Origin of the sequence: Paenibacillus rhizophilus (genome assembly GCF_003854965.1) — a bacterium.
In the GTDB taxonomy this organism is placed as follows: Bacteria; Bacillota; Bacilli; order Paenibacillales; family Paenibacillaceae; genus Paenibacillus_AQ; species Paenibacillus_AQ rhizophilus.
Genome location: NZ_RQPI01000008.1, coordinates 114,871 through 172,541, shown reverse-complemented (window position 1 = coordinate 172,541; position 57,671 = coordinate 114,871). Strand labels below are relative to the sequence as shown.

Annotated in this window: 43 protein-coding genes (2 of these 43 only partly in view); 15 read left to right on the top strand and 28 right to left on the bottom strand. The window is 50.6% G+C overall.

Annotated features, from left to right (window positions below):
- The 5 genes from EH198_RS15310 to EH198_RS15290 form a co-directional block, all read right to left on the bottom strand.
- On the bottom strand, positions 1-623 hold the 5' portion of the coding sequence (locus EH198_RS15310; RefSeq protein WP_124696379.1) for a glycosyltransferase family 4 protein. 553 nt of this gene lie to the left of the window's left edge; the window shows 623 of its 1,176 coding nt (coding positions 1-623); the start codon lies at positions 621-623; the stop codon falls past the left edge of the window.
- 24 nt (positions 624-647) lie between these two features.
- Positions 648-2,492 (bottom strand): nucleoside-diphosphate sugar epimerase/dehydratase, encoded by a 1,845-nt coding sequence (locus EH198_RS15305; RefSeq protein WP_124696378.1) that lies wholly within the window; start codon positions 2,490-2,492, stop codon positions 648-650.
- Between the two features lie 53 nt (positions 2,493-2,545).
- Positions 2,546-3,184, bottom strand: a complete 639-nt coding sequence (locus tag EH198_RS15300; protein ID WP_185702909.1) for a CpsD/CapB family tyrosine-protein kinase — start codon at positions 3,182-3,184, stop codon at positions 2,546-2,548.
- 10 nt (positions 3,185-3,194) lie between these two features.
- The gene (locus tag EH198_RS15295) at positions 3,195-3,941 is read right to left on the bottom strand and encodes a YveK family protein (protein ID WP_124696376.1); all 747 of its coding nucleotides are present in this window, start codon (positions 3,939-3,941) and stop codon (positions 3,195-3,197) included.
- A 202-nt stretch (positions 3,942-4,143) separates the two neighbouring features.
- Positions 4,144-6,282, bottom strand: coding sequence for a right-handed parallel beta-helix repeat-containing protein (locus EH198_RS15290; RefSeq protein ID WP_185702908.1), 2,139 nt, complete (start codon positions 6,280-6,282; stop codon positions 4,144-4,146).
- Between the two features lie 254 nt (positions 6,283-6,536).
- Here EH198_RS15290 and EH198_RS15285 point away from each other — a divergent pair, with 254 nt between their 5' ends.
- Positions 6,537-10,607 (top strand): S-layer homology domain-containing protein, encoded by a 4,071-nt coding sequence (locus tag EH198_RS15285; RefSeq protein WP_124696374.1) that lies wholly within the window; start codon positions 6,537-6,539, stop codon positions 10,605-10,607.
- Between the two features lie 40 nt (positions 10,608-10,647).
- Here the strand turns inward: EH198_RS15285 and EH198_RS15280 are convergent, their stop codons facing one another.
- Positions 10,648-10,962 carry a hypothetical protein gene (locus EH198_RS15280; RefSeq protein WP_124696373.1) on the bottom strand — a complete coding sequence of 105 codons (315 nt, stop codon included), beginning with the start codon at positions 10,960-10,962 and terminating at the stop codon, positions 10,648-10,650.
- Between the two features lie 297 nt (positions 10,963-11,259).
- Between EH198_RS15280 and EH198_RS15275 the strand changes: the two genes are divergently transcribed.
- A complete protein-coding gene (locus EH198_RS15275) occupies positions 11,260-12,966 on the top strand; it encodes an ABC transporter ATP-binding protein (RefSeq protein WP_124696372.1) in 1,707 nt (568 codons plus the stop codon).
- Between the two features lie 208 nt (positions 12,967-13,174).
- Here EH198_RS15275 and EH198_RS25365 read toward each other — a convergent pair whose 3' ends face one another.
- The 5 genes from EH198_RS25365 to EH198_RS15255 all read right to left on the bottom strand — a co-directional run bounded on the left by EH198_RS25365 (position 13,175) and on the right by EH198_RS15255 (position 19,350).
- Positions 13,175-13,309 carry a hypothetical protein gene (locus EH198_RS25365; RefSeq protein ID WP_281278014.1) on the bottom strand — a complete coding sequence of 45 codons (135 nt, stop codon included), beginning with the start codon at positions 13,307-13,309 and terminating at the stop codon, positions 13,175-13,177.
- Between the two features lie 197 nt (positions 13,310-13,506).
- On the bottom strand, positions 13,507-14,424 hold the full coding sequence (locus tag EH198_RS15270; protein ID WP_124696371.1) for a phosphoenolpyruvate carboxykinase (ATP): 918 nt from the start codon (positions 14,422-14,424) through the stop codon (positions 13,507-13,509).
- On the bottom strand, positions 14,421-16,388 hold the full coding sequence (locus tag EH198_RS15265; RefSeq protein ID WP_124696370.1) for an asparagine synthetase B family protein: 1,968 nt from the start codon (positions 16,386-16,388) through the stop codon (positions 14,421-14,423). Before EH198_RS15265 ends, EH198_RS15270 begins: the two co-directional genes overlap by 4 nt.
- Before the next feature lie 132 nt (positions 16,389-16,520).
- Entirely contained in the window at positions 16,521-17,597 is a 1,077-nt protein-coding gene (locus EH198_RS15260; RefSeq protein WP_124696369.1) for an acyltransferase family protein, read from the bottom strand.
- Positions 17,590-19,350 carry a class I adenylate-forming enzyme family protein gene (locus EH198_RS15255; RefSeq protein WP_124696368.1) on the bottom strand — a complete coding sequence of 587 codons (1,761 nt, stop codon included), beginning with the start codon at positions 19,348-19,350 and terminating at the stop codon, positions 17,590-17,592. The genes EH198_RS15260 and EH198_RS15255 overlap by 8 nt, the downstream gene beginning before the upstream one ends.
- Positions 19,351-19,632: 282 nt before the next feature.
- Here EH198_RS15255 and EH198_RS15250 point away from each other — a divergent pair, with 282 nt between their 5' ends.
- Positions 19,633-21,180, top strand: coding sequence for an acetate--CoA ligase (locus EH198_RS15250; protein WP_379309592.1), 1,548 nt, complete (start codon positions 19,633-19,635; stop codon positions 21,178-21,180).
- 645 nt (positions 21,181-21,825) lie between these two features.
- Here EH198_RS15250 and EH198_RS15240 read toward each other — a convergent pair.
- Positions 21,826-23,247, bottom strand: a complete 1,422-nt coding sequence (locus EH198_RS15240; RefSeq protein WP_124696366.1) for an NAD-dependent malic enzyme — start codon at positions 23,245-23,247, stop codon at positions 21,826-21,828.
- A 282-nt stretch (positions 23,248-23,529) separates the two neighbouring features.
- Between EH198_RS15240 and alsS the strand changes: the two genes are divergently transcribed.
- Entirely contained in the window at positions 23,530-25,224 is a 1,695-nt protein-coding gene (alsS, locus tag EH198_RS15235; protein ID WP_124696365.1) for an acetolactate synthase AlsS, read from the top strand.
- Positions 25,225-25,242: 18 nt separating this feature from the next.
- A complete protein-coding gene (gene budA / locus EH198_RS15230) occupies positions 25,243-25,959 on the top strand; it encodes an acetolactate decarboxylase (protein ID WP_124696364.1) in 717 nt (238 codons plus the stop codon).
- Positions 25,960-26,059: 100 nt separating this feature from the next.
- On the opposite strand, the gene EH198_RS15225 is transcribed toward budA, so the two are convergent.
- Positions 26,060-26,287, bottom strand: coding sequence for a hypothetical protein (locus EH198_RS15225; RefSeq protein ID WP_124696363.1), 228 nt, complete (start codon positions 26,285-26,287; stop codon positions 26,060-26,062).
- A 219-nt stretch (positions 26,288-26,506) separates the two neighbouring features.
- Here EH198_RS15225 and EH198_RS15220 point away from each other — a divergent pair, with 219 nt between their 5' ends.
- A complete protein-coding gene (locus EH198_RS15220; protein ID WP_124696362.1) occupies positions 26,507-28,030 on the top strand; it encodes a nitrogenase component 1 in 1,524 nt (507 codons plus the stop codon).
- Positions 28,031-28,060: 30 nt separating this feature from the next.
- Positions 28,061-29,425, top strand: a complete 1,365-nt coding sequence (locus EH198_RS15215; protein WP_124696361.1) for a nitrogenase component 1 — start codon at positions 28,061-28,063, stop codon at positions 29,423-29,425.
- 337 nt (positions 29,426-29,762) lie between these two features.
- Here the strand turns inward: EH198_RS15215 and EH198_RS15210 are convergent, their stop codons facing one another.
- The 3 genes from EH198_RS15210 to EH198_RS15195 form a co-directional block, all read right to left on the bottom strand.
- Positions 29,763-30,035 (bottom strand): zinc ribbon domain-containing protein, encoded by a 273-nt coding sequence (locus EH198_RS15210; RefSeq protein ID WP_124696360.1) that lies wholly within the window; start codon positions 30,033-30,035, stop codon positions 29,763-29,765.
- A 209-nt stretch (positions 30,036-30,244) separates the two neighbouring features.
- Positions 30,245-30,898 (bottom strand): M48 family metallopeptidase, encoded by a 654-nt coding sequence (locus EH198_RS15200; RefSeq protein WP_124696359.1) that lies wholly within the window; start codon positions 30,896-30,898, stop codon positions 30,245-30,247.
- Between the two features lie 225 nt (positions 30,899-31,123).
- Positions 31,124-31,510, bottom strand: a complete 387-nt coding sequence (locus EH198_RS15195; protein WP_124696358.1) for an iron chaperone — start codon at positions 31,508-31,510, stop codon at positions 31,124-31,126.
- 557 nt (positions 31,511-32,067) lie between these two features.
- On the opposite strand from EH198_RS15195, the gene EH198_RS15190 reads away from it, so the two are divergent.
- Positions 32,068-35,430: a hypothetical protein gene (locus EH198_RS15190; protein ID WP_124696357.1), complete on the top strand. Its 3,363-nt coding sequence runs from the start codon at positions 32,068-32,070 to the stop codon at positions 35,428-35,430.
- Positions 35,431-35,583: 153 nt separating this feature from the next.
- Here the strand turns inward: EH198_RS15190 and EH198_RS15185 are convergent, their stop codons facing one another.
- Positions 35,584-35,889, bottom strand: coding sequence for a hypothetical protein (locus EH198_RS15185; protein WP_124696356.1), 306 nt, complete (start codon positions 35,887-35,889; stop codon positions 35,584-35,586).
- A gap of 100 nt (positions 35,890-35,989) precedes the next feature.
- The gene (locus tag EH198_RS15180) at positions 35,990-36,568 is read right to left on the bottom strand and encodes a TetR/AcrR family transcriptional regulator (RefSeq protein WP_221621530.1); all 579 of its coding nucleotides are present in this window, start codon (positions 36,566-36,568) and stop codon (positions 35,990-35,992) included.
- 192 nt (positions 36,569-36,760) lie between these two features.
- On the opposite strand from EH198_RS15180, the gene EH198_RS15175 reads away from it, so the two are divergent.
- The gene (locus EH198_RS15175; RefSeq protein WP_124696355.1) at positions 36,761-37,504 is read left to right on the top strand and encodes an SDR family oxidoreductase; all 744 of its coding nucleotides are present in this window, start codon (positions 36,761-36,763) and stop codon (positions 37,502-37,504) included.
- Positions 37,505-37,592: 88 nt separating this feature from the next.
- Here EH198_RS15175 and EH198_RS15170 read toward each other — a convergent pair whose 3' ends face one another.
- Both EH198_RS15170 and EH198_RS15165 read right to left on the bottom strand, forming a co-directional pair.
- The gene (locus tag EH198_RS15170; RefSeq protein WP_246014345.1) at positions 37,593-38,036 is read right to left on the bottom strand and encodes an NAD(P)H-dependent oxidoreductase; all 444 of its coding nucleotides are present in this window, start codon (positions 38,034-38,036) and stop codon (positions 37,593-37,595) included.
- A gap of 22 nt (positions 38,037-38,058) precedes the next feature.
- Positions 38,059-38,967, bottom strand: a complete 909-nt coding sequence (locus EH198_RS15165; RefSeq protein WP_124696354.1) for a DMT family transporter — start codon at positions 38,965-38,967, stop codon at positions 38,059-38,061.
- A gap of 124 nt (positions 38,968-39,091) precedes the next feature.
- On the opposite strand from EH198_RS15165, the gene EH198_RS15160 reads away from it, so the two are divergent.
- The 3 genes from EH198_RS15160 (at position 39,092) to EH198_RS15155 (ending at position 42,336) form a co-directional block, all read left to right on the top strand.
- Complete coding sequence (locus EH198_RS15160) at positions 39,092-39,964, top strand: LysR family transcriptional regulator (protein WP_124696353.1); 873 nt, start codon at positions 39,092-39,094, stop codon at positions 39,962-39,964.
- 211 nt (positions 39,965-40,175) lie between these two features.
- Positions 40,176-40,265, top strand: a complete 90-nt coding sequence (locus tag EH198_RS24910) for a putative holin-like toxin (RefSeq protein ID WP_246014343.1) — start codon at positions 40,176-40,178, stop codon at positions 40,263-40,265.
- A gap of 622 nt (positions 40,266-40,887) precedes the next feature.
- Entirely contained in the window at positions 40,888-42,336 is a 1,449-nt protein-coding gene (locus EH198_RS15155; protein ID WP_124696352.1) for a PQQ-dependent sugar dehydrogenase, read from the top strand.
- 98 nt (positions 42,337-42,434) lie between these two features.
- Here the strand turns inward: EH198_RS15155 and EH198_RS15150 are convergent, their stop codons facing one another.
- The 8 genes from EH198_RS15150 to EH198_RS15115 all read right to left on the bottom strand — a co-directional run bounded on the left by EH198_RS15150 (position 42,435) and on the right by EH198_RS15115 (position 53,631).
- Complete coding sequence (locus EH198_RS15150; RefSeq protein ID WP_124696351.1) at positions 42,435-43,142, bottom strand: DNA alkylation repair protein; 708 nt, start codon at positions 43,140-43,142, stop codon at positions 42,435-42,437.
- A gap of 159 nt (positions 43,143-43,301) precedes the next feature.
- Positions 43,302-43,865, bottom strand: coding sequence for a DUF4256 domain-containing protein (locus EH198_RS15145; protein ID WP_379309594.1), 564 nt, complete (start codon positions 43,863-43,865; stop codon positions 43,302-43,304).
- Positions 43,866-43,903: 38 nt separating this feature from the next.
- A complete protein-coding gene (gene rlmD, locus EH198_RS15140; protein ID WP_124696350.1) occupies positions 43,904-45,490 on the bottom strand; it encodes a 23S rRNA (uracil(1939)-C(5))-methyltransferase RlmD in 1,587 nt (528 codons plus the stop codon).
- Between the two features lie 153 nt (positions 45,491-45,643).
- Positions 45,644-46,180 carry a YkvA family protein gene (locus EH198_RS15135; RefSeq protein WP_124696349.1) on the bottom strand — a complete coding sequence of 179 codons (537 nt, stop codon included), beginning with the start codon at positions 46,178-46,180 and terminating at the stop codon, positions 45,644-45,646.
- Positions 46,181-46,291: 111 nt separating this feature from the next.
- Positions 46,292-47,308, bottom strand: a complete 1,017-nt coding sequence (locus EH198_RS15130; protein ID WP_124696348.1) for an HD-GYP domain-containing protein — start codon at positions 47,306-47,308, stop codon at positions 46,292-46,294.
- A gap of 208 nt (positions 47,309-47,516) precedes the next feature.
- A complete protein-coding gene (locus EH198_RS15125) occupies positions 47,517-48,092 on the bottom strand; it encodes a class I SAM-dependent methyltransferase (RefSeq protein WP_124696347.1) in 576 nt (191 codons plus the stop codon).
- A 103-nt stretch (positions 48,093-48,195) separates the two neighbouring features.
- Positions 48,196-48,462, bottom strand: a complete 267-nt coding sequence (locus EH198_RS15120) for a nuclease-related domain-containing protein (protein ID WP_246014341.1) — start codon at positions 48,460-48,462, stop codon at positions 48,196-48,198.
- Positions 48,463-48,498: 36 nt separating this feature from the next.
- Complete coding sequence (locus EH198_RS15115; protein ID WP_124696346.1) at positions 48,499-53,631, bottom strand: S-layer homology domain-containing protein; 5,133 nt, start codon at positions 53,629-53,631, stop codon at positions 48,499-48,501.
- A 331-nt stretch (positions 53,632-53,962) separates the two neighbouring features.
- On the opposite strand from EH198_RS15115, the gene EH198_RS15110 reads away from it, so the two are divergent.
- The 3 genes in view from EH198_RS15110 to EH198_RS15100 are tightly spaced (at most 19 nt apart) and all read left to right on the top strand, a layout consistent with a single transcriptional unit that may run on beyond the window.
- Positions 53,963-55,000: an ABC transporter substrate-binding protein gene (locus tag EH198_RS15110; protein WP_425464155.1), complete on the top strand. Its 1,038-nt coding sequence runs from the start codon at positions 53,963-53,965 to the stop codon at positions 54,998-55,000.
- A gap of 19 nt (positions 55,001-55,019) precedes the next feature.
- Positions 55,020-56,783 (top strand): ABC transporter permease, encoded by a 1,764-nt coding sequence (locus EH198_RS15105; RefSeq protein WP_124696344.1) that lies wholly within the window; start codon positions 55,020-55,022, stop codon positions 56,781-56,783.
- Positions 56,773-57,671 carry the 5' portion of an ABC transporter ATP-binding protein gene (locus EH198_RS15100; RefSeq protein WP_124696343.1) on the top strand. It continues 142 nt past the right edge of the window, so the window shows 899 of its 1,041 coding nt (coding positions 1-899); it begins with the start codon at positions 56,773-56,775; its stop codon lies beyond the right edge, outside the window. Before EH198_RS15105 ends, EH198_RS15100 begins: the two co-directional genes overlap by 11 nt.

Genomic DNA, 57,671 nt, shown 5'->3' with positions numbered 1-57,671 from the left:
CCGTTGAACTCCCCGGCATAGAACATCAGCACCTCCTCCGTTCCGTATATAGACTGCTGCCGTAGCCGTGCTTTTTCAGCGGGCCCAGCAGGCTTGAATTTGTCCGTATCCACGCCCACGCCGTGCACATGTTCAATCTGCCCGGCTTTAAACCCCCGATTGACGGCCAGACGGTAATCTTCATCGTTGATGGTAATCAAACAATCCGTCAGCCGTGAAAGACCTTTCTCGATGGGATAATAGAGCAGCCAGCTCGCAAGCGAAGAGCCTTGGCAGAAATGAAAACCGTGGGCAGTGTACAGCATCCGGGTTCCCTTCTTGCGTGAGCCGGCCGCGGCCAGCCGGGCAAGAACACCGCCCATCGGCGTATGCGCATGAATAATGTCATAGTCGTTGCGCTTCATAATATCCTTCAGCTGTCGGTAAGCCGCCCAATTCCCGCTGCGCAGCGGCGACCGTTCAATGGAGATATTGAATTTCCTGTCGACAGAAGGCAGATCGAGTTCTCCGCGTGCCGCGATATGAACTTCCCAGCCTCGCTCTTTAAACCATTCCAGTACAGGCAGATGAAAGGCTCTGAAATGAAAGTCGACGGTTGCGCAAAACAACACTTTTCGGGACATGGGCGGCCTTCCTTTCCTTGGCGTCTAGACGACCGTTGCTTTCATAAGAGGCACCTTTTCAATCCGGTTGTTGGCAATATCTAGCAGCAGGCTTCTCAGTTCTTCGATGGACAGCGAATCATAGACCTTGAGCAGGTGATTGATGGATTCAAAGTTCACCTCGTATGACTTGCCGACGTAAATCTTGGGATAGACCTGCCCATCATGAACTTCCGTATCCCTCAGCAGCTCTTCATACAGCTTCTCTCCCGGTCTCATGCCGGTGAACTCAATGCCGATCTCCTCGATGGAGTATCCCGACATACGGATCAGATTTTTGGCCAAATCGACAATTTTGACCGGATCGCCCATATCCAGCACGAAAATTTCTCCCCCGCGCGCCAGAGCACCCGCCTGAATGACTAGCCGCGACGCTTCGGGAATCGTCATGAAATACCGGACCATATCGGGATGAGTAACGGTCACCGGTCCGCCCTGTTCAATTTGGTTCCGGAACAGCGGGATCACGCTGCCGCGGCTGCCCAGCACATTGCCGAAGCGGACGGCGACAAATTGGGTTGCGCTGAACCGGTCCATATGCTGAATGATCATTTCGGCGATCCGTTTGGTCGAACCCATGACGCTGGTCGGATTTACCGCTTTGTCCGTCGAGATCATGACAAACGTTCCCACTCCCGACAGGCTTGCGGCCTGCGCGACATTCATCGTGCCGATAATGTTATTCTTGACCGCTTCCTCGGGATTGCGCTGCATCAGCGGCACATGCTTGTGGGCAGCGGCGTGATAGACAACATCCGGATGATGAAATTTCATCAAGCTGATAATTTTGCTCTCATCCTGCAAATCCGCGATCTCGGTATAGAATTGAATGCCCGAGTCCCGGAACATCGCTTTAAGCTCGATTTCAATCGTATAGATGCTGTTCTCTCCATGACCGAGCAGCACCAGCTTTTTGGGCCGGAATCTGGAGATTTGCCTGCATACCTCCGAGCCGATGGAGCCGCCCGCTCCCGTGACGAGAACGACCTTGCCCGTTACATATCCCGAAATGCTGTCAAGATCAAGCCGCACCGGTTCTCTGCCAAGCAGATCCTCAACCTGAACGTCCCGGAATTGGCTGACCGCCACTTTGCCGCTCGCTATGTCCTCAAGCATTGGAATCGTCTGGGTCTTGGCTGAGGTCTTGGCGCATTCTTCGCAGATTGCCTTTAGCCGGTCTTTGGGCAGTGAAGGAATGGCGATGACAATATGGTCAACCTTATACCGCCCGGCCAGATATTCAATATCTTTGATTCTGCCGGCAACGGGAATCCCCATAATATCAAGACCAAGCTTGCTCAAATGATCGTCGACAAAAGCGACCGGCTTCAGTTCCTTGTCTGATCCGGACAGCAGCTGCCTTGCAACCATTGTTCCGGCCGAGCCCGCGCCGATGATCAGCGTCCGTTTGGCGCCGTCCGTCGCGCTGCTCGTCTCCTGCTTCGCATGAGCGGTCCTGAGTACCCTCCAGCAAAAACGCGACCCGCCGATCAGCATCATATGAAGCAGCCAGGTTACCAGCAGCAGCCGGTATTGAACGTCAAACGAGAAGACGAATTGCACGGTGGCCGCCGCCAGCATGGAGAAAGACACCACTTTCGCAATGAGGAGGCTTTCTTCAACGCCCGCATACTTCCAGGCTTTGCGATAGAGATGGTACACAAAAGCGAAGATGTGATGACTGAGGAGTAATGTGACCGAACTGATAATCACCGGATATGTAAATACATTAAGAGAAGCGTTAACCAGAAAGCTGCTTGCAAATATAGCCGTCAGCACAATAAACGAATCCAAAACAATTAAAACGGATAGACGATGCTTATAAAACAACGTTCACTCACCCCTTCCCTAAAACAAATGAAGTGCGGCTATCGTCCCTCTTCCTAACTCCGGTTAAGCAGGCTTCCTAAAATTTTCACTTTCCCGAAATCCAGCAGACGCTTCGCTTCAAAGGCATTCTTCTGCTGCGTCTTTCCGCTGCGGAGAATGAGTACGACCCCATCGCACCGGCCCGCCAGCGCAATCGCGTCCGGGGTATCCAGCACCGCCGGGCTGTCGATCAGGATGACGGTATATTCGGCTTTGGCCCGCTCCAGTAATTCCTTCATCGCCTGGGAGTCCAGCAGATCAGCCGCTCCCGGCATAGGCGACCCGCCAGGAATGACGGCCAGCCCATCAATGTTCGTCGGATATACGATTTCGTTAAATTCAATTCCGATGGCCAATCCGTCGGAGAGTCCGGGCCATTGCTTGATGCCGAACACCTGATTCAGAATCGGGTTCCTGACATTGGCGTCCACAAGCAGCACTTTATCTCCCCGCTGGGCGAAGCTGATCGCCAAATTCACGGCAGAAGTCGATTTCCCTTCCCCAGACGAAGGAGAAGTAATGACCAGTGAAAGCCGCTCTTTTTTCCCCGAAGCAATCCGAATGTTGTTCCGTATCCTTCTGTACTGCTCGGAGGCAGCCGCCGCGGGATTATTATGAATGAGAAGACAGCCGTGAACCGACCGTGAATCCAATTTTTTCTCCCTATGAGCCAATGGCTTCACCTCGTATATACTCATTTTTTCTTCTGGAATTGCCCGAGAGGTTTTTCCGCTGGAATTTGGAAACCTGCCCCAGTGTATCGATGCCTAATATCCGTTCAATATCTTTCTCGGAGCGCAGGGTGTCATCCAGCGAATCCAGCAAGAAGGCCAGACCCAAACCGATGACAAGACCGGCAAACAACCCTACCTTCAGCGCACGGTCGCTCGGCGGATTAATCGGCGCGGGATTCGGCGATTCTGCCGCTTCAGTAAGAAAACTGATCCCGGTAAAGCCCATACGCTTGCTTACTTCATCAGCAAAGACGCGAACGACGGCATTGGCGAGCTGCGGCGCGACCGCAGGGTCCGTGTCGACAACCGAAATGAGCGTAATGATGGAATTGTCCACACTGTCCACGCTGATCTGACCGCGCAAACCTCCAGGCGATCTGGGGATTCCCGTCTCCTGGATCACTCGTTCCAGAACGACCGGTTCCCGAATGAACACTTTGATTGTGCTGAGCTGCTCGGGTGTAGTCGCGGGAATCATGATTCTGGCCGAAGAGGAGTACAGGGGCACTTCCGGCTGTGAACTGTACAGTCCCCCCAGCACGGCAAAAAGGAGGGTCGGCAGGAGAATAATCCATATTCTCCTTTTGATGACTAAAGCCCATTCTTTCAGATTGATTTCCTTGACCGGGGCTCTCGCTGGAGATTGTTTTTCGTATGCCGCGTTCTCATCTTCCATATTTTCACCCACTTTAAAGAGTAACTTAATAAAGAACGTTGTGCGTTAATTTTAGTTCTTTATATAGAACATGTCAACTATTATCCCCTTAATTATGTTGATTTCGTTTGTTATTAAGATCACCAATCGTTCGTTCATGCGCACAAAAAAAAGCGGCCACCAGTCATCCCTGCATGACATCTGGAGCCGCTTCTTTGCCCGGTCAATATTTAAGCTGCTGCAATATATTATTATTGACTCTATCATTGGCTTTCAATGAGAGCTGCGCATTAACAAGAGTATTCCCTTCTATTGTATAAGGAGGCGCCTGTATTCCGGCATACTCTGTCGAGATCCCTACGGCCTGCAGATTACTAGTAATCTTGTTCTTCCGGATCACGGCGCTCCCCACATCGTACGGGTCGTTCCGCTTCCAATAATCGTTGATTTTAACAATCTCCGTACTTTTGGAAGTCAGGTGCTCCGCGTCCACAACATTGTTCTCCACAAGGACGCTTTGAGCCGCTTGAATACTGATAGCCTGCATATTGCCGGGCAGCTCGAAAGCGGAGTTCTTCACGGTCAGCTTTAATTGCTTGTTCTCGGCGTACAGCATGCCCGCACCGTTAGTATTTCCTCTAAAAGTACAGCCATCAAACACATACTCTCCGGTCAGAACGGCTGAAAGTGTGCCGAATTTCCCGCCTTCCGCCGCCTCGAACCGGCTGTCCTTATAGGTTCCCGGAGGCAGGGACAGCCCATAAGCCGAGTTGTAGCCTATAACCTTCAAATGATCGAACACACTTCCGGAAACCGCATTTCCTGAAAGACTCCGCAGGGAGGGTTCCCCGGTTATCGTGACATTGGAGAGGCGCACCGGTTGATTGTTGACGCTGAGACCCGCATCCACTTTTTGCGTAATTGCAATATCAACATTGGATACCTTGATTCCGTAGGCCTCTTTCGCGCTTAGGGCGAGTGTGCCGTTCGTGATCTTCATTCCATCAATAACAATATTCGGCCCTTCGAAAAAGGTTACGGAATCGTTCATGGCATTATTTTGCAAATAGACATCATGATAGGCATAGATGCGTGTACCGTCAAAATGATTATCTGAGACCCACGCGTTGCTGAATGGCGGGGATACCGCAAGTCCAATGGCTCCCTTGGAAGCAAAATGATTTCCGTCCACCCAGGCGCTGCGTCCGTCGTAAAGAATAGCGTCATATGCGGCGTTGTTGTAGAACTCATTGTTTTTAATCGTGATGTTGGTGTTCAGATTGCCGTTCTCCCCGTATCCGCCCTCCACATCAATACCGGACTGAGGAGCCGTTCCCTTGATATCATGAAGCCGATTTCCGGTAATCAGAACATTGTCGGCTCCGCCGACCGTAATGCCCTGGCGGCGGTTGAATGCGGACTCCGAGTTTCGGACCGTAATGTTCCGGCTGACGACACGGTTCCATACTTCCAGATAGCCGCCCTTGGAGGACGCCTGATTCAGCACAAGATGACAATAGGCGGCTCCGGGCGGAATAGCCATTTGATCGCGGGCCTTGGCCGATATCTTCTTGATGAACTTTCCGCCGCTTTGGTAGAAATAGACTTCAAACGTATACGGCAGCTTTTTGACGTTTGAAATTTCAAAAATCTTTTCTGTTTGAAGAACGGGAGCGGTGAGCGGGATTGGCGATTGGGTGCGGATTTTGTTCTTATTTTTCACGGCATATCCTTTAGCATCGAGCGCTCCGGTAACAAACCCTCCCTCATACAGGTCTTTGATTAAGGTGCCAACGCCGCCGATTGCCATTCCGTCTCCGGTAAAATTAACGGTCTTGACGCCGTCGACCATAACATTTGACGCTCCCTCCATCAATATGCCGTATCCGTTCTCATGCGTACCCGGGCTGTGCGGACTGTCCTTTTTGGAGAAATCATGCTGGTCTTTATCACCGCTATAAGTTCCGCCCTTTAAGGTGACATTATCGACCCCGTAGCCAAGGAACATCGTTTCGTACCGCTCTTTTCCGTTTGCTTCCTTTTGCAGCACGGCGTCATCCGGCAAAATAAACGTCATATCGCTGACCATGTTAATACGGCTGTCCTTATCAATCAGGTACGTGCCGGACGGCAGTGTCACAGCTTTAACTCCGTTGTTATGCAGCGTGGCTAAAGCCGCGTTGATGCCTTTGGTCGTTTCCGACGGATGGGTTCCGTCATTGTAAATCTTCCACTTGGACAACTCAATCGTCACCGGCTGCTGCGGCTCGGGTGAATCCTGACCATAGATCTGGGGCGGCAACCCCGAAAGAAGCAACAAAACGATCAAAGGCAGAATCAACCTCCATAATGGTTTGCTCACTCGATCTCGTCCTCCCGTTCCAGATTCCATCCGCATATCATTCGTTCTTTAAAACGAACTACCCTATTTTAGACTATCACGTTTTTTTTCGAATGGAAAGGCTTAAGTCCCACTCCAAAAAAACAGTTCTTTAGACCCGCCTTTTTTCCTTGAATCTCCTGTTTCACGTCTTCAATCCGTTATTGCGAATTCCGATAAACTATGTCAGGCATCGATTTCCATTGATAAAATTTCCATGAAGAAGGGATAATCATATGAAAAAAACAGCATTTACCCTCATTGTTCTTATTATCGTCGCCTTGCTGACGCCGACATTCCCCCAGGCGGAGGCAGCCAGTCCGGTTCTGTTCTCGGACATTTCGCCCAAGCACTGGGCACATCAAGAAATCTCTCGCTTAAAAGAGCAGCAGCTTATCGGCGGGTATGACGACGGAACCTTCCGTCCGGACAATCCGATTACCCGGGCGGAAGCCGTAAAAATCCTCGTGCAGGCAAGCGGCATCGGCGTTGACTCCAATGGGGATGATCCGCAGGCTATTTCCGATGTGTCGACGGAATATTGGGCTTATCCCTATATTAAAGCCGCGAAGAAGTCCAATCTTATTACCGGTTATGCGGACGGCACGTTCCGCCCCAGCGAGACGCTTACCCGGGCCGACAGCGCCGTGCTCATCGCGCGCGCCTTTAATCTGGACAGCCAGGGCGCGAATGCCGCAGCCCATGTTTCCGACACCGACGACCACTGGGCCGCTTCGTCCATTTCCAAGCTGGTAACGAACGGCATCGCGGCCGGAGACGAGAACGGCAAGTTTCAGCCGTCCAAAAAGGTGACCCGCTCCGAATTCGCCGCCCTGCTCGGCAGAACGCTCTACCAGGATCTGCGGATCGGCGCCGCCGGCTCGCCCGACGAATCGGCGCCGCCGCAAGTCAGCCCATCCGCTTCGCCGGAAGGCGTTCCCGCGAGCGAACCGGCCGCTGCGGGTTTGATGGCTGCCATCGGCGGCGGTGGCGGATCCGGCGGCGATGCTCCGGTTGCTCCGGCAGCACCGGCTCCTTCGCCATCGCCGCTTCCTTCCGCCTCTGCCGATCCGGCTGCGGCGGCTCCGGCGCCCGAGCCTACTCCCACTCCGGCTCCAGAGCCGACTCCCGCTCCGGCGCCCGGCATGACACCCGCTCCCGAGCCGACTCCCGCTCCGGCGCCCGGCATGACGCCCGCTCCAGAGCCGACTCCCGCTCCTAGCGAAGCGCCTGTGCTGCAGGAAGTTTCCGGCTTGAAGTCGCTCAGCGGTAAAACAGGCTTGTCTTTTACCTGGTTCAACCCGGCGTATCCCGATTTTAAAGCCGTTAACATTTATAAAGAAGGAAGCCTGAAGGCAGCGACAGCTGATACGTTCTATCAGGAAACCGGTCTGCTTCCCGGCACAACCCACCATTATGTATTGAAGACCGTAAACATGACCGGCATGGAGTCTGCAGGCACTGAGTTAAGCGTGACGACAGCGCCTGCCAGTCTTCCGTCTCCTCCGGCCGGACTGTCCGCTTCCGCTTCGGACGAAGCCGTGCGGCTAAATTGGACGGAGAACGGCGAGAGCGGCATTATCGGCTACAATGTCTATCGGGACGGCACTAAGAGCAATACCGCTACGGTAACCGGAGACACCTATATGCTGAACGGGCTGACAAATGGCCAAAGCTACAGTCTGTATGTGACCGCTGTAAATGACGCCCAGATTGAATCGGGGCCTTCAATCCCGATATCCGCCACACCGCAAGACGCGGATTACTCGGCTCCCGAGGAAATCAGCGGGTTGACTGCTGTGGACGACGGCACATCCGTAACGCTGACCTGGAACAATCCCTCCTCCCCCAATTTTAACCGGGTGGATATTTACCTGGGCGGTGTGCTGATCGGTTCTTCGTCAGACGGCAGATACAAAGCGGAAGGACTCTCCGGGGAAACAGAATATTCTTTCACGCTCAAAACGGTTTATACGGTTGTGAAGACTTCAACCGGCATCGGCCTTTCCATCCGGACGAAGGACATTGTACCGCCGGCTACCCCCGCGCAGGTATCGGCCGCGGGCGGTCCAAGCAAAGTTTCCGTCTCCTGGGCGGCCGGTACGGAAAGCGATTTGGCCGGTTACAATATTTATGTGGGCGGACAAAAAATGAATGCCGAGCCTCTCTTGCAGAACTTTTACGAGGCTAAAGGGCTGGATTTCGGCGTGGCGTACAGCGTTCAGTTGGAAGCCGTAGACACCAGCGGAAACCGCTCGCCCCTGAGCGCTCCCGTGTCGGCATCGCCGACGCACTATCTGATTGATCTTGCGCGGTGGGGCATTTATAACGATGGAACTCACCCGGTGGAGACCGTCAAGGGCATTAACAATGCCTTGATCTGGGCCCGTCAGAAAGGCATCACGGCAACAACCCTTCCGTCCGGAACCTATCTCATCGACAAGAACAGCCGGATCGCCATGGTCGGCGATATGCTGTTCGATCTGCCGATGGATGCCGTCCTTCAGAAAGAAACCAACGGCAAGGAACGATACGATGTCATGTATGTCGGGTACGGCGCCAACAATGTAACGCTTCGCGGCGGAACGTACCTTGGCGACAAGCAGACCCATGACTATTCCCAGCGGGACCCTTATAATACGGGCACCCACGAAGGCGGATACGGCATTTTTGTTGAAGGCGCGAAGAATACAACGATAGATGGCGTCAAAGCGATGTATTTCACCGGCGACGGGCTGGTGCTTGGCGGCTTTGGCACCATGTTTAAGGATCTGTACGCAGCCAGCTTCGTCTCCGGCGGAATCGGCGCAACCGGCCAGCCGATCAGCGACAGCACCAAGGTCCGGACCAAAGACGGCATTTATTTTAACAACGCCATCTTCAAGACGGAGCGGACCTTCGAAATTTCCAACATAGCCAATCTGCCCGGCAACTTTACCGTGTATTTCTATCGTACGGACGGGTCCTTCATCAAGAGTCAGCCGGCTGTGGCGAGAGAAATCATGACGATACCGGACGGTGCGGCATACTTCCATCTGGTATTTATTAAAGCCTCGTCAACCGGCGCCTATCTGGAGGCTTGGAACCGGACCGTCACCCAGAATCCGGTTGTTAAAAATTCCGAGTTCGCTTATAACCGCCGCCAGGGCATTACAGTGGGCGGCGCCGACAATGCGCTGATCATGAACAACATCCTGCACGACATCAAAGGGATCGCGCCGCAATCGGGCATTGATGTGGAAGGCGGATACGGCGAGAACGGAAACCTGAACACCAATATTTTTATTAAAAACAATGAATTCTACAATAATGCGGTTTATGACGTCATCCTGTATGACGGGCATGACGCAACCGTTGAGGGCAACCATCTGGCCTCGAAGGGCATCATCGGACTTGCGGTATCCGAGACGTTCAAAAATGCAAAGGTCGTCAACAATCACTTTGACGCTACCCGGATTATCGCCTATCATGATGCATCCTTCCTGGGTAACCGGATGAATGATTCCGGCACCTTCTTCCAAGGGCCCAATATTATCATCGACGGTATGGAGATCACCAACGGCAAATTGTCCGTCAGCGCCAAGAATCCGAAAGGCGTCAAAGTCTCCAATGTGAATATTCAGATTACAAAGAAAGTGGATGCGGGCTTTGCCATAAGCGGGGAAGCCATCGAGGTCTCCAATGTTACAGTAGCTGGAGAAGCGGCCTTCGCCAGCTTCAACGGCAATCCCAAACCGGGATCGGCATTTAATAATATCAAGGTTCTAGGATTCAACTCTGCCCAAGGCATGACTTTACCGCAGGGCACGTACACGAACTCTATATTTGAAGCTGCGGACGGCAGCCGGTTCGGGTCACCGATTGTAGCCAATGGCGTATACAGCTTCGATAATTGCACTTTTGCCTCCAACGCTACCGGCAGCACCGCCCTTATCGCAAGCCATGCCAATCTGGATCTGAAGATCACGAACTCCAAGTTCAACGTTAAGGGCGATGCTTCGGCCATTACGGTTGAAACGGCTAATCGAGTCGTTCTCGAAAATAATACGGTGACAGCCATGAAGCTTGCGCGGACTTCGGTTGAGCTGATCAAAATCAACGACTACTGGAAACGAAATGATCCCGCCGATGTCTTCAACGTATCGATTATCGGCAATACCGTCACTTCCAATATCGCCGCTGTAGGCATTTCCACGATCTATGCGGGTACAAATGCGCCGCCCTATACAGTCAAGAACAACATCCTTAATAAGGCCGTACTGGCTCTTAAGAGCAATGACGTGCAGAGCGGAAATATCCAGCAATAAGTAAAAAAATGGCCCGGGGAAAATCCCGGGCCATTCTAATTCAGTAACCGTAATACTTTTTCCACAGCTTGTAGGAATCATGCTGATTGTCCTCCCACCAATCCCTTTCATCATCGCAGTCCCTGCCTTTTAGCCAGCTTAACCAATTACCGGATGTGTTGTTGCTGCTTTGGGACGTTGTTGCTTCCTTGTCAAACCAGGAGGCAAACACGTTGGTCAGTGAGGATAAAAAGGAGGTCGCATAAGAAGAGGAATACTTCGCTTCTGCCGAGCCGGAGGATGCATAGGCAGAGGCCGGCAGCATGATCGCACTGAGAAGCAGCACAATCAGCGTGAGCCGTGTGTATTTCTTCATACACGTTACCATACTTCCGAGTCCTCTCTTTCGTATAGTCTAAATTAACTACAAGGTAGTTCTTTATAAAGAATATAATGGAATGGGGGATTTGTAAATACATAACAATGGAGAAACGTAAATCCGGAAAATCTCGCACTTGATTTTTGATTTATCTTTGATAGACTTCACCTTAAGACCAGAGGCATATCCAAGTATTTACTTCCGTTCGTTTCTTTCAGCGAACACACCCGCACTTTAGTCCCTGCTTTAACCGTTACTATTTTCCAGCAATCCGGCAGATTGGGGAGATTACGCATGAACAAACTTAGGCATCTCTTTAACACCGATATTTACCGCTGGCTGACACAGTGCATGAAGAGAAAATGGGGTGCGCTGTCCGCGATCATTCTGCTCAATGTCATCATTTCTCTTAGCGGAGCGGCCCTCGCCATCGTCTCCAAGCAGGTAATCGATCATGCCGTGCAGAGCAGCATGCGCCTTAGCGGAGTATACGCCATCGCCTTTGCCTTGATTCTGATTCTCCAGTTGGGCCTTTCCTCCCTGCTGACCTTGAGAACCGTTAAGCTGAGAGAAGCGGTCAACAATGATCTGCAGCGGAGCTTCATGGACCGGCTGTATAGAACGGAGTGGAGCGCCGCCGGGAAATACCACAGCGGCGATCTGTTGACCCACCTGACAAGCGATTCGGCCAACGTCACCGACGGATTAATCAATACCTTGCCGAACATCGTCGCATTGATTGTCCAATTCGCGGCCGCCTTTTTTACGCTGCTGTACTTTGACAAAACGCTGGCCCTGTTCGCGTTCGTGCTTGGACCCGTGTCCGTACTCATCAGCTGGTATATCGGCAGCAAGCTGAAGAAGATGCAGCATCAAATCCAGGCCGCCGAAAGCCGCTATCGCTCCCTGCTGCATGAATGCGTCCAGAATCTGCTGATTGTAAAAACTTTCGAGAATGAAAAAAACAGCTTGGAGAAAGTGCAATCTTCCCAGCAGGACCGATTGTTCTGGATACTTAAACGCACCCGTTTTAACGCGGCGGCGGACCTTACAATGGGAATCGGTTACCGGCTCGGATTTTTCCTGGCCTTTATCTGGGGCGCTTTCCGAATATCCACCGGGGCCGCGAGTTTCGGGATGTTTACCGCTTTTTTGCAGCTTGTCGGACAAATCCAGGGACCACTTGAAGGTCTGGCCCGCACTTTCCCGATCCTCATCGCCATGGTCACATCGGCGGAGCGATTGATCGTATTTCAAAAATTGCAGCCGGAAGCTAAAAAAGAGACCTCCCCGGCCGTCAAGGAAAGCTTATCCGAACTGCGCATGGAACATGTCGCATACAGCTATGAATCAAACAAGCCGATTCTTACCGATGTTTCTCTCCGCATTCAGCCCGGCGAGCTTGTTGCCCTTATCGGGACTTCGGGGGAAGGCAAAACAACGCTGCTCCGGCTTCTGCTGGCACTGCTCGAACCTCAAAGCGGGAACATCAGCATCATCGGCAAGGACCGCGAACCCGTCAGCCTGTCGGCTGATACCCGGTCTTATTTTTCCTACGTTCCTCAAGGCAACACGTTATTCTCCGGTACGATCGCTGACAATCTGCGGATCGGCAATCCTGCGGCTACAGAAGAGGAAATACATGCCGCCATTGAAACAGCCTGTGCCCTGAGCTTTATAGAGAAGCTTCCGTACGGCATTCATACGGTTATCGGCGAACATGGCTCCGGCTTATCCGAAGGCCAGGCCCAGCGGATCGCCATCGCCCGGGCCCTGCTGAGGCCGGCGCCCATCCTGCTGCTCGATGAGGCGACTTCCGCCCTGGATATGGATACGGAGTGGGCGGTCCTGCAAAATATCCGGAACTCCCAGCCGCCAAGAACATGCATTGCCATCACCCACCGCTTGTCTGTATTCGATGTCTGCGACCATATCTACCGCCTGTCTGGTGGTGTGTTATACCAAGAAGAAACGGCATCGCCGTATTTTCAGAAGCTTTAGCTTCCGAAGTGGCGATACGAGTATCGCCTTTAGGCACCGTTTCTCGTAGAAATATAAGTCAAAATGTTAAGCGCTCCGCTTATACAGTCTTATATTTGAACAACAAGAGCCTGTTACTCAAAGCAAGTAACAAGCTCTTCATATCAAGCCGCATTAAAAGAGACCTCAAACTTTGAACCCGTTTGAGGTCTCTTCCGTTTTAAATGAATTAGCTGAAAGAGTAGAAGATATGCGTGCCGTCAGTGTAGGTGGCATCAACCTTAGGTGTAATCTTCGTACCATACTCTGTGCCGCTTACTTTCAGTTCTTTCACTTCCGGCTTTTCCCATACTTTTTTAATCATATACTCCACCTCCTGATATTTAAATATCGCCGTTGCCCCGCATATTCCCCGTTTAACCAAGATGCCGCTGGCAATATTTGATATAACAATACAATAGATATTTCAAAAAATCAAGATCATTCGGTCGTTATTGAGAACAATTTCGGTATAACGTTTGTCATAATATCAATAAAATGCCATAAAAATCCTCCATTACCCTATAAAATTCCGTTTAATTTATGAATTATGCCCTTGATTTGTTCATCCACTGTAAAACCATTCTCTGGCCGTTCGATATGAAAAACACGAATCGCAGCGGCAAGCGCGGAACATCGCATAAAATGCTCCCCCTGTTTCCCCATAAGCTCGATAAACTCGGAGCGATAGATATTCCGTAATATAACCATCAGCTTTTCCGGACCTTTCACCTCAGAGACGATCACCTCGGAACCCGGATGCGTGGACAATTCAAAGAGGGCGTCCAGCCTTTGGGGAACCTCAATAAATCCGCCGTCCATCGAAACATGATACTTATCCCGTATACCCGGAATCCGGTCCAATGAATCAACACTGCCATAAATCTGCTCGGCCGTATCCCGCCACAGCTTTTGTCTTGGGAAGGAGGGCACAATCCACGGCTCTCCGCTTTCGTTCTCTTGGAGTGCCGCGATATCATCGGCCAAAAAAGCGCAGCCGCGCTTGGTCAATGCCGCTGTCAGCGTAGATTTGCCCGCACCCGAATGCCCGGTCACGATAATATGCTTCCCTTCCAGCGCTAATGCGCCGCCGTGGACCGGAAGCAGGCCGCGCTGGAACAAGAGCACTCCCATACAGGTTCCCAGGATGAACAGAACATGGGCTCCCGGTTCGCAGCCTTCACTTCGTTCTGCGATGATCTGTATGCCGTCCGTAACGAGAAATGTGCCGATGTCCTTGACGCGGAAAGCAAATCCGTCGGTGCCGACGAGGGTATACCCATAAGAATCCGGAGGACCGGGCAAGTCGACGGGCACCTTTCCCTCCTTGATATAGACTTCAGGTTCGCCGTCCGCCGGCAGCAGGCCTTCGAGCAGGAAATTGGAAGCGATATTCAATCCAAATGCTTTATAACGAAACCGGAAATCAGGAAAGCTCATTTTACCACCTCGGGTGTCGGATTAAACGCGGCTATAAATCTGGAGAAAATAACGGCAATCACTATAGACCGGATTAGATTTTCCTCATTCTTGTTTATGTCCCGGCTGGCCTTGGCAAGCTTCTCCTTCAGCTTATCCTTGTCCACGTATGGCTCTAGATCGCCTTGCTCCAGCGCCCTCTTGGCTTCGTCGAGAACCTCGGGCCACTGCGGAGCCAGCCTATAGATCCAATCCGCGCTTTGAAGCCCTTTGGTCCGGATATTCAGCCGGATCGGGTCCGGAAGTATCCCTTTCATGGCCCGCCGCAGCAAATATCTGTCCTGGCCATTCCGCACAAATTGTTCGGATGGAATGGCCATGCAGAATTCGAAGACGCGTTTATCCCGGGAGGGATCACGGATCGTAATTCCATTGGCCAGCGATAATTTGGTCTCCACCGCTCCGATGTGCGCAAACGGCAGAGGACTCGTTCTCGACTTTCGATCCTCCTCATAATCCGGAAAACGGCTGATCGGCGTATTGGCTCCAATCCGGTCGAGCCCGCTGATTACATCCCATTTTTGGATCAGCGACCTCTTCACCACCATATTCTCAAAACGGTCGAACTCGCGGATCTGCCTCCGGTTCTTCCAAACTTTCAAACGGTACGGCATGACTACGGGAATCGCGCTTTTCAGCACTTTCCTCACCGGCGCATTCGCCAATCTGCTGAATTCATAGATTTCCCTGGCCGCCGCAGCGATTCTCCCTTTTCTGTACAGAGTCGCCAATTGAACCCCAAAATTACCATACGAGATGGTACTGTTCCCTGTCTGGCCGTTCAGCATAACCATACAATTTCTTTCGGCGGCCATCTTTAGGAACGAATGATACCATGTCATGTTTTGAAAAATTTTATAAGGCTGCTCAAAGATTCGAAGCAATTCATCGGCATCGGTCAGACAATTTTTTTCGGCAAAGCTCCCATAAGTGATATCAATGTTAGGGTAAGCTTGTGCGATAAGCTCGACTTCACGAGATTCATTATAGATTGCCGTTCCGGACGGCCGCTCGCTGAACCCGGGCACCGGAACGGATGTGAATCCATACAGCTTTTTCCCTTTATCGGCTAATTGGGGAGCAGCAACAGAGGCAATCGAACCGGAATCCATCCCGCCGCTCAGAAAAATCCCCATCTCGCCCAGGCTTCTCAGCCGGCACGTTACCGCTTCCGAGAAACACCGGTTAAAGGCTTCGACATACTCTTCATCACTGCCAAAAACGATCGGCTTAATGTCCCTTAACGGCTCCCAATACCGCTTTTTGACCAAACCCTTCGCATTGACTATTCCATAATGGGCAGGCGGCAGCTGGCTGATCCCCCGGTAAACGGTTCCTTCGCATTCCAGTTCATGTTGAATTCCGTCTATCGATAAAAAATCGGTAATCCATTTCTCATCCAACTCGGCCCGCTCGCCGAACAAACCCAATAATGGCTTTTCTACTGTGCAAAAGGAAAAATAACCGTTCTCACAGGTATAGTACAAGGTCCTTGATCCCATGGCGTCACGCGCGATAAACAGCTCCTGCTTGCCGATATCCCAAATCGCAAAAGCGTAATCGCCGATAAGATGCCCGGGACAGGCATGTCCCCAAGTTTCGTAGGCCCGGATAATAAGATCGCTGTCGGTTACAACTGCCGGGTCACCGGGTTGCAGGTTGAATTGTTCCAGCAGCTCAGCCCGGTTGTCAATAATCGCATCCGCCGTAATGACCAAGGCGCCATTGTCGCTACAGCGCGGCAGCTCTTCCATTTTCGATTCAGGCGTGTTGTATAGAATTCCGCAGCCCAGATGTACCGATTGATCTACCCATTCTCCTGTCCGGTTAAAGGAATAGGCTTTCAATTTCCCGAATATGGACGAGCCGGCCGGGGCGGCATCCGTATCGCTTCCAAACATGTAAATCCCGCTGATCGCTCCCATCCTGTCCCTCCAAATCTCATCTTAATGCTCCTACAAGTAAATGATGTCGGCAGTACAACAGCAAGCAGCCAAGAATTGTATTTAATTTATCATCTTTCTTGTACTTAATAAAGAACAAACTCTTCAAAAATATTAAGAGTATGGGGTTCTTTGCCGTCTCCAGGCCGCTTGTCTCTTGCTTAATGCCAGTATCAGCGTTCCGGCCAGACATTCCAGCAGCGTAATCAGCAGCACAACCAATCCACGGAAAATCCCCAATCCGACGGTGTCCCATTTCAACAGCAAAAGGTTGAGCTGAATAAAAGGAATATGGCCGAAAAAGGTTACCATACTGAATAGATTGATAGTCGAGTGATATGCTTGGATGGAGCGGCTCTTGATGCGAAGCACTCCATAAAAGAACAGGATGGTATTCGGAATCATGCAAAACGCCAAAGAATAATCAGGGGTCCACCTGGCCCCAAGCATGAGAAGCAGCGTTTCAATAAGAGTAATAACCGCAGCCGGAACTAGAATGAAACCTGCGCCCAGCCGCAAAAACCGTTCTTCATATTTTGCAATGAAAGCTCCCGCCGTTACGAACGTAAGACCGTAGCCCAGATAACGCTCGGCGAAGAGCTCCAAATACCCGCCGTAATCCGTATCCAAAAAGGGGATGCCGCCCGTTATAGCGTCCAAAACCGCCCGGAGCGTGCCGAATAACGTTTGAGCGAGCAGAAATCCAAGCAAAGGCAGGACGGCCGCTGTCCGGAGAGACGTTCTTCGGAATAGAATGTAAGCCAACAGCATCCCGAACATAAGCGGCGGAATAAACCAAAGCTGGATAAAGGGTCCGTTCAGGAAGAACATCATCACCATAATTTTAGCCTGTAACAAAAGGTTGGCCGCCGATAATCCTCCCCTGACCAAAGCCGGAACGACAAACTCCCCGGCAAAGATGAGACAAAAGAAACCGTAGACCGCTAAAATCCGGATCAGGTACTTGCGGACATAGGCGGCTGGATTCTCGGCCCCGGACCACCCCCGATAAGCCAAAAACCCGGAAATCATATAAAAGCAGGGCACAATGACTTTCATGGCGTTAAACATATAATTCATCTGCCGGTTCGGCATCTCACCGATATACCGGAACAGCATTACATGCGCGATCAGCACCATCAGCGAGCCGGCGAGCTTGAATATCGTGATTCCGGGATAGTATCTACGCATTTTTCCTAAGCTCTCCTATCCGTTCCAGAGCAAGTCCCTGAATGGCGGGAACCGCGAGCTTCCCTGTCGGCGATAGCGGCAGGTCGTCAAGGAACACAAAATACCGGGGAATCTTAAAGGCCGACAAATGCGGCGTAATCTCCATCCGCAGCCGTTCCTCGGTCAGATTCGCCCCTTTTTTCCCGATCACGCAGGCGCAGACCAGCTCCCCGTATAGCTCATCGGGAATGCCAACCACCATGGCCGCGCTTACGTCCTTATGATTCATGAGAACGTTTTCGATTTCAACCGGACATATTTTTTCCCCGCCCCGCGAGATGATGCGTTTCATTCTGGCTGTGATTTTCAGATGGCCTCTGTTATCCAAAAAGCCCAAATCCCCGGATCTGTACCAGCCGTCCTCTGTGAAAGAACAGCAGGCTTGGTTCTCCTTGAAATAGCGCATGACCCGGTGGCTCCGGATTTGAATTTCGCCTCGTTCGAGGCAGGAAAGAACGGCCCCCGTCTCCGGATTCACGATCCGGACTTGAACCCCGCGGTCGACCTTTCCCCCGAGGCTGCAGTCTCCGTCTTCAAATTCGCCGGGGTCGATGCGGCCGCTGAGCAGATTGGAGTAGTTTAGCAGCCTAAACAGCATTGACCACGCCGCATTCTTTCGACGGTTCACAAAGCAGACGCCGTTGGATACCGATCCCGCTTCGGACGAACCGTAGCTGACCATGAAGAAGACCAGCTTCAATTGCGGATCATGAATAATATTTTTCAGCAAAGAGCCGTTCACCGCCGACGACGTAAACACGACGCCCAGTAGTGACGACAAATTGTATCCCTCCCGCCCCGGAAGGGCAAGCATGTGCTGAATCATAAATGGAGTTCCCGACAGGATCGAGCACCTCTCCCGCTCCACCGCCGATAAAGCGCTCACAGGATTAAAGTGGCTGAGCAGGACAATCCGGATATTGCAGGCCTTAAGTCCGGTAAATATCGAGGCAAAGCCGCCCAGATGGTACAGCGGAAGCAGGTTCATGAGTGAAAATCTCCGGATGATGCGGTCGCTTAGACGGGTAAGCCATTCGGCCGGTTTGCCTTGCTGTGCGTAGCCGCCGTCCGATACCAGGAAGGAGGAGGTCGAACGAAGAACCCCCTTGGGCCGTCCGGTCGTTCCCGAGGTATACAGAAGAATAAGCGGATCTTTGCATCGCACGGCTGCGCACACTTCCACAAACTCTTCTTCCCGTATCTGGCCGGCCAGCGCATACAGATCCGAAAAAGGAAGGAAAGGGAGCTCGGCCTCCTCTTCGCGGCCCACCACAAACACATGGGCGGGAATCCACGGGCGTTCCTTATCCGATTCCGCGATCATTTCCCGGACAAGCGTGGGATAGTGGTGGCCATGCCCTTCTGTTCCAATAATCAGCAGTTCAGGCTTTGAATCGTCCAGATAGCCCTGAAGCTCATCTTTTTTGGAATAAGCGTTAAGCGGAACGACAATGGCGCCGATACAAGCCGCTCCGAACATGGCAAGGATCATTTCCATCCTTCCCTGCATGAGCAGCGCGATCCGGTCGCCCTTTTTCACTCCCAGGCGGAGAAAGCCTTTTGCCAGAACGGCGGCGTTCTCCCACATGTCGGACCAGGTATAATGCTGATCCCATTCCGGGAAACTGTAGGCAATATCGCGGGGGGCATAGGCCGCCCGCTTCTTAAGCAATTCGGAAACTGTATCCCTGTCGAACTCATGCGTAATCTCCATGATCCGTGCCCCCAATGTACAATGGATTATTCGGACTTGTATCTAATTTATCACCTTTGTTGTACTTTATAAAGAACAACATTCGTTTTTTATAAAATCCGAATCTGGGATAGCTGCACCAAGAATTTTATTATATTGACATCAAATTTAGCATCTGGTACTAAGAGTTCATGCTACAATAGGAGAGAACAAATATACTTTGATGAGTGAAGACGCCTTGTGCCTATAAAGGAGATGTTGGTATTGGATAATGAGCAATGGATAGCTCCGGAGCGTTACAATATGACGTCGGAGATGGAACGCCATCCTTCCGGCAAGCTTGCGCTGAAATGGTTAAGCGACAAAGGCGAATATGAGGAAATTACGTATGGCGAACTGCTGAAGCGGGCCAATCGGCTGGCCGGAGGTCTGGCAGAGCTTGGACTGCGCCAGGGCGACCGGGTTCTCGTTATGATTCCGCGCCGAATCATCGCCTATGTGATCTATCTGGCGTGCCTGAAGCTCGGGCTCGTCATCATTCCTTCTTCCGAAATGCTGCGCGCGAAGGATCTGTCCTACCGCCTCCGCCACTCTGAAGCCACATCGGTGATCTGCTGGTCGGAGGTTACGGGAGAAGTGAATAAAATCGCGGAGGATCTTCCGGTTCTCGATTTCCGCCTCTCGGTATCCGATGGCGCCGGCGAAGCCGAAGACGGCTGGCTGAACCTGGAGGAACTGATGGAAGGACGGCCGGATACCTATGCCGCCGCTCCCACCGGCCGGGACGATATGGCGATCCTCGCCTACACTTCCGGCACCACCGGCAACCCGAAGGCGGTCGTTCATACCCACGGATGGGGCTACGCGCATTTGCGCATCACCTCGCTGTGGCTCGACATCCGGGAATCGGATACGGTATGGGCCACGGCCGCTCCCGGCTGGCAAAAGTGGATCTGGAGCCCGTTCCTGTCCGTACTCGGCAACGGTGCCACCGGATTTATCTACAACGGGGCTTTTCATCCGAACCGGTATTTGCAGCTGATTCAGGACCGGGATATCCACGTCATGTGCTGTACGCCGACGGAGTACCGGCTGATGGCCAAAATTGACGGACTCGGCCGGTATGACCTTTCCCGTCTCCGCTGCGCGGTGTCTGCCGGGGAGCCTCTAAATCAGGAGGTCATCAACGAGTTCAAGCGCCACTTCGACATCACGATCCGGGACGGCTACGGTCAGACGGAAAGCACGCTGCTGATCGGTACGCTGAAGGACATGCCGATCCGGATCGGCTCGATGGGCCGGGCGACCGCGCAGGGCATGATCGAAGTGGTGGACGAGCAAGGCATCCCGCTTCCTCCGGGAGAGGTCGGCGACATTGCCGTACATGTGGACATGCCTGCTCTGTTCCAGACCTACTACAAAGACCCGGAACGCAAAGCGAGCTGCATTCACGGCGATTACTTTATTACCGGCGACCGGGCATCCAAGGACGAGGACGGCTACTTCTGGTTCGAGGGCCGCGGCGACGATATTATTATCAGCTCCGGCTACACGATCGGCCCCTTTGAGGTGGAGGAAGCGCTCATGAAGCATCCCCTGGTCAAAGAATGCGCGGTCGTAGCCAGTCCCGACGAAGTCCGGGGCCATGTGGTCAAAGCCTTTGTCGTTCTGAGAGATGAGAGCGCCGCTTCACCGGAGCTGGTGAAAGAGCTGCAGGCCCATACCAAGGAATGGACGGCTCCTTACAAATATCCGCGCAAAATCGAGTTCATCTCCGACCTCCCGAAGACAAGCTCGGGCAAAATCCGCCGGGTCGAGCTGCGGGCGCGGGAACGCGCGGCGAGCGAGTAAGTCCAGCTGATTGGTTTTTAATTCTTAAACAGACAATCCCGTCAGGCATTTGCCCTGACGGGGTTGTCTGTTTTATTCTTTTCCCCAAAGACTTTCTATTGCTCTAGGCATCAATCCTTCCGATTAACGGATTCATAACTGTCGCGTATCTCCCGGTTCTTAGCGTATATGTACAAATCCAAGGCTTCAATTCCTCTACGGGCAAGTTTAACGAATAGAACAAACGCATAAATTCCCAAGCCCGCTGATATCAGCCAAAACAAAAAGAATATTGGAGCCATTACCATTCCCCCGCCATAAAACACACCAGGTTGCGCCACCAAATCTCTCATCTCCTTATCCTATTTATATTAAGCGGTACCAGTAACGTAACGTTAACAACATAATTCCTATAGCCGCAAAAACCGCAACCCCGATTCAGTCAGAATAATTCAATTGGGACATAATGTAAATGAATAGTGTTTCGGTGAGGAAGTATTTTGTTAATAAAAAAAATCCGCCAGCACAAAGCTAACGGTTATAGTATAAAATTCAATTCACTTTTCCCAAGTAGAAGGGATCGCCCCGTTTTAGGGTTTCGGAAGACCGCCGCTTAGGTACCAATCGACAGCTTCACCCCCGGTACAAACCGATCTGTCCCGCTTTTTATTTCTCGTGCCACCCCGCAAAATCCGGCGGTATCCGGCGAGCCGATCCGGTTCGGATCGCCGCCTCGATGACCGCGCCGCGCACGTGCTCAACCACTTTTTCATTAAAAATACTGGGTATAATGTAAAGCTCGTTCAGTTCATCGGGCTGAACCACCGCCGCGATTGCCTGGGCGGCCGCCAGCTTCATCTCCAGATTGACGGTCCGGGCCCGGCAGTCGAGAGCGCCACGGAAGATGCCGGGGAAGCAGAGTACGTTGTTAATCTGATTCGGATAATCGCTTCTTCCCGTCGCCAGAACGCGCACATGCGGCTCCGCCAGCTCCGGCTGTATTTCCGGAATCGGATTGGCCATCGCGAAGATGATGCTCTCCGGGGCCATGCTTTGGACATGCTCGACGGTCAGGATGCCGGCGCCGGCTACCCCGATAAACACATCCGCACCCTTTACCGCTTCTCCCAGCAGACCTGTAATTCCTTCCGGATTTGTCGACTCGGCAAGCTGCCGCCATTCTTCGTTGGTGTAGGGTATGTTTTTACAGAGGATACCCTCCTTGTCCACCGCGCAGACATGCCCCGCCCCGGCGGACAGCAGCAGATTGCAGATGGATACGCCCGCGGCGCCGATTCCGGCAACGACGATTCGCGCCGTCTCAAACGGCTTGCCGACCACTTTGAGCGCGTTCAGCAGTCCCGCCAGAACGACGACTGCCGTACCGTGCTGATCATCATGGAAGACGGGGATATCAAGCTCCTCCGCCAGCCGCCGCTCTATGTCGAAGCAGCGGGGCGAGGAGATATCCTCCAGGTTGATGCCGCCGAAGCCGGGGGCGACCGCCTTGACGATTTTGACGATTTCATCCGGATCTTTCGTATCGAGACAGAGCGGAAAAGCATCGATTCCGGCAAGTTGCTTGAACAGCATCGCTTTGCCTTCCATTACCGGCATGGCCGCTTCCGGCCCGATGTCTCCCAGACCGAGCACCGCCGTCCCATCCGTCACAACCGCAACCGTGTTGCGTTTCATCGTCAATGTATACGCTTTCGATTTATCCTCTGCGATAGCCATGCTGACCCTCGCCACCCCGGGCGTATAGACCTGGGACAGGTCCTCGCGGTTCTTGATCGGCAGCTTCGGGGTGACCTCGATTTTGCCGCCAAGATGGGCCAGGAACGTCCGGTCGGATATATTGACCACTTTAATCCCGGGCATACCCGACAGCACGCGGATGATCTCCTCATTGCCGGCGTCCTGCACATTTACCGTAATGTCCCGGGTCGTTACCTCCCTGCCCGCGCGGATGACATCTATGGCGACAATATCCCCGCCCGCCCCGGCAATTCCGGAAGCAACATCCCCGAAAGAAGCGACCGACTTCTCGATATCCAGCCGGATAATCATCGTTGTTGAAATCGTCATTGTAAGCCCCCTTTGTCCTGTGACTCCTGCTTCCACTATACCACAGACACCGGCGGCATTGGATACACTCCCCCTTTCAAAACCCCAATCGTCTCTCATGATAAAGTTCAATAGTAAATGTTAATAAATTACTATTTTACCACTCGATATTTAAAAATTTTCGCTTGATTTTACTTTTTTTGGTAATATAATAGGTGATGGCATTGCGTTTTCTGTATATACATGGAAATAAGGAAAATGAAATGCATTTTCATATATTTCAAAGACAAGGAGTTGGATAGGATGAGTACGGAAACAAATTCAAAAATCTCTACAGCGATAGCCGCAACAAATGGTGCCAATCTGGTTGTTGACAGTTTGATTTCACAGGGGGTTCCGTACATTTTCGGAATTCCCGGAGCCAAAATCGATTCCGTATTTGATGTTTTGCAAGAGCGCGGCCCCGAGCTTATCGTGTGTCGGCATGAGCAGAATGCCGCTTTTATGGCGGCAGCCGTCGGCCGGTTAACCGGCAAACCGGGGGTGTGCCTTGTGACCTCCGGTCCCGGCGCTTCCAACCTGGTTACGGGACTGGCAACGGCCAATTCCGAAAGCGACCCGGTCGTAGCTCTCGCGGGAGCCGTATCCCGCATGGACCAATTGAAACATACCCATCAATCCATGGACAATGCCGGACTATTTAAGCCGGTTACGAAATACAGCGTGGAAGTGGAGCACCCCGACAATGTCGCCGAAGCGATTACTAATGCGTTCCGCGAAGCTTCCTCGGCCCAGCCGGGAGCGGCATTCGTCAGCTTGCCGATGGATGTGCTCCTCGGCGAAGCGGAAACCTTCACATTTGGGCCGGTGACCGCTCCTCAGCTTGGCGCCGCTCCTTCTCCCATTGTCAATGCCGTCGCGGCAAATATCCGCAAAGCTAAACTGCCGGTCCTCCTGCTGGGCATGAAGGCAAGCTCACCGGAAGTGACCTCCGCCATCCGGAATTTGATCCGCGGTACCGATATTCCGGTCGTCGAAACCTTTCAGGCCGCCGGCGTCATCTCACGCGATTTGGAACACCATTTTCTGGGAAGAGTCGGACTCTTCTGCAATCAGCCGGGCGATCTTCTGCTTAAAGAAGCCGATGTGGTCCTTACCATCGGCTATGATCCGATCGAATATGATCCCCATCTTTGGAACCGGGAGGGAGCCCGGCATTTGTATCACCTGGATAACCGTCAAGCGGACTTTGACCATAATTATCAGCCGCAAATCGAGTTGATCGGCGACATCGCTTTAACTCTCGAAGCATTAACCCCGCATTTGAAAGGACTTTTACTCCCCTCCGAATCGCTCTCCTTGCTGAAAGAACTGCAACAGAAGCTGGATCAGGACGGAACTGACGTCCGCTCTCCCCACTCGGAGCTTGTGCACCCGCTGGATTTTATTACCACCTTGCGAAGACTGATTGACGATCAGGTAACGGTCACCTGCGATGTCGGTTCGCACTATATCTGGATGGCGCGTTATTTCCGCTGCTATGAACCCCGCCGTCTGCTCTTCAGCAATGGCATGCAAACTCTCGGTGTAGCGATGCCCTGGGCCATTGCCGCCTCACTCGTGCGTCCGGGCGAGAAAGTCATTTCCATATCCGGAGACGGCGGATTTCTGTTCTCCTCGATGGAACTGGAGACGGCGGTCCGCCTGAAGCTTCCGCTCGTTCATTTTGTGTGGAGCGACGGCGCCTATAATATGGTTGCATTTCAGCAAATGGTTAAATATGGCAGAACCTCAGGTGTAGACTTTGGCAGCATTGATGTTGTCCAATACGCCGAAAGCTTCGGCGCGGTAGGGCTTCGGGTCAATCGGCCGGAGCAACTGGAAGAAGTGCTGCGCTGCGCTCTCGATCAAATCGGCCCCGTGGTCGTCGATATCCCGATTGATTACAGAGACAGCGTGAAACTTGGAGAAAAGCTGCTGCCGGATAAAATAAACTGACAAAGGAGAAGGAGCTAAATGGAAAATCACGTCATATATCAAGCCTCGACTATGATTGCGCTGCTAAGCGGTTTGTATGATGGAACCGTAACCTTTGGAGAATTGAAAGAACATGGCGATTTCGGCATAGGAACATTTCATCAATTGGACGGAGAAATGATCGCTTTTGACGGACAATTTTATCATTTATATCCTGACGGAAGCGCCAAAAAAGTCGGCCTTGACGAAAGCACGCCTTTCTCCACCGTGACCTATTTCGAACCGGAGCAGACCTATCCGCTAAACCGGACAGTAACCCGTCAAGAACTGGAACACGTGCTGGATAATCTTCTGTCCAGCCCTAATCTATTTCATTCGATTCGAATCGACGGCCGGTTCCGTGAGGTGCACACCCGCACCGTCCCGCATCAAGACAAGCCGTACCCTCCGTTTGTGGAAGTCACCAAGTCGCAGCCTTCTTTCCATTTTTCTGATGTGGGCGGCGTCATTGCCGGTTTTTGGACCCCCGCTTTTGCACAAGGGATCGGAGCGGCAGGCTATCATTTGCACTTTATCAACGATGCCCGCAATGGAGGGGGGCATGTTCTGGACTTTGTGCTGGAAAAAGGTACGATTTCCATTTGCAGCGGCACTGACTTTCAATTGGCGCTGCCGCATGATAGTTTTTATCTGAAGGCGGATTTATCTGTCGCCGATCTGGAGCGTGATATCATGATCGCCGAAGGCTCTTACTGAGAACTGCCGACGCAATACCCATCTTTCAATTCCGACAATGCTGACCTTAAAGCCATAGCACGCTTTTTCAACCCTGAAAAAGCGTGGCTATGGCCCTTTTTTATTCGACCTTCCGGCCCTTCCCATGCAAAATCTTCAGATTGCCGTTCTCATAACCCACCGAATAGCTCATCCGGTAAGTCTGGTACACGGTTCCCGTCTGACGGCGTTCTTCCGCCGTAATATCGACGGTAACGAGGGCTCCGCTTTCCTGTTTCTCAGCCGATAGGGTCCCAACGGAAATGTAGCCGGTCTTCTTCTCCAGTCCCAGCGGACTGCCCAAGGCCAATATTTCATCGCCGACCTCCGCCTTATGGCTGCGGGCAATCGGAAGCGGCTGGGTTTCCTTTTACAAAATAATCCATAGGAAATATTGACAGAATATGAACATAAATATATACTTTGGTCATTACATATAAATCCTAGCTATTTAGTATGAAATATTACTGTGACTACTGCCATTACAGATCACCGGGCGTCAAATGAGATAAGAGAGGATGGATAGCGAATGGGCAAGATCAATTTGAAGATGACTGAAGTTCAGAATCGCGAGCGGCGGCTCGGCACAATCATCGCATGGAATGGAACAGCATCGGATCTGCACACGCAATCAGGCTATCAGCAAAGAGGAAGCGGATGTAAAACCAATAAGGATGGATGCCGGCTGTGTGAAGCCAAAGGACCTTTCACTCAAGGCTCGGTATGCAGTGAGCAAATGGTTGAATGTCAGGCAGGCAATGTCAGAGATGCGGTGCTGATCCAGCATTCACCTATCGGCTGCGGCGCCGGACAAGTTCCCTATAATTCAATCTACCGCAATGGATTGGCCATGAGAGGCCATAAAGTCGAGAATATTAGAATTATCAATACAAGCCTGCAGGAGACGGATATGGTGTTTGGCGCGCTTGGCAAACTCAAGCAATCCATTGACGATGCTTGGGAAAGGTATTCACCCAAAGCCATTTTCATAGGAACCTCTTGCCCTACCGGGATCATTGGCGAAGATATTGAAAGTGTTGCAAGGAAGAAACAAGAGGAGCTGGGGATTCCCGTCATTCCTCTTTTCTGTGAAGGATTCAGATCAAAGCATTGGAGTACCGGTTTTGACGCGACCCAGCATGGCATTTTGCGACAGATTGTGAAAAAAAGCACGAAAAAGCAAGAGGATCTCGTCAATGTCATCAGTCTTTGGGGTTCGGATATTTTTACCCCTATGTTCAAAGAGCTTAATCTAAGAGTCAATTATGTTGTGGATATGGCTTCCGTCTCCGATCTCGAGCAATTGTCTGAAGCGGCGGCAACCGTGGGCTTCTGCTATACGCTCTCTTCGTATATGGCGGCGGCGCTGGAGCAGGAATTTGGCGTACCCGAAGTCAAAGCTCCGATGCCCTACGGATTCGCCGGAACCGATGCATGGCTTCGCGAGCTCGGCAAAGTCACCCATCGGGAAGAGCTTGTAGAGCAGTACATCGCGAAGGAACACGCCAGAGTGAAGCCAAAGATCGCCGAGCTCAAAAAGAAGCTTCAGGGCTTAAAAGGATACGTAGCTACAGGCTCCGCTTACGCCCACGGACTGATTCAAGTACTGAGAGAGCTGGATATTCAGGTGGACGGCTCGCTCGTGTTCCACCATGATCCCGTTTATGACAGCGGCGATGCCAGGGAGGATTCATTGGGGCACCTGATTGAACATTACGGCGAGGTCCCGTCGTTTAATGTGAGCAACAGGCAGCAGTATCAATTTTACGGTTTGCTGCAGGAGGTCAAGCCGGATTTTATCCTGATCAGACATAACGGTCTCGCGCCGCTGGCTTCCAAGCTCGGCATCCCCGCAGCCCCGCTGGGCGATGAACATATCGCGATCGGCTATGAAGGCATCGTTAATCTGGGTGAAGCTATTCTGGACATTCTCGCCCATAAAAAATTTCACGATGATCTGAAAAAGCACGCAAAGCTCCCCTACAAGCAGTGGTGGCTTGAACAAAAAGACCCCTACATTCTCGCCAAGCACCCGGAATTGATCGATGCGTAAACAACGATTTTCATAGAAAAGGAGACTACCATGGCTGTTACCAAAAATGAGCACGGGCAGACCAATTCAATCAATCAAGTGCGCTACGGCTGTGCCGTCGGAGCCCTGTACAGCGTCGTATCGATTCCCGGTGCCGTTCCCATCGGCCACTGCGGACCGGGCTGCATGGACAAGCAATACACAAGCCTGGCCTTTTACAACGGCTTTCAGGGCAGTGGGTATTCGGGAGGCTCGGTCTCTCCAAGCGTCAATGCCGGTGAGAAAGAAGTGGTGTTCGGCGGCGAGAAGCGCTTGGACGAATTAATTAAATCCACTCTAAAGATCATAGAGGGCGACTTGTTTGTTGTGCTGAACGGGTGCATCGGAGAATTGGTCGGGGATGATGTCGGAGCGGTCGTCAGTAAATATCAGAAGCAGGGAGTCCCCATTGTGTATGCCGAAACCGGCGGCTTTAAGGGCAATAACTTCGTCGGCCATGAGATCATAACGACAGCCATCATTGATCAATACGTTGATAAATTTACGCTTAACAAGGACCACAGGGAAAAAGGGCTGATTAATGTCTGGTCGGAACTGCCGTATCAGAATACATTCTGGCGCGGGGACTTGTCCGAACTGAAGCGAATTCTTGAGGGCGCCGGTTTCAGGGTCAATATTTTGTTCGGCGGCAAATCGGCCGGTGTCGAGGAATGGAAGACGATCCCCCATGCCCAGTTTAATCTGGTCGTCTCGCCATGGCTCGGGCTGAAAACGGCCAAGCATCTGGAACAAAAGTACAATCAGCCGTATTTACACATCCCTGTGTTACCGATCGGTGCGGGGCAAACAGCTGCATTTATTAGACAGGTCGTTGAGTACGCGGGCATTGACCCTGCAACAGCCGAGTCGTTTATCGAGCAGGAAGAAAAAGAATACTATTATTACCTGGAGCATTTCAATGATTTCTACGCCGAATATTGGTGGGGACTGCCGGCAACCTATGCCGTAGTCGGGGACAGCACGTACAATCTGGCCTTAAACAAGTTTCTGGTGAATCAGCTCGGCTTAATTCCCAAAAGACAAATCATCACCGATAATGCGCCGGAAAAATATAGAGAAGCCATCGCTCAAGAATATCAAAAGCTCGCTCATGATGTCGCCACCACTGTCGATTTTGTTGAAGATGGCTATATCGTCGGCAAATTATTGAGAGAGACTGATTTCGGGCATAAGCCCCCGATTATTTTTGGAACAACATGGGAAAGGGACACGGCCAAGGCGCTGAAGGGCAACATCGTCGAAGTCGGATTTCCGGCGTCCTATGAAGTGGTTCTGAACAAAAGCTACATCGGATACAGAGGCGCATTGCAGCTTATTGAGAAAATATTCACTGTCGCTATAAGCGCCAGCGCATAGCTCTCCGTCATGGCGCTGCTGATGGAACCAGCCGGGCAATGCTTGCGGAGTGTTCGGTTCTCCCGAAGCCTGCAGGCTCTTCGCTATATTGCGCTTGCACCACTACACGTAAGCCGTCGTCGCTTCCTTCGGAGCCTTCCGGAGGAAGCCCTGTTCTGCACCATCATTACCAAGAACCGCCCTCTCTCCAACAGTTCCTCCTGACAATAAAAACCCCCGGAGAAGGAATGCCCTTCACTCCGGAGTTCATTTCTAACAATACATTCCACAAGCGAAACAATTACTCAGCGCAAGCCCTGGAAAAAAAAGGGGCGGTCTGGATTACCCTTGCGATTAATCAAGACCGCCGCCATCGTTCGAGCTTATGAATGTTTCCGGTAAAGAGGCCTGTCAGAAATTTCGGAAACCCCATCTCCACCAGCTTTTGCTTCACTCTAGCCTTCATTTGCTCCGCCGTCAGGTCAGGCAGCGTAAACTCGCCATTCTGGTAACAGTGGCTGCAATATTTATTGCTTTTGTCTCCGTTTCGCTCCGTACCACCCCGTTGCTCGTCGCGGGATAGCGGCATGCCGCAGCTTTGACAATTTTTATAGGCTTTATCCAACTTCATCGTCCCTTCAATCTTTCATCAAGATTATGTATTCCTTAGCACAGTTATGAATCCGTCCAGTATTTGGTGGCTGATGTTGAATCCTTTGCCCATATAAAATTTCAGCGCAGGATCATTTCCGTTTGAGACGAAGATAAACCGGTCGCCGATGGACTCAAATGAATTCAGCCAATCCATGGACCTTTCGAACAAAACGCTGCCAATGCCCATTAAAGCGTCATAGCATGCCCGTACCGTGTTAGAAATTCCTGCTTTTCTTTATAATCCGGCATAATACTTCCAACACGTCTCCAAAATGATCTATCATGATTCATATGAATGAGATGACATAGTTCATGGATGATTACATAATCTATAACTTCCATTGGAGCCATTGCCAGACGATAATTAAAGGTTATTTTTTTATCTGAACTGCAACTGCCCCACTTGGTTCTGGACTCTACCACCTCAACGGTCTTGGGTTTTACTCTCAGTTGTATTTGATAACTGTTTATCCGTTCTCCTACGATCTTCTTACAGCTTGAGAAATAGAACTTCTTGAGGTTTTTTTTAAGCTCTTCTTCATTTAAACCCCTGGTCTCTATTAACTCATGCAGAAAATACTCTTTCCCAAGATAAAGGAACTTCCCTTCATCTTGATACTCTTTGGGCTTAGGGGTTTCCCGAGCCTTCGCAAGGGTATGCAATTTCTCCAATATTAATTTACCATGACGTTCCACAGCACTTTTAATCATCTCTTCACTTGTATCTTTGGGGACTTTAACAGTTATGAGACCTAACAAATCTATATGAAGCGAGAGCTTCTTTCTGTTTCCATATTGAACATTAAACTCTATTATATTATTTTCAAATTCAATTTTCATAACCACCATCGTTTCTAATCCGGTTATTTCTGGCTCTTACATTATTCCGATTTTAGCAGATATTAATTTTTCCATAAAGGTTAGCATTATATTGAACGTAAAATATTTCAGTTTCTTTCATTAATTTTCATTTTGTTTCAAATTGGCGTGGAGCCAATTAAAACGGGGTATTTTAGAAGCATTCCAGGGGGAAAGACGGCGGAGGGTACTGTTAACTCTGATCCGTTATTTCTTCTTTTTCGATTTAGCTTCTGCCTTAGCAATGTTGCCTTCAACTCGGTATTTCACGATTCGGCTTATGAGGTCATAGGGCAGCGGCTGACCGATGGGAAATTGCAAGGTTCCTTTCGATTTGTGATAATCCTTTAATTCTTCCTTGAACGCTTCAATTCCGCTCGGGGCCGGATAGAAACCGATGTGCTTTTTGAACGCCGCAAAATGCACAAGATTGCCATGGAGCTCGAATGTAGGCATCTGATAGCTGATCTTTTCCTTCGCGTCCGGCGCTGACTCTTGGATCACTTTCCTTAACGTTTGCAGAATGTCCTGAACCTCAGGAGCACAGGTTGAAATATACTCATCGATTGAACCATAAGTGATTTTTTCTTTCATGGGAATCATTCTCCTTTCTTGGGTTTGTCCTCACTTAGAGGAATGTACACTCCGGCTTCGTCCGGCCAAACCGGATTATCAAAACGGTACATTTCTAAAGCAAGGGCACGCCGATCATTTTGCAGCCCGTTCCTGTTCAAATGGTCATGTATGCATTGATAGGGGTCATGGAATAATCGTCCTTTCAGCAGCAATCCACATGCTAAGGTGATGGTTACATAGAAAGGGTTAATACGTCTGCAACAGTCATTATGGGAACAAGCCTTCTTGCCTTAATGTAAATCATGCCGACAATGAGCGCAAGCGGAATCATCCCCAGGAAATCGCCACACCATCATCCGCCCCTTTATTGATTCGCAGTTCGGAGTCCTTACATAAATCCCCACCCAAAACAATCACCTTTGTTATCAGTAAAAAAACCAACTTCAGGGTGAAGAACCAATTATCATGTATGATGATTCACGCACAAACTACTTGTTTGCGTAAGGAATAGTATATTGAGAAGTAAAAATCATTGCTAGCATTGCTTCATAAATACCTCTATAAGGAGAAGAAAAATGCAGACAAAAAAATCTTTGGACCAGGCAGCTCTTGTACCATATCCGAACACAGGATATCTTATTCCGGACTACTTCGGTACCGCCAACTGGGCTTACAGTCCGCCGCTTAGAAAATTTATTGATGCAATGCCGGGACTTGGACAGGGCAGCAAAAATGCTTTAGGCCAGTACATCCCGATTGCTGTCCCCGATACGAAGACTTATCCGGGTTCTGACTACTACGAAATTGCCGTGGTCGAGTTTAAAGAAAAGATGCACTCGGATCTGCCGCAAACCACGCTCAGAGGCTACGTGCAATTATCTACAGCGGTCGTTCCCGGTGCGCATATTGCTTTGACCCATAATGGTGTACCGATTGTAAAAGGTGATGGTACTCAAGCTTATGGAGTGGATGCTCCCCATTATATGGGGCCTGCCATTATCGCCGCCCGTGATGTGCCGGTGCGTATCAAGTTCCATAATCTGCTTCCTACCGGAGCCGAAGGCAATATCTTCCTCCCAGTGGATACAACCGTTATGGGGGCGGGGATGGGACCTCAAGGCATGGATGCCATGCCGATGGATTACACACAAAATCGCGCCAACATCCATCTCCATGGCAATAATACGGTCTGGATCAGCGACGGGACACCCCATCAGTGGATTACCCCGGCGGGAGAAGACACTCCCTATCCCCAGGGCGTCAGTGTAGTAAATGTCCCTGATATGGAGAATGCAGACGATCCCCGCGATGGTATACAGACCTTGTACTACACCAATGCACAAAGTGCACGGCTAATGTTCTATCATGATCACTCCTATGGTATTACTCGCCTTAATGTCTACGCCGGAGAAGCCGCAGCTTATCTATTGACAGACAAGGTTGAACAGGATCTTATTCACGGCACCAACACAACCGGTGTGAATCCGGGCTTGCAAAAGCTTCTTCCCGAGCTTGGAATCCCCCTGGTTATCCAGGACAAAACTTTCGTTGATGCCAGCACCATCCTGAGTACGGATCCCACATGGGCATGGGGAACAACGCCACGGACACCTAATACCGGCGACCTCTGGTATCCTCATGTCTACAGCCCGGCCCAGAATCCCTGGGACCCAAGCGGGGCAAACGCGTTTGGCCGATGGATGTACGGTCCGTGGTTCTGGCCGCCGACAACGAATATAGAGCATGGACCGATTCCGAACCCTTACTATGATCCAGTAAATGCACCCGAGCAGCCGCCAATGATGCCTGCTACGCCTAACCCCTCGATGCCGGGTGAAGCGTTCATGGACACCCCGCTTGTCAATGGTACGGCCTACCCCTACCTGGAAGTGGAGCCCAAGGCTTACCGTTTCCGCATCCTCAATGCCGCCGATGACCGTTTCTTTAATTTGCAAATGTATGTAGCCGATTCTTCCGGCTATATCTCGCCTGACACGGGATATGCTACAGAAGTCAAGATGGTATCCGCTTGTGGAACACCGGGTATTCCCGCAGACTGGCCTAGCGGCGTGCCCGATCCTGCCTTGAAAGGACCGGATTGGATTCAAATCGGCACCGAAGGCGGGTTCCTCCCGGCACCTGTGGTTATACCCAGTCAGCCGATCACATGGAACCTGAATGCGACAAACTTCAACTTCGGAAATGTTGATCAGCACTCGCTTCTGATCGGAACTGCAGAACGAGCAGATGTCATCGTTGACTTTTCCCAGTATGCCGGGAAGACCCTTATTCTTTACAACGATGCTCCCGCAGCTTTCCCGGCTTCCGATCCGCGCTATGACTATTACACGGGCAATCCGGACCAGACTGCCGAGGGTGGCGCGCCGTCCACGAAGCCTGGCTATGGTCCCAACACCCGCACGATCATGCAGATCAGAGTGGCCGCTTCCGCTCCCGCACCTTCGTATGACATCTCTGCGCTAGAAACAGCGTTTTCCAAAACTGATACAAAAAGAGGTGTCTTTGAAGCGACCCATGATCCGATCATTATCCCACAAGCTGCCTACAACTCTGCCTATAACGTTAATAACTTGCCTGCAGACGCAGCCAGCGCCTACGTGCAGCTTCAAGAGTTCTCCAAAACCTTTAGTCCGATAGACGCGAGCGGAGTTCTTCAGCCGCCTGTTACCCTGCAGATCGAACCGAAGGCTTTGCAAGATGAGATGGGCGAAGTCTACGACACGGGGTATGGGCGGATGAGCGGCATGCTTGGACTGGAATTCCCCGTCACGAGCTCAAATTTAAATCAATTCGTAGTCTATGGCTATGCCAGTCCGCCCGTTGAAATTATCAAGGGCACAGCAAATCTTAATGCGACTCCGATTGGCTCTCTTCATGATGGAACCCAGATTTGGAAAATCACTCACAACGGCGTCGATACCCATACCATTCACACTCACCTGTTTTCTGCACAGCTCATTAACCGGGTCGCCTGGGACGGAGCTATGCTGCCGCCTGATCCTAATGAACTGGGCTGGAAGGAAACCTTTAGAGTAAACCCGCTTGAGCACACAATCATTGCGCTCAGACCCAGTATCCCTTCCCCTGCACAGGTGCCATTCGAGGTACCAAACAGTGTTCGTCTGATCGACCCGACAATGCCCGAGGGCGCTGTGCTGACACCACCGCCGCCTGTAGGATGGTTCGATCCGTTGGGAAATCCAATTAACGAGATTACTAACCATTATGTGAACTTTGGTTGGGAATACGTGTATCACTGCCATATTCTAGCTCACGAAGAGATGGATATGATGCATGCTATAGCATTTGCCGTACCGCCAAAAGCGCCTTCCAGTCTCGCAGCCAATCTTATCGGTTCCTTCTTCAACAAGCGTGTCGTTTTAGCCTGGACGGACAATTCCGCAAACGAGACTAGCTTCACTGTTCAGCGAGCAGTCAGCAGTTCTGGCCCGTGGACTACTTTAGCAACACTGCCGGCCGATTCAACTTCTTACACCGATTCAATCGGTATCGGTATCAACACTTACTACTACCGTGTGGTTGCCTCCAACACTGTCGGCGACACCGCCACTCCCGGTTTCCCAACGATGACAGTCGACTCCGGCTTTTCCAATGTCGTGAAGGTTATTTCTAATCAGGTTCAGCCGCCGGCGGCTCCATCCAATTTGACTGCAATACGGCTAACCGGCTTACGAGTCCGTCTGACCTGGAGAGACAATGCCAATAACGAGACCGGTTTTGTGATCGAACGCTCTGATAATGGCGGAGCCTACACCGTAATTGGACTGGGATATTTGGGCAGCGTCAGCTTCACAGATCGATTTGTCTTGCCCGGTCATAAATACACCTACCGGATAGCGGCCGTCAATGCAGGAGGAATGTCCGCTTACTCGAACACGGCAACCGTAAATATGTAATTTTCAGCATCATTTAATGAGAGTTAACAAGCAGCCGGATGAACCGGAGGGAGCTTATGCTCCCCCCGTCTTCGGCGCGCCTAGAAGTTACTGGCCGTTTATTCTCCTGCTTACTACAAGATTAATCTTGTCAACTTGGCGCCTTGCCATTCCTTAAGATAACAAAACGATGACGAGCAATTCAAAGAGAACTAAAGTGAGGATGGCTTCATCACTAGGCCCGTAAAAAGCACGATGGATTCCCGGCTTCGAAATTCTTAAATAAAGGAGTCGGTCGTCGCAGCCTACAATTACGCCTTCATGGACATGGCCTGACAATGTCTGAATACGAACGCGCCGATTGATATACGTTTTGCAGATGTGATGGGTACGATCCTGAATGGATTTTAAAGTCTGTACGCTGCTCGGTTCTGCCTGATAAAGAACCTGTTGCTGCATGGCCGGATATTGAACATTCATGTACATAACCTCCGTAAAAAAGCTTCATAATCATTCGTTCCATCCTATGCAGATACCCAGCCCAAGGTTCTATCATCGCACGGCCGCCGGCGGCAAGGACTTAAGAAATATTATTTCGTTCAAACAGCTTCCACACCTGCTCGGCCATAAACTGGGGGGAATGCGGCATCTGATTCCGAATCCAATGTTCTACCGTTCCCACGAAGGCTGAAGCCGTAAAATCGACAATCAGTTCCTTATCCATCCCCTGATTGATGCCCTGCATATCGAGCTTTTCCTGTATGGTGACTGAAAGGATCTGCAACAGGCGTTCCCGGAATATGGTAGTTTGCCTGCTGGCGAACATGGAAGAAAAGAACAGAAAGTTCTGCTCGAAATAAACAAACAAGGACTTCAGCGCCTCAATCGACTCCATCTCCCCCACTTTTTCCTGAATAAACTTGGTGAACGTACAGGAACGGACCATTTGGTTCAAGTGGTTTTCAATACATTTATCGAGCAGGTCATATTTATCCATGTAGTGAAGATAAACCGTTCCCCGGTTCACGTTGGCCCGTTCCGAAATATCATTGATGGTGATGCGATCGAATTCTTTCTCAGCAAACAGTTCAAGAAACGCCGTGTTAATGGATTCTTTCGTTCTCAGGATTCGTCTGTCCATTTTGGTTGCGGTATCCATTTCGATAGCCCCTCCTTTAATCAACACTTTCAGTATATTTGTTGTATATCTGACAGAAACGCTTGTATTAGCGATTGAATTCCCTTCGCATCTCTCTATAATAATAATCAATGAACGTTAAATAATCAACAAACGTTGAATGATTTCAACTGCATCAAAAGCTGTATAAATTCCTTTAAGGGGCGATAACGAATGGAAAACTTGAAATCTAAGGTAATCATCATTACAGGAGCATCCAGCGGAATTGGAGAAGCTGCCGCCAAGTTGTTGGCCCAGAACGGAGCAAAGCTCGTACTCGCCGCAAGAAGAGAGGATCGCCTGCAAAGCATCGTGAACGACATTAAACAGGAAGGCGGCGAGGCGGTCTATATGCCAACCAATGTGACTTCAGCGGAAGATATGCAAAAGCTGGCTCAATTCGCATTGCAGCAGTATGGCCGGATCGATGTTCTTGTAAATAATGCCGGAATTATGCCAAATTCCCCGCTGAATGAACTAAAAATCCAGGAATGGGATCAAATGATCGATGTAAATATCAAAGGCGTTCTGTACGGCATCGCCGCGGTATTGCCGACCATGAGAGAACAGCAATCCGGGCATATTATTAACGTTTCCTCGCTGATGGGACATAAGGTCATTCCGAGTACAGTGGTATACAGTGCCACCAAATTTGCCGTCCGGGCGATCTCGGAAGGGCTGCGCCAGGAGGAATCGCCATCCTCTCATATTCGGTCCACCAATATTTCCCCGGGAATGACCGCGACGGATACGGCGATTGGCAGCCTGCCTTCCGAATACCAGGAAATGGTGAATCAGAGCAGCGGGATGGCGATTTCCCCTTACAGTGTCGCCAGAGCGATTGCATTCGCCATAAATGAACCCGAAGACAGCGGAGTTAATGAGATTACGATCAGACCGACCTTGCAAGCAATTTAAACCTTTATTCTGAAAAGCACCTCACAAAAAACAGACCGCCCACCCCATGCCAGGCATGAGCGGACGGTCTTTTATCTGTACTTCATTTTCAATTGGTGATGCTCATCATAATGAGAAGCCGGATGATATGGAATAGAAGGGATCGCGGAAAGATTTTGAAGCCATACACAAAGCCCGAGGCAAACACCCGATCGAACCAGCCTTTCAGAATCGCAGGGACCGAGTACCACCACAGGGGGAATTGAAAGATCACAAAGTCGGCCCAAAGCAGCTTTTCCTGCTCTTCTTTAATATCCGGGGAAAAGGTGTTTGTTCTCGAAGCATGTCCCTGCTCAAGCTGGTATTTGAAAAAATCCGGGTTCACCGGCATCAGAAAATCATCGCGGTCCGCGGCCGCCTTGAACTTCATCGCATAGAGGTCGGACACTTGAACCAGATGACCTTCCTCGGTCAGAGCAGCAACGGCCAGATCCTTCAATGCTCCGTTGAATGACTCCGGCTCCGGGTGGGCGTAGACAATAAGCACATTCATTCTGTTCATCTCCTTCAGCCTTCTATGGAGTTAGTTTGGACTCTGCATTGGATGTATGGAACCCCGGTTTTCTTAACCCCTTTTTAAAATCGATCTGGGTAATTATTACACTCAAGAGCACGAGACCGGCTCCCGCATAGCCCTGGATGCTCATTCTTTCCCCCGCAAAAGCAAACGCAAACCATGCCGCAAAAACGGGCTCCAATGAGAAAAGCAGTCCTGTATGGGTTGGCGTCGTATATTTCTGGGCTGCCGTCTGGACGATAAAGCCAAATGCGCTGCAAAAAAGGCTTAATCCCAAAACCGAAACCCATGCGTCCGCCGTGCCCGGAAGCTGCGGCCGTTCCAGCGAAGCGGAGAATAGCAGTCCCCAGGCTCCCGCGAACCCCAGCTGCAGAACGCCAAGCGTAATGGAATCCACGCCCTTGGTCAGTTTCCCTGTAACGACGATGTAGATCGTATAAATCAACGCGCCTAAGATGCACAAGAAGTCCCCGGAATTAATCATAAATTGATTTTTTAAAGTTAAGAAGCCTATGCCTGTCAAAGCTAAGAACACTCCGAGAATAACTCTATTTTCGGGCATCTTTCTATACCGTACAGCCAGCAACAGCGGCACAAATACGACCGTTAAACTAACCAGAAATCCGGCATTGGAAGCCGATGTGGATTTTACGCCAAACGTAATCGAGGCGAATACGAGAAATAAAATCGTGCCCTGCCAAAAGGCATATTTCACCGTTTTAAAATCGGCATGAATAAGGCGCCTGTGAAATACCAGTCCGGATAAAATAAAAGCCAGTCCAAACCGCAAGGCAATCAGGTTGAATTCCTGTACATCTGTCAGACCCATCTTCATAAACAAGTAGGACGAGCCCCAAAACATAGTCACGATTAACAGCATAAGATTAGCTTTGAGCTGAGTGTTCATAAATACTTCCTTTCGGCATGAGATATTGCTTACTTCGAAGTATACGTGTACATTTTATATAAAGAAAATGAATGTTATTAATGCCTTAGTTGAAAAAAAATAATACGAATAGGGTGATGAGAACATGTCACTGGCCAAGTATGAGATCTTTCAGGCGGTTGTGGAATTGGGGAGCTTGTCTCAAGCTGCGGCGGAACTTGGTTTTACCCAATCTGCCGTCAGCCATGCCATTGCCAGTCTGGAATCGGAGTGGGGATTTTCTATACTGAGCAGGGGGCGTGCAGGAGTCCATCTGACGAGCAGCGGAGAGCTGATCCTGCCCTACATCCGTGAAATTTTAAAAGGGAACGAGCTGTTGAAGCAGCAAATTGCAAATATCAACGGGCTGGAAGCCGGAACGGTGCGTATCGGCACGTTTGCGAGCGTATCCATTCAGTGGCTGCCAAGAATCATGAGTTATTTTGCAGAAAGCCACCCCTCCATAGAAATGAAACTGCTGGAAGGAAGCTATGAAGATATCGAGCACTGGATTGCAAGCGGCGCCGTTGATTTCGGCTTTCTCTCTCTGCCCGCACCGAAGTCATTTGAAGTCATTCCATTGAAAAAAGACCGTATGGTGCTGATCGTTCCCGAGAAACACCCTCTTGCCGCACATCATGAGGTTCGTTTTGAACAAATCAAAGAAGAGCAGTTCATCCTGCCCAAGAAAAGCTGCGATAACGATGCAAGGCGGATACTCAAAGAAAACCATGTGTCCCCCAACATTAAATTCGAGCTGGAAGATGACCAGGCGATTATCTCCATGGTCCAAAATGGTATGGGAATCAGCATCCTTCCCGAAATGGTGCTGCATCAAGTCCCGAGCCATATCCGCATTCTTGACCTGGAAGGCGACCATTACCGCTCCATCGGCATCGCGGCCCCATCCTTGAAATCCATGTCCCCGGCAGCGAGAAAAATTGTTAAATATGTTCAGGCGTTTTTGAGCGGGGCTTAGCAAGTAACATTAACCTAAGAAGCATAGAAAAAGACGCGGATTATCTAATCCGCGCCTTTGAAAAACAAGTGAGTAAACTTTCTTTATTAAGGCTTCTTCACATCAGTACACATGTACGAGTATATTCCTTAAATATCCTTCTCGTGCTATAATCGCAGAAGCAATAGAAAGGCTGATATGGGCGGTCGGCTAATCTCCCGGAAGGGAGGTGATGCCAATGGAGGTATATCAAGCGTTGTCTCTGATGTTCATGTTCGGCATGTTCATTTTGGCTCTGCTGACTTACCTCAAAAAGAAATAGACCGCCCTGGTCAAAGGTCGCGGTCTATTTCGTGAGGCCTGCCTTGTAAGCCGCCGCCCTTAAAAGCGGCTGTTGCTCGGGGAGTCGTGTTACCAGCACGGCTCTCTTTGCATTGTACGCTGTTTCTGAATTGAGTATACCACAGGGGGCAACAAATGTTAACACGGTTAACTCTGTTAACCGGTGCTAGGATCCGCTTTTGGGTTAAATTATTATCGCCATTTACTGGCGTTTATTTGCTTTTTCACATCAGATTCACATCAACAGGCGCTTCCAACCACTGTGGTTGTTACTTCCAGCAGGCTGTATCAGCAGAAAGGACTTTGCAAATTGTATCAATTCCGCACCAACTTCGCCACGCTTTCCACATGGCTTGAGTGTTGGTTACTGAATTTTAGGTTTAAACTCCATGCATAAAGCCCGAACATACTACGATTGCCTTCGATTGTGTTGATAATGTGCAAATATAGGCACGACCCCAATGACCGCCCTGGATTCTTAAGACTCTGGTGCGGAAAATGGTGCAATACCTCATCAGGTTCCCCGGACCCAATTTGGTACTAATAGAACAGTTCTAATCATATTCCTATAAAGAAAAGAATATGAAGGAGTGTAAAGTTAGTTGTTAAAAAAAGTTAAAGTTAGTTTACGGCCCATTGTTGGTAAGATAAATTTACCTACTGTTTTGAAAACAGCTATACTTCCGGGTGACTCAATGGAAAGATTATTTATTGCAACACAGGTAGGAGAGATCTTTTACATTAAAAACGGAGTTATAAGGACTTTTTTAGATATTCGCCCGCGAATCATAAAACTAGGTTTTTCTGGTGGTAGATATGATGAACGGGGATTGCTAGGGCTAGCGTTTCATCCCGGATTTTATTATAACGGTCTGTTTTATCTTCATTATTCAGTAGCTGGAACACAAGGTCCAGGTGCTCTTCCTAGTTCAGAAGTTTCAAGACAAGGTCTTCCTGAATTTTTCAAGCCTAACCCGTGTGACCCCAGAACCTTAAACTTAAAGTGGGTAAATAGAGAAATTCAATATGATCATATTGATACAGTTGAAGAATGGATTTTACAATCGAATGGTCAACCTCAAAAACGGCGGACATTACTTAATTTAAGAAGACCATTTTTTAATCATAATGGTGTCAATAGCCTAAACTTTTCACCTGAAACAGGAAAACTTGTTTTAACAACCGGAGATGGTGGATCAGGCTATGATCCATTTAATTCAAGCCAAGATGATATGGAAATCGCCGGTAAAATAATTGAAATTGATGTAGCTAAGAATACATTTATCAATAATCCACCGGTAGTTACACGTTTTAATGAACTTCCCGCACCTATTCAGGAAACGCTTACGGTAATTGCCAAAGGGGTTCGTAATATACCGGGCATTTCATTTCAAAGGTTTTATAACCAGTATATCAAATATGTAGGAATTGTCGGACAGGATCTGGTAGAGTCGATTTTTTCATTCGTTCATTATAAATCAATACCGGTTCCTCAGCTTATTCAAGCTTCTTTAATGAAATCTGAACCTGACCAAGAAGGATTTATTAACTTTGGCTGGCGAGGGTGGGAAGGTGCTTTTCCTACTTCGATTATAAGGGGCTGCTCTGGAAATCCAACTTTAGATGAGAAAACAATTGCTTATTACAATGATGCAGTAAAAACTTCAGTGCAGCGTCTTCAGCCTCTAACTAGTTATCTTCATAAAGATCCAAGGCCGGGTAAGTTTGGAGGAACTGCACTTACGGGAGTCCAGTCATATATGGGAAATGGAATTCCCGATTTAACTGGAAGCGTTGTGTTTACCGATTTTGCCCGGGATGAAGAATCTCAACCTCCGAATAGAGGGGTTTTAGCTTATACCAGGGTAAGACCAGATTGTAAACTAAGTGATTTTAGTGTTATTGAAACCGATTATAATTTTGGGTCTCAATCAGCTTATTATGCCAGTTTGGGAACGAATCTGGATCAAACCAGACTATATTTAGGGGTTTATGGCTCTATGAACGTGACTGATTTAAACCAAGGTACTATTTTTGAAATTGTTCCATGATTCATAAAATATAAAATAAACGAGAGAGCAATCCTGCTCTCTCGTGCCTTCCCTTGTCTGTGGGAACATGTAAATATGATTGTACTCATGCAAAGCGATTAACATCTTACATATTTGCGTTTGAAACCAAGCTGCCCTTTTTCTACCGCCTTTTGAATACTTTCGGAAGCGAGCAAGATACTGCTTTTTTTCTTGTCCCGTTTAACTTCTACTGGGCCTACGGCCTTAGCGGTCTCGACCGCCTTATCATGGAGCGGCAGATAGGATACCCCTACCGTGTACATAAAATTATTCATCGAAGATTTCGTTCGTTCGGGAGAATCGTGGATCGTCTTTTCCACAATCTCCATCATGTTAGCGATTTTGCTTTCGGCAAACTGAGCGTCCGGCCGACTGCCCAAAAGCCAGCAATAACAACTCCATCCCGCTGACATTCTTAACTCCTCGCCGCTTGCGATCCATTTATCGGCAACTTCTTGCGCAATATCGGTTTCCGCCAAGGTTACCGCAACCACGAAATCGGACAGCATGTAAAAATAAGCCCCATCCATCCAACGCTCAAAATCCGCCTCAGTCATCGCTTTCGGATCTGCAATGATGCCAGCAAAGTACATGGCGTCGTAGTTGCCTGTGGCGTAAAGCTGCTCAGCCAAAGGTTGATTGATTTTGATTTTCTTGGCTATAGGCTTCATAGCGCCTGTCGCCACGCCAAAAAGCGGTTCGTGCGCTCCATTGGACAAGTACATTTTCTTGAGCCGTTCCTTGCCGAGAGCTTCAAGCTCCTGCATGACCAATTCTAAATTCATGGTTTAACACTACCTCCTAACTTTAGGCAGAAAGCAAGCAAGACATCTTTACTTCCCGTTCCAAACCAACAGTGTGCAGCACTCCACATTTGTGGATAACACAATATAGACAATTCCCGATGTGGCAGTATTCGATTGCTTAACAGCATCCACCAGTATTTAGACCCTTAGCAAGCCACGGAACCCTCTAGCAGCATAATAGGATTCTGCTCCATTGTGGTACATGAAGACAGTGTCATAGCGACGATCGCAAAAGATGGCCCCGCCGAGTTTTCTAATACTAGCGGGTGTTTTCACCCAGCTCGAAGTTTTCAAATCGAAGTTTCCAAGTTTCTGCAGCTCCCGGTATTGTTCTTCTGTTAAAAGTTCAATATCCATGGCAGCTGCCATTTCTATCGCATTGTTTTGCGGCTTATGTTCTTTCCGTGACTCCAGCGCTTCACGGTCGTAACAAACACTTCTGCGACCCTTAGGACTTTCCGCTGAACAATCGTAAAAAATGTAATCGTCCGTCTTATTGTCATGACCAACGACATCCGGTTCGCCGCCAGTTCTCTCCATTTCATAGAGCGACCATAATTTATCTGTTTGAGCTTCGAGCTTTCTTTGTACATTAGCCCATTCAAGACCTTGATGGCGGTTCATGTTTTTCTCAAAACGTGCTTTCAATATTTTGAGTAGTCCTTCATGTTGTTCCGGAGATAACTCCTTTTTACTGCTCATGGGACTCATTGTCATATTAATTTCTCCCTTCAAATATGCTACTCCATAGTGAGCGACACACAGCACTCCACATGGCTCGTCTGAGGAAACATATCGACAGGCTGGACCCACTGGATGACATAGCCGCCGTCCAGCAGCACCTTGCAGTCCTTCGCAAGAGTCGAAGGGTTGCAGGAGACATAGACGAACCGGTTCGGCTTGGTGCGCAGCACCGCCTCCAGGAACCGGGGGTCAAGTCCCGTCCGGGGCGGGTCGGCGACGATGACGTCCGGGGTCAGGCCGGCCTTGGCCCAGCGCGGAAGCAGCTCTTCTGCGGCTCCGGTATGGAAGCTGACGTTGGCGCGGCCGTTGCGTGCCGCATTCTGCTTCGCATCCTCCACCGCTTCCGGGATCGTCTCGATGCCGCGCACTTCTTTGGCATACGGCGCAAGCCATAGCCCGATCGTGCCGGTGCCGCAGTAGGCGTCCACCACCGTCTCCCTGCCGGTCAGTCCGGCAGCCGCGCGCACCGATTCGTACAGCTTGACCGTCTGCTGCGGATTCAGCTGGAAGAAGGCGCGCGGGGACAGCGAGAATTCCAAATCGCCCAGCGATTCCTCCATCGTATCTTCGCCCCACAGGGTAGTCGTCTGCTCTCCGAAGATGAGCGGGGTCTTCTTCGGATTGACATTCAGGGCGATGCCGGTTACCTCCGGCAGCGTTAAGCGAAGAAGGCGGATCAGATCGTCCTGGCGGGGCAGTCTGGCGCTGGCCGCGACAAGCGTCACCTGGAGATGGCCGGACTGAAAGCCGTGCCGGACCACGATGGTCCGCACGCCGTCTTTGGCGCCGTTCTCCTTATGCAGCGGAATCCGCAGCTCTTCCAGCACGGACTTTACTTTTTCCACCGCGCTGTTGACCTTGGGATGCTGGATAGGACAGCCGCTGATGTCGACAATCTCGTGGCTGCCCGCCTCGTACAGACCGGCGATGACTTCGTTTCCCTTCCGTTTCAGCTGAAGCTGGGCCTTGTTGCGGTAATCCCAGGGATGCTCCATTCCGAGCATCGGTTTGATTTTGACTTCTTCCAGACCGGCATAGCGGGAGAACGCCTCGCGAACCAGCTCCGTCTTGGCCCGCAGCTGGCCTTCGTAGGAGATATGCTGAATCTGGCAGCCGCCGCAGATTCCGAATACCGGGCAAGGAGGTTCGATCCGGTCAGGCGATCTCTTCTCCACCTCCAGCAACTGCGCCTTGATGAACTTCGGCTGAAGCTGAGTTACCTCGGCTTTCACAACTTCATCCGGCAGCGCGCCGTCAATAAACACGGCCTTGCGCCGGTAATATCCGATGCCTTCACCGTTAATGCCGAGCCGTTTGACCGTCACAACGATACGATCCCCGGGGCGAAGCTCCTCGGCATGCCCCCGTCCCGTGGCTGCAGCTGGCCGGGAATCCCCTGCCTGCTTCCCGCCGGCAAATAGCTTGTCCGGACGCTGCCGCCGGCCTCGCTCTTCCTGTGCTTTCCCCGTTACGGCACGGCCTCTATCACTTCTCATGCGGTCTTTACCGGACCCGGCGCGCACGCCCCCCGGCTGTTCCTTATATGATGATGTTCCCTTGGAGGGACGCTTGTGTTCATTCATGAAGGTTCTCCATCCTCTTCGCTTTTTCGTGTCCACTATACCATGATGCTTGAAGGAAAGCCATCGCCAAGACGGGCCCCGTATGCAGAAAGAAACGGCTGCGCCTCTTCCCTAGAACGGCAGCCGTTTCCCGAATACTCTATTTCATATTTTTCACTGTTCGAACCATTCCCTTGCCTTCTCGCGGTGTTCGTCTTTCACATGCATGCTGATGCTTTTATAAGCCGCCCAGAACGCGGCCGCGTCGTCCGTGAATCCCAATACGGCGATGAAGTCCGGAATGATATCAACCGGAAGAACAATGTAGGCAAGCGCTCCGATCGCCGTAAGCTTGGCCGTAATCGGAGTCTGCCGGTCCATTGCGCAATAGTACATGGCAACTGCCTCATTAGCAAAGGGGATTTTCGCCGCATTCTTTTTTATCTTCTGCAAAAAGCCTTTCTTCACATACTCCTCTTGCTTGGCGTTGCCGCCAATCTTGGAGATCCAACGGCCGGTATCCGGCGTAGCCTTCGCGGAAGTCTCCAAAGCGGTTTCCGAACCGGAAGCAATCTCCGCAATGGATGATGACGGCGGCAGAGCTGCGCTGCCGAAGCTGCGCTTGCACGCCCCGCATAGGGCCTCCCCGAACCGATCCGTCTCCACATTATTCAACTGCCCGCAGTATGGACATTCCAATGTCTTGATCATGGCGCAACAGATGCTCCTTTCCAAAGGTTGAATCGCGCGCCTTCCGCAGCCATCCAGCATCCGGATTCACGCGCTCACTATCTATCACCCGGAAATCGCGCCGCTGATTCCTCATCCCAGGATTTGCAGGATTTGAATGTCTCTGTTCCGGCTTAAATCAAGCAGGGCATCTTCAATCTTAACCAGAGGATGCAAGTCGTCGAAAGAGTTAATGTGAACCACTTCAGCCAAACGGCCGTCCGACAGCATCACTTTCTTACCCATCATGGCATGGATGAATTTATCCAGAAGAAGCGAGACAATTTCCGGATTCAGCTCTCCGAACGAGCCTTGACGCATCAGGGTTACGACTTTGTAAAAAGGCATGGAATCCTGATACGGCCGCTTGGACGAAATCGCGTGGAACACATCCGCAACCGCTACGATCTGGCTCAAAAAATCAATTTCCCCTTTTTTCAAATGCAAGGGATATCCGCTGCCGTCTAACCGTTCATGATGCTGCAAAGCGACTAGCATTGCACGCGGACTTAACCCGACTGTTCCTTTGAGTATTTCGTATCCGTATATGGTATGCCGCTTCATTTCATCAAACTCATCTTCCGTCAGCTTTCCCGGCTTCAATAGAATCTCTTGCGGAATACGAATCTTGCCAATATCGTGAATGGTGGCCGCCAGCGACAGCAGCGCAAGTTCCGATTCCTCCAGATTCAGCCACTGTCCGATCATTGTGGATAGCACACCTACGCCGATGTTATGCTGATGCGTGTATTCATCCTTGGCTTTGACGGACTCGAACAGTTCAAATAAATTGGGATGTCTGGAGATTTGGCGTACAACGGGGATAAGCTGGTTCTTGATTTCGATTAGGGGCACCTTGCGGTCGAAATGAAGCCGGTCAAACAAATATTTGGAATAATGAGCAGCCTCTTGGATCAACTTTGAAGGAGACTCAAGCGTATCCTCCTCTTTTACAGCTTGTACGACGACATCGAAGGGGTTGATCTCATGCTGCTGAAGTAAACGGAGAGTAGCCGGATTGAGGACCGAGTCGGCAGGCACCAACACCGCGCCATTTTTGTTCACAATGTCAAATTTCACTTTTTTACCCGACAAATGTTCGAAAGACATCTTCATCAACTCCGTTTTCTGCCAAACGCGTACAAGTAACATTGACACCGAAGGCCTGACTTGCTGGGCAGTAGATTCTTGGAACTATTATGCATTCGTTTATAAAAATCCAAGTTAAGGAAATGAAGCATCCTTCTTTACGATACAGGTAAATCTCGTGCCTGCCAATACGTTTTTGGAAAAAGTACGGAATTACTGCTTACCGCATTCACTTGCGGGAACCCTTCTGAAATACAATCGAATAGTACGTATCTGTCCAGATGTCCTCATGGACCCTTTCCGCACCACAGGCATCCAAATAAAGCTTCATCTTCTCAAGGGGGACACGGTGGCCCGGCTTGCCGTCTTCCCGGGGATGCAGCCACTCCACGACAAGTCCTCTGCCATCGGGCTTCAGGACCCGGCACATTTCCCGTATCCCTTCTTCGGGGGACTGCAAAATATGCAAAAGAAGCGACGCAATAGCCACATCGACCGAGCCATCCGCCAGCGGAAGATGCTCCGCCGAGCCTTCGGCTACCTCAACATTGGCTTTTTCCAAATCACGGGCCCGGCCGCGCAGCACATCGAGCATCACAGGCGAAGAATCTACCGCATACACGCGTCCCTTCGTCCGCCCTGCGGCGGGAAAGGTAAAATAGCCTCCACCCGCGCCAATATCCAGCACATCGTCATCGTTCCCTACCCCGGCAAGGTCAAGCAGCCGCTCCGGAGGCAATCCGCTTAACCGCTCCTGCGATTCCAGCCGCTTAAGTCCCTCAAGTTCCTTATTGTGATCTTCCATGGCGCTCCTTTCACTTCATTTCTTCAATTGAAGATTTTGAACATGTTCCGCTCTGGCTTTGGGATTTGTAATATTAATCGCATTCACTTTAGCATGAATATCGTTAATAGCTGAATCGGCATCTCATCGTAAATGAAATCATCGAAATATATTTGGCCGCTATAAATTCGCCTAAATGAGATTCAAGCGCCTTGATGTGTCCGTAATTTTGCATTAGAGGATTATACATTTTATAACGGTTGCTGACGCTCCAATATTTATCTTTGCGCCCGCCCTTGATTTCACCGTTATAATTCTTGGTTTCGATGACAAATAATCCGTACGGCGAAAAGCCGCTCCCCAAGGCGGGAAGCGGCTGCTTGCTGATCATAGCTTTTCTTTTGTAGAAGTGCTGATATTCCAGATGTTACTTCACTTTATTGTATACCCGGTAGAGGATTTGTGCTGTTTCCGCTCTGGTAGCAGTACCGGCAGGGTTCAAGCCCGAACCGCTTCCTTGTACGATCCCGGCATTAATCATAGCGGCTACCGCATCCTTAGCGTAGGAAGCTACCTTGGATTTATCCCGAAACCGGCTAAGATCGGTTTCAGTTCCCGACAGTTTCAGCTTGCCGTTTACCTCCAGGGCACGCATTAGCAGCACCATCAGATCCTGTCTTGAAATAGCCTCTTTAGGATTAAACTTTCCTCCGCCCACACCGGCGGCGATGCCAAGCTGCCGTACAATGCCCGCAGCTTCATAATAATAATCGGTAGCGCGAACATCGCTGAAGTTGGAACTGAAATCGGCCTTCAGATCAAGCATCCGGACCAGCAGCACCATGAAGTCGGCTCTTGTCATGTTTTTGCCCGGCTCAAAGGTTGTATCCGAAGTTCCCTTAAAGATACCTTTCTCCGTTAGCGTATCAATAGCTTCCTTGGCCCAATCGTATTTACTGCCCACGTCATTGAATGGAACAGCCGTTGGAGGAACAGTCGGCGCCGGAGTTGCGCTCGGAGTCGGTGTTGGCGTAGGCGTCGGAGCAGGCGAGGCAGTTGCCGGTGTTTGGGTCGGCACCGGTGCCTCCGAGACTTTGCCGGCCGTGAAGCCCCAAATGTCGGAGCGGGCCGAACCGCTGTATGCGTCTTGAGCGACTGCATACCATTGGTAGTAGCCTCCCGCCTTTAAGCCTTCCCAATGAATGCTCGCGTTATTGCCGCTGGCTACGCCAGTCTTTTCGTCAATCTGTTCGCCGGTATACACCTTCACACCGAAATAGTCGGTGGCTACCCGTTTCTTCATCGGCTGAAGGTTCACATCCAGATCGAATTCATCCTTGCCCGGATGTTCACCGGGTTCATAGAAATTATAATCGTCCAGATAAGGCGAGTAGGTCTTCACATGAATCTTGTTGTTCTTGACATCGAACTGCAGCAGACGGATATAGCCGAGACCGCCCTTTTCGGCTCCTTGATAGTCGGCCAGCATTTGGTACACCTTGCGGTCCGCCACGCCGTCTCCGTTATCATCAATCGAATCGACCAGTTCTTCGGCGTCGTGATAATGCCCGCTCAGCACGGCGATGACATTCGGGTTAGGCACAACGACACGCTCATAAATCTTGTCCGCAATCGGAGCGCGGTTCCCGGATACAAGCAGATACTCGTGAAAATTCAGAATCGCCTTGCGGTCCGGGAATTTTTTTACAACCTCATCCACCCATTGAATGTCTTCGTCGCGGATATCCCAGCCCATATAGACCACTACAAAGTCGTTGCCGCCCGCCGAAATCAGGTCGTAGTGGCCCCTGTTATTGAGATAGGAACCGCCAAAGGTAGGCTGGCTCTTGAAGCGCTGATTCCCAAAGTATTGGTAAAATTTAGTGTAATCGGAATTCTGATGCGAGACATCATGGTTGCCTGCAAGCACGCCGTAAGGAACTTTGGCATCCTCCAAAACCTTCATATCCTTGTCGGCTTCCTGCCATTGATATTCCTTATCGGCCTCGTCGACGACGTCTCCGGTATGGATGACATATTTGATGTTCATATCATCTTTATGGTCCACAATCCACTTCACATTGCCTTCATATATTTCCGGATAGCTTTCCGAATAATACTGCGTATCCGACATCCAGACAAAGCTGAAATCGTAAGGGTCCTGGCTAACCGGAATTTGGTCCTGAACAATGACATGAATCATTCCGTCAACGGCATAGTCGCCTGCCTTCACTTCCGCGGTTAACGCGAAATCCTCATTCCCGGCAACCCTTCCGTCCAGCTTGTTCCACACCTTCGATACCGGGCTCCAGGAATACATGCTGACCTGGCGTCCCTCGAGCGATTTACCCTGCCAATCAATTACCACCGAATCCGTGGCTTTGACGGAAGGATCAAGCTTTATCTCAAACCGGTGATACGGGAATTTCCCGTCCGAATCATTGTTGAGATATTGCCCGTCGGCGGAGGCGATCTGGCTGTACTCTTCCTGCGTAAAGGCCTGCTCGCCTTCCGGCTTCAGCATCCCTGGAGGCTCCACCTCCGATGCGTTCTTATAAGCCGTGAATCCGGCTTGATGCGAAGCATCGAAGAGATAGCCTTTATAGAAGCTCACCTTCATTGGATCGCCCGTCGGGTCCTGGACCTTAACCGTCAGGTCGCCTGCGGCGCCGGACTGCTCACTCACAGGAAATACAAGCTCCGGCTTCAGCGGATTTTCATTGGGTACATTGAAGGTAATGTTCTTGTCCGCGGCATTGCCGATCTTGTCGGTCGCCTTGATGGTCAAGGTGTGATTGCCCGGTTTAAGCTTGGAAGAAGACGTTGTATAAGGCAGTTCGATCTTCTCCCCGTCCAGAGCCGCTTCCGTGGATTCAACGCCCGCGAGGGCATCCGTGATTTCGGCATTCAGCGTAAATTCGCCGCGATACGTTTTACCGTCCTCGACAGTCGCAACAATGGCGGGAGCTGTATTATCCACCGTAAGTTCAACGGCCTTTTGTCCATATTCGGCGCTCTGCACGGCTACTTGATGCGGACCATCCGGCAGCTTGGTCGTATCCCAGTCATAGGCTTTGGATTTGAGCTGTTCATCCGGCAGATTGAAATGGAAATCAACAACCGGGAATCTCCCTGCGCTGTCTCCCATTTTGATTTCTTTAACCGGATTCGCGTATCCCGGATCATAAACAACCGTTCCATCCGCAAACACAAGCCGGATATTCTTCACGGTAAAATCATCCTTATTCTCTTCCGGACGATCATCGAAAGGCGAGGATTTCGTTCCCGCACGGACCGAGATCACATTGTCGCCCGCCTTCAGCCGGGTGTCGGCAATCGGCACGGAGAGTGTTGTATAGGCGTTGATCGGGTCCATGAACGTATATAAAATTTCATCGCCGATCGTTACGCCGTTCTTGAAATAATAGTTGACCGAATTGGCGTCAAAAGCAAAGAACGCGTCCTTCTCTGCTGCATGATACGTTCCGCTTGTCAGCGGCTTGCCGTCGATGTCAAGCCGCAGGGTGTCCGGCCCGGCCTGCTCCGCCGTTCCCTTGACCGTCTTGGTTCCGCGGATCAAATCGCCGTCCTTGATATTGAGCCGAAGCGCGCTCCGGTCCGGTCCGCCGGTGATATTTATTTTATAAATATCCGAGGTGACCTCATGTGTGCCGTCCGATACCACGTAATAGTATTGCACGGAGGACTTGCCGATCAAGTCCGGAGAATAGAGGGTAAAATGATACATCGTGTCATTGTAATCCACGTACAGGTAGCGGCTGGAATATTCGCTCTGCTGGTCCGATTTATAATAGAGCTTCACCGATTTGACGCTTTGATTATCCCCGGCGTCGCCCACGATCGCAAGGTTCTGAGACTGATCGATGCTGCTCGTTCCCGTCATATCCGTAATCATCGGCGGCTCGTTGTCATCCGGTACCGATACCGGGACTTGAGGCACTTGAGCCGGATTAACGCTGCCCGGGGACGCGTATTCCGTTCCGGAACTCAATTTAATCATGTTCGTGCTGCTGTTGGCCGGATACTTATACTGAATCCCCTTGTTGTCGGGCGTTTCATTGGTCAAAGCCCCGTCGTAGTACGCTACGGAAATATCCGCATGCGTGTTGGTGCCGATCGCTACACCGCGCTTGGAGCCATTGGCCATACCGTCCGAATAGATTTTATAGATATCCTGATCTTCTGTCAGATTGGTATGGAAATTCGCGTTGAAGTCAGCGACCGTCTTGCTTCCATTTCCATTGTTAATGACCCAAAAGACAAGCGTCTTGCCCGGGCCAATCATCATCTCTTCCCGGTCGGTCCGCCAGACGAGATCCGCATCCGGTCCCGAGTCCGTGTACCGGTAATAAATTTTGTAATCCTTCAGATTGATGGTCTTGTCCGTATTGTTATAAATTTCGATAAATTCGTACCCGTCCGCGCCGTTGACATTGGTCGTATTTGGAGTCAGCTCGGTGACCAGCAGCGGAGGCACCTTGGCCGGATCGAAGTCGAGTACTTTAACCTGGGCGGTGTAGACTTCGGTCTTCTTCGTTACCCATCCGTCGTTAGCCTCCATATAATACTGCAGCTTGTCCTCCATCAGCCGTTCCTTCGAAATCGAAGCCTCAAAAGCAAAATTATCGTTCGCCGATCTCTCCGCGTTAATGCTCATCGGCAGCCGGGTATACGAAGCCTCGGAGTCCAGCTTGTAGTATACGGCCGCGGTTACGTTCGACGGGTCGCCGTATACATTGGCTGTCACACCGGCCGTAAGCTTCAGATCGATGTCATCAATAGCTTCAGTAACGGGGACGTGCTGAATGGCAAGTTCAGAAGCGGAATCATCGGATGTGCGTTCCGGCATAAATTGGCTTTCAACCATTCCCGGGGTCGCCACATGCAGTCCGGCCGCATAATCGCCTGTCGTCACCATCTGCATAGCCGCACTTCCGCCCATCGGATATTCATAAAAAATTCCTTTGTCCGGCTTGGTCTGATCATCATTCTGATAAGACGCCGAAACGACGACCTTCCCGCTGCTGTCTTTAAGAAAAAAATCCCGCACAGCGCTGTTGTGCATGCCCCCTCCGCCCGATACACGGAACAGGTTTCCTCCTTCAACCAGCGAGGTGCCGTAATTGCCGTTAAAATCGGCGGCGGTAAGCCCCGTATTTACGCTGTTCATCACCCATAACACAACTGATTGTTTGGATGGGATTACCGGATTGTCGGCCAATGAAGTCAACGACCAAACCGCATCCACATCTGAGCTGCTCGAATTTAGATAGTGGTAATCCAGACTGTAATCCTTCAGCGAAACCGGCCGGCTTGAATTATTGTAGACTTCAACGAATTCATAAGCGTCGGAACCTGCAACGTTCGAACTGTCCGGCACCAGCTCCGTGATCAACAGCTTGGGAACTTTCGTATAATCGAACCCTTCCCCCAACGCGTTGGCACTCGCCTTGCCCGCACCGTATGGTGCCAGCAATCCAGACAGCAAGCCGGCAATAGACGCATGTAACGCCAGCTTTTTAAGTATTTTCTTTTTCAATGGCTTCGCACTCTCCGTTCTCTATATTAATCTTGATAGTATTTCAATGATGAACTGCCCAACAAATGCCCACCTTTTACCAAACACTAATTATTAAAGTACCAATACACTGTAAAAACTCTATTATTTCTATATCATCAGATTGTAAATTTAATGGACAACTAACAATTCCCATAAATTACCTCTCCCGTTTTTATGGGCTTTTAACATTATTCCGACACACAAATAACATAGCCTGTTCAGAATGGTAACTATTCGGATTTCTTTTCAGCGGTGCGACAATCTGCCAACAAATTAGGCTGGATCATTATTACACAAGGGAGAGATGAGTTTGAGTACAGTTAAAAAGGGTTTGATCTTCTCCGCTCTGGCGGCCATGCTGGTGTTCAGCGGATGCTCCACTAAAGGACAGGCATCGCCGGTGGAGAACGGCAGTGAGAACGGTGCCAAAATTTCCGGGAAGCTCTCCTTCTATACTTCACAGCCTGAAGAGGATGCGACCAAACTCGCGGCTGCGTTCAATAAGAAGTATCCGGATGTCAATGTCGCGATCTATCGTTCGGGCACCGAGGAAGTGATGGCCAAGCTCCAAGCGGAGAAGCAGGCCGGCCAGATTCAGGCGGATGTGCTGCTGCTCGCTGATTCGGTCACCTTCGAAAACTTGAAGAGACAGAATCTCCTGCAGGCGTACAAATCTCCGGAACTTGGGCAAATTCCTGCCGAACTGTCGGACCCGGACGGGATGTATGCGGGTACGAAGGTCATGGCGACCGTGCTTGCAACCAACACCGGGAAGGTGAAAACTGCCCCTGCCTCGTGGAAAGTGTTGACGGAATCAGCAGCCAAGGATGCCGGAATTATGCCCAGTCCGCTTTATTCGGGGGCGGCAGCCTATAACATCGGCGTATTCAGCCGTACTGACGGCTTCGGATGGAATTTCCTGCAGGCCGTAAAGGATAACGGCATGGCCGTCATTAAGGGCAACGGAGCGGTGATGAAGGCGGTGGCGAGCGGTGAAAAATCTTACGGTATGGTCGTCGACTACATGGTTGCCCGTGAAAAAGCCAAAGGCTCGCCTGTGGAGCTGACTTATCCGGAGGAGGGTGTGCCGATTATTACCGAGCCGATTGGCATTCTGAAGGATGCGCAAAATACTCCGGCAGCTCAGGCATTTGTCGATTTCGTCCTCTCCGAGGACGGCCAGAAGCTTGCCGCAGAGATCGGATATTCTCCAATCCGCAAGGGGATTTCCGCACCGGAAGGGCTAAAAAGCATTTCGGAGATGAAGATCATTTCCGGGGACCTCGCCAAGCTGACCGATGAACGCGAAGCGGACAAACAGAAATTCATTGACGTGTTCGGCAAATAAATGATTGGAGCCTACTGAGATGAGCGAAGTAAGACCGCATTCCATTTCCATACCGCAAAACGGAAAGGATCGAAAGATCCTTTCTCCGTTTTTCCGAAGGTTCCGGGGAAGCAGAGCCGCAGGGCTGCTGGGAATGCTGGCGGTTCTGCTTCTCTTTATATTCCCGGTTATCAAATTAATATTGCTCAGCTTCCAGAGCGATTCGGGCTTTACGCTGGCGCATTACCGCGAACTGATGCATCAGGAACGTTTTTGGACCACGCTTCGCAATACCGGCACCGTAGTTGCAGGGTCTACTTCGCTTTCTCTGCTGCTCGGAACCGTGTTCGCCTGGGTGGTCGCCTATACGGATATCGGCCGAAAAAGAATGCTGCATCTGGCCATTTTACTGTGCTTTATTTTGCCTTCTTATGTACTGACCCTATCGTGGTCTTCATTAATGGGACCGCAGGGCTGGGCGACCAAGCTTCTTCAATGGGTTAATCCCGGACTGGCTCCATGGAGCATGTACAGCATGGGCGGGATTATTTTCGTTATGGGGATTCATCACTTCCCGCTGGTCTATATGTTTACGCTGGAAGTGTTCAGGAAAATCCCGCGTGATCTGGAATGGGCGGCCAGAGCCGGAGGTTCGGGAGCATTCAGAACGTTTTGCCGGATAACGCTGCCTTTGGCGCTGCCGGGTCTGACCGCCGGCGGTCTTCTGGTCTTCCTTGCATCGCTGGACAACTTCGGTATACCGGCTTTTCTGGGAACTCCAGTGAATATTTCCGTCCTCAGCACACTGATTTATGAAGAAATCATCGGATTCGGGCCATCGGCATTCGCTAGAGGCGCTTGCCTTTCCGTACTGCTTGGGGCAGCCGCGGTGCTGGGAAGTTTGATTCAATGGATGCTGCTCCGTAAAAACCATGTGTCGGATACGGTTCAACCGGACTTTGTCCCGCGCTACACGCTGGGAAGATTCGGCAAGGCGGTATCCGCCGCATTGTGGATATTTTTGCTGCTGATTACGGTTGTGCCCTTATCCTCAATGATAACCATGTCGTTAAAGAGAGCCTACGGCCTCGGCCTGACGGCTTCCAATATAACCTTCGACAACTACCGTTACGTTCTGTTTGAGAATCCGCAGGTGTGGATGGCCATCCGGAACAGTCTTGTACTCTCACTCGTTACCATGCTGGTCTGTCTCGTTGCCGGCTCCTTATTCGCCTATCTTCGTGTCCGCAAGCCGTCTGGCCTGAATAAAGCAGTGGAAATTGCCGCTTCCGTTCCCTACACTCTGCCGGGCATCGTATTCGCTCTGTCGATGATTCTCGTCTGGATGGAGCCTATACCCGGATGGAATCCCGGCATCTACGGCACCATGTCGATCTTGTTCATTGCTTATATCTGCAGGTTCCTCATTCTGCAAATCCGTTCGGGGGTATCCGCATTTATGCAGATTGATTCTTCCATAGAGGAGGCGGCCCGCGTATCCGGAGCGGGCATCCGGCGGAGATGGATAGCAATACTGCTTCCGCTCGTACTGCCGGGTTTACTGACCGGAGGAATCCTCGTCTTTCTTACGGCGCTTACGGAGCTAACGGTATCGGCGCTGCTGTACGCATCCGGCTCACAGACGATTGGTGTAACGATTTTCAGTTTTGAGCAGGCAGGGGATACCCTTTATTCTACCGCGTTGTCCAGTCTGATCGTCGCGCTCATCGGGGCGGGGGGAGCTGTACTGCTGCTCATCCACAAATGGACATCGCGCCCAGGAGGGCAATCACATGAGTATTGAACTAAATGCAGTCTGCAAATCGTTCGGCAGCTTCGAAGCGGTTCGTTCCATCGATCTCACCATTGGCGAAGGCGAGTTTGTGGCGATTCTCGGGCCTTCCGGCTGCGGAAAAACAACACTCCTGCGCATGCTGGCCGGATTTGAGCAGCCTACCTCCGGGCAAATCCTCATCGATGGACGCGTTGTTGCCGGCAGCGGTGTCATGATGCCACCGGAGAAACGGAGAGTCGGCATGGTCTTTCAATCCTTCGCCTTATGGCCTCATATGAACGTAGCCGAGCATATCCGGTTTCCGATTCGCGCGCATAAAGAAACGCCCGCGCATATTAAACGAAATGAGCGGGAACGCGTAGAGCAGGTGCTTGATCTCGCTGGTCTTGCCCCGCTTGCTTCCCGCATGCCGCATGAGCTGTCTGGCGGACAGAAGCAGCGGGTTTCCATTGCGCGAGCCATTGCTTCAGAGCCTTCGCTGCTGCTCATGGACGAACCGCTCAGCAGCCTGGATGCCATGCTCCGCATGGACATGCGCCGTGAAATACAGCATGTTCACCGCCGGACCTCTTCATCGATTGTTTATGTAACCCATGACCAGGGAGAGGCATTGGCTATGGCGGACCGCATTATCGTCATGAAGGATGGAAAGATTGAGCAGGCCGGCACCCCGTCTGAGGTTTATTTGCATCCGCAGACCATTTTTGTCGCCAAATTTGTTTCGAAAGCCAATCTGGTCAAAGGCCGCTGGATCAACAACCGGTTTATTCCGGAAAATAGCATCAATACCTCCTGGTCGGGTGAAGGGGCGGGCAGCAGCTTTAAGCTCAATCGGATCTATCCGGTCCGGCCCGATCAATTTCTTATTTCACAGGAAAGCCAAGCCGGAATAATCGG

Excerpts from the sequence above, each read along its gene's own strand:
- EH198_RS15145 (WP_379309594.1), bottom strand. The coding sequence starts at position 43,865 with ATGAGCAGTAAAAAGGAGTTATCTCCGGAACAACATGAAGGACTACTC.
- EH198_RS15175 (WP_124696355.1), top strand. The coding sequence starts at position 36,761 with ATGGAAAACTTGAAATCTAAGGTAATCATCATTACAGGAGCATCCAGC.
- rlmD (WP_124696350.1), bottom strand. The coding sequence starts at position 45,490 with ATGAATGAACACAAGCGTCCCTCCAAGGGAACATCATCATATAAGGAA.
- EH198_RS15125 (WP_124696347.1), bottom strand. The coding sequence starts at position 48,092 with ATGGAAGATCACAATAAGGAACTTGAGGGACTTAAGCGGCTGGAATCG.
- EH198_RS15275 (WP_124696372.1), top strand. The coding sequence starts at position 11,260 with ATGAACAAACTTAGGCATCTCTTTAACACCGATATTTACCGCTGGCTG.
- EH198_RS15160 (WP_124696353.1), top strand. The coding sequence starts at position 39,092 with ATGTCACTGGCCAAGTATGAGATCTTTCAGGCGGTTGTGGAATTGGGG.
- EH198_RS15150 (WP_124696351.1), bottom strand. The coding sequence starts at position 43,142 with ATGAATTTAGAATTGGTCATGCAGGAGCTTGAAGCTCTCGGCAAGGAA.
- EH198_RS15240 (WP_124696366.1), bottom strand. The coding sequence starts at position 23,247 with ATGACGATTTCAACAACGATGATTATCCGGCTGGATATCGAGAAGTCG.
- EH198_RS15260 (WP_124696369.1), bottom strand. The coding sequence starts at position 17,597 with ATGCGTAGATACTATCCCGGAATCACGATATTCAAGCTCGCCGGCTCG.
- EH198_RS15180 (WP_221621530.1), bottom strand. The coding sequence starts at position 36,568 with ATGGATACCGCAACCAAAATGGACAGACGAATCCTGAGAACGAAAGAA.
- EH198_RS15265 (WP_124696370.1), bottom strand. The coding sequence starts at position 16,388 with ATGGGAGCGATCAGCGGGATTTACATGTTTGGAAGCGATACGGATGCC.
- EH198_RS15215 (WP_124696361.1), top strand. The coding sequence starts at position 28,061 with ATGGCTGTTACCAAAAATGAGCACGGGCAGACCAATTCAATCAATCAA.
- EH198_RS15250 (WP_379309592.1), top strand. The coding sequence starts at position 19,633 with ATGACGTCGGAGATGGAACGCCATCCTTCCGGCAAGCTTGCGCTGAAA.
- EH198_RS24910 (WP_246014343.1), top strand. The coding sequence starts at position 40,176 with ATGCCAATGGAGGTATATCAAGCGTTGTCTCTGATGTTCATGTTCGGC.
- alsS (WP_124696365.1), top strand. The coding sequence starts at position 23,530 with ATGAGTACGGAAACAAATTCAAAAATCTCTACAGCGATAGCCGCAACA.
- EH198_RS15220 (WP_124696362.1), top strand. The coding sequence starts at position 26,507 with ATGGGCAAGATCAATTTGAAGATGACTGAAGTTCAGAATCGCGAGCGG.
- EH198_RS15295 (WP_124696376.1), bottom strand. The coding sequence starts at position 3,941 with ATGGAAGATGAGAACGCGGCATACGAAAAACAATCTCCAGCGAGAGCC.
- EH198_RS15255 (WP_124696368.1), bottom strand. The coding sequence starts at position 19,350 with ATGGAGATTACGCATGAGTTCGACAGGGATACAGTTTCCGAATTGCTT.
- EH198_RS25365 (WP_281278014.1), bottom strand. The coding sequence starts at position 13,309 with ATGATTAAAAAAGTATGGGAAAAGCCGGAAGTGAAAGAACTGAAAGTA.
- EH198_RS15185 (WP_124696356.1), bottom strand. The coding sequence starts at position 35,889 with ATGAATGTTCAATATCCGGCCATGCAGCAACAGGTTCTTTATCAGGCA.
- EH198_RS15200 (WP_124696359.1), bottom strand. The coding sequence starts at position 30,898 with ATGAAAATTGAATTTGAAAATAATATAATAGAGTTTAATGTTCAATAT.
- EH198_RS15105 (WP_124696344.1), top strand. The coding sequence starts at position 55,020 with ATGAGCGAAGTAAGACCGCATTCCATTTCCATACCGCAAAACGGAAAG.
- EH198_RS15135 (WP_124696349.1), bottom strand. The coding sequence starts at position 46,180 with ATGATCAAGACATTGGAATGTCCATACTGCGGGCAGTTGAATAATGTG.
- EH198_RS15210 (WP_124696360.1), bottom strand. The coding sequence starts at position 30,035 with ATGAAGTTGGATAAAGCCTATAAAAATTGTCAAAGCTGCGGCATGCCG.
- EH198_RS15165 (WP_124696354.1), bottom strand. The coding sequence starts at position 38,967 with ATGAACACTCAGCTCAAAGCTAATCTTATGCTGTTAATCGTGACTATG.
- EH198_RS15120 (WP_246014341.1), bottom strand. The coding sequence starts at position 48,462 with ATGATCAGCAAGCAGCCGCTTCCCGCCTTGGGGAGCGGCTTTTCGCCG.
- EH198_RS15285 (WP_124696374.1), top strand. The coding sequence starts at position 6,537 with ATGAAAAAAACAGCATTTACCCTCATTGTTCTTATTATCGTCGCCTTG.
- EH198_RS15190 (WP_124696357.1), top strand. The coding sequence starts at position 32,068 with ATGCAGACAAAAAAATCTTTGGACCAGGCAGCTCTTGTACCATATCCG.
- EH198_RS15130 (WP_124696348.1), bottom strand. The coding sequence starts at position 47,308 with ATGTCTTTCGAACATTTGTCGGGTAAAAAAGTGAAATTTGACATTGTG.
- EH198_RS15170 (WP_246014345.1), bottom strand. The coding sequence starts at position 38,036 with ATGAATGTGCTTATTGTCTACGCCCACCCGGAGCCGGAGTCATTCAAC.
- EH198_RS15280 (WP_124696373.1), bottom strand. The coding sequence starts at position 10,962 with ATGAAGAAATACACACGGCTCACGCTGATTGTGCTGCTTCTCAGTGCG.
- budA (WP_124696364.1), top strand. The coding sequence starts at position 25,243 with ATGGAAAATCACGTCATATATCAAGCCTCGACTATGATTGCGCTGCTA.
- EH198_RS15270 (WP_124696371.1), bottom strand. The coding sequence starts at position 14,424 with ATGAGCTTTCCTGATTTCCGGTTTCGTTATAAAGCATTTGGATTGAAT.
- EH198_RS15195 (WP_124696358.1), bottom strand. The coding sequence starts at position 31,510 with ATGAAAGAAAAAATCACTTATGGTTCAATCGATGAGTATATTTCAACC.